This is a genomic window from Brachybacterium muris, assembly GCF_016907455.1.
GTDB lineage: Bacteria > Actinomycetota > Actinomycetes > Actinomycetales > Dermabacteraceae > Brachybacterium > Brachybacterium muris.
Map to the genome: position 1 here is coordinate 1,599,635 of NZ_JAFBCB010000001.1, position 57,509 is coordinate 1,657,143.

At 68.5% G+C, this 57,509-nt stretch carries 53 protein-coding genes and 1 pseudogene (2 of these 54 running past the window's edge); 19 read left to right on the forward strand and 35 right to left on the reverse strand.

Translation table 11 applies throughout. The features are described from left to right. Both JOD52_RS07420 and JOD52_RS07425 read right to left on the reverse strand, forming a co-directional pair. On the reverse strand, positions 1-363 hold the 5' portion of the coding sequence (locus JOD52_RS07420) for a TIR domain-containing protein (protein WP_204409238.1). 123 nt of this gene lie to the left of the window's left edge; the window shows 363 of its 486 coding nt (coding positions 1-363); the start codon lies at positions 361-363; its stop codon lies beyond the left edge, outside the window. 138 nt (positions 364-501) lie between these two features. Continuing rightward, complete coding sequence (locus tag JOD52_RS07425; protein ID WP_204409239.1) at positions 502-762, reverse strand: hypothetical protein; 261 nt, start codon at positions 760-762, stop codon at positions 502-504. A gap of 431 nt (positions 763-1,193) precedes the next feature. Here JOD52_RS07425 and JOD52_RS07430 point away from each other — a divergent pair, with 431 nt between their 5' ends. Continuing rightward, the gene (locus tag JOD52_RS07430; RefSeq protein ID WP_204409240.1) at positions 1,194-1,349 is read left to right on the forward strand and encodes a hypothetical protein; all 156 of its coding nucleotides are present in this window, start codon (positions 1,194-1,196) and stop codon (positions 1,347-1,349) included. A gap of 100 nt (positions 1,350-1,449) precedes the next feature. On the opposite strand, the gene JOD52_RS07435 is transcribed toward JOD52_RS07430, so the two are convergent. The 12 genes from JOD52_RS07435 to JOD52_RS07485 all read right to left on the reverse strand — a co-directional run bounded on the left by JOD52_RS07435 (position 1,450) and on the right by JOD52_RS07485 (position 14,115). Beyond that, positions 1,450-2,196 (reverse strand): ATP-binding protein, encoded by a 747-nt coding sequence (locus JOD52_RS07435; RefSeq protein WP_338124028.1) that lies wholly within the window; start codon positions 2,194-2,196, stop codon positions 1,450-1,452. After that, positions 2,193-3,755 (reverse strand): IS21 family transposase, encoded by a 1,563-nt coding sequence (gene istA, locus JOD52_RS07440; RefSeq protein ID WP_204408388.1) that lies wholly within the window; start codon positions 3,753-3,755, stop codon positions 2,193-2,195. The genes JOD52_RS07435 and istA (JOD52_RS07440) overlap by 4 nt, the downstream gene beginning before the upstream one ends. A gap of 400 nt (positions 3,756-4,155) precedes the next feature. After that, complete coding sequence (locus JOD52_RS17465; protein ID WP_275579096.1) at positions 4,156-4,284, reverse strand: hypothetical protein; 129 nt, start codon at positions 4,282-4,284, stop codon at positions 4,156-4,158. Continuing rightward, positions 4,281-5,873 carry an AAA family ATPase gene (locus tag JOD52_RS07445; RefSeq protein ID WP_478209879.1) on the reverse strand — a complete coding sequence of 531 codons (1,593 nt, stop codon included), beginning with the start codon at positions 5,871-5,873 and terminating at the stop codon, positions 4,281-4,283. The genes JOD52_RS17465 and JOD52_RS07445 overlap by 4 nt, the downstream gene beginning before the upstream one ends. Before the next feature lie 9 nt (positions 5,874-5,882). After that, positions 5,883-8,459 carry a DEAD/DEAH box helicase gene (locus JOD52_RS07450; protein ID WP_204409242.1) on the reverse strand — a complete coding sequence of 859 codons (2,577 nt, stop codon included), beginning with the start codon at positions 8,457-8,459 and terminating at the stop codon, positions 5,883-5,885. Then, on the reverse strand, positions 8,459-10,591 hold the full coding sequence (locus tag JOD52_RS07455; RefSeq protein WP_204409243.1) for a DNA methyltransferase: 2,133 nt from the start codon (positions 10,589-10,591) through the stop codon (positions 8,459-8,461). Before JOD52_RS07455 ends, JOD52_RS07450 begins: the two co-directional genes overlap by 1 nt. 108 nt (positions 10,592-10,699) lie before the next feature. Beyond that, entirely contained in the window at positions 10,700-11,068 is a 369-nt protein-coding gene (locus JOD52_RS07460; protein WP_204409244.1) for a hypothetical protein, read from the reverse strand. Positions 11,069-11,220: 152 nt separating this feature from the next. Beyond that, positions 11,221-11,622 carry a PIN domain-containing protein gene (locus JOD52_RS07465; protein ID WP_204409245.1) on the reverse strand — a complete coding sequence of 134 codons (402 nt, stop codon included), beginning with the start codon at positions 11,620-11,622 and terminating at the stop codon, positions 11,221-11,223. Next, entirely contained in the window at positions 11,619-11,858 is a 240-nt protein-coding gene (locus JOD52_RS07470; protein ID WP_204409246.1) for an AbrB/MazE/SpoVT family DNA-binding domain-containing protein, read from the reverse strand. Before JOD52_RS07470 ends, JOD52_RS07465 begins: the two co-directional genes overlap by 4 nt. Positions 11,859-11,927: 69 nt before the next feature. After that, positions 11,928-12,524 (reverse strand): GNAT family N-acetyltransferase, encoded by a 597-nt coding sequence (locus JOD52_RS07475; protein WP_204409247.1) that lies wholly within the window; start codon positions 12,522-12,524, stop codon positions 11,928-11,930. Next, on the reverse strand, positions 12,514-13,659 hold the full coding sequence (locus tag JOD52_RS07480) for a VOC family protein (protein WP_204409248.1): 1,146 nt from the start codon (positions 13,657-13,659) through the stop codon (positions 12,514-12,516). Before JOD52_RS07480 ends, JOD52_RS07475 begins: the two co-directional genes overlap by 11 nt. Positions 13,660-13,731: 72 nt before the next feature. Continuing rightward, positions 13,732-14,115: a VOC family protein gene (locus tag JOD52_RS07485; protein ID WP_204409249.1), complete on the reverse strand. Its 384-nt coding sequence runs from the start codon at positions 14,113-14,115 to the stop codon at positions 13,732-13,734. Positions 14,116-14,680: 565 nt separating this feature from the next. Here JOD52_RS07485 and JOD52_RS07490 point away from each other — a divergent pair. From JOD52_RS07490 to JOD52_RS07505, 4 genes are all read left to right on the forward strand, one after another. Beyond that, a complete protein-coding gene (locus JOD52_RS07490; protein WP_204409250.1) occupies positions 14,681-15,616 on the forward strand; it encodes an ABC transporter permease subunit in 936 nt (311 codons plus the stop codon). A gap of 3 nt (positions 15,617-15,619) precedes the next feature. After that, a complete protein-coding gene (locus tag JOD52_RS07495) occupies positions 15,620-16,546 on the forward strand; it encodes a carbohydrate ABC transporter permease (protein ID WP_204409251.1) in 927 nt (308 codons plus the stop codon). 89 nt (positions 16,547-16,635) lie between these two features. Next, complete coding sequence (locus JOD52_RS07500) at positions 16,636-17,943, forward strand: ABC transporter substrate-binding protein (RefSeq protein WP_204409252.1); 1,308 nt, start codon at positions 16,636-16,638, stop codon at positions 17,941-17,943. A gap of 33 nt (positions 17,944-17,976) precedes the next feature. Continuing rightward, positions 17,977-19,107 carry an ABC transporter ATP-binding protein gene (locus tag JOD52_RS07505; protein ID WP_204409253.1) on the forward strand — a complete coding sequence of 377 codons (1,131 nt, stop codon included), beginning with the start codon at positions 17,977-17,979 and terminating at the stop codon, positions 19,105-19,107. A 4-nt stretch (positions 19,108-19,111) separates the two neighbouring features. Here JOD52_RS07505 and JOD52_RS07510 read toward each other — a convergent pair whose 3' ends face one another. The 8 genes from JOD52_RS07510 to JOD52_RS16985 form a co-directional block, all read right to left on the reverse strand. After that, a complete protein-coding gene (locus JOD52_RS07510; protein ID WP_338124062.1) occupies positions 19,112-19,729 on the reverse strand; it encodes a formate/nitrite transporter family protein in 618 nt (205 codons plus the stop codon). Positions 19,730-19,821: 92 nt separating this feature from the next. Further along, positions 19,822-20,571: an MFS transporter gene (locus JOD52_RS07515; protein ID WP_239551828.1), complete on the reverse strand. Its 750-nt coding sequence runs from the start codon at positions 20,569-20,571 to the stop codon at positions 19,822-19,824. Between the two features lie 125 nt (positions 20,572-20,696). Further along, positions 20,697-21,443 carry an ATP-binding protein gene (locus JOD52_RS07520; RefSeq protein ID WP_338124028.1) on the reverse strand — a complete coding sequence of 249 codons (747 nt, stop codon included), beginning with the start codon at positions 21,441-21,443 and terminating at the stop codon, positions 20,697-20,699. Then, entirely contained in the window at positions 21,440-23,002 is a 1,563-nt protein-coding gene (gene istA / locus JOD52_RS07525) for an IS21 family transposase (RefSeq protein ID WP_204408388.1), read from the reverse strand. Before istA (JOD52_RS07525) ends, JOD52_RS07520 begins: the two co-directional genes overlap by 4 nt. 133 nt (positions 23,003-23,135) lie before the next feature. Then, on the reverse strand, positions 23,136-23,795 hold the full coding sequence (locus JOD52_RS16980) for an MFS transporter (protein ID WP_338124063.1): 660 nt from the start codon (positions 23,793-23,795) through the stop codon (positions 23,136-23,138). Positions 23,796-23,899: 104 nt separating this feature from the next. Then, positions 23,900-24,910 (reverse strand): CPBP family intramembrane glutamic endopeptidase, encoded by a 1,011-nt coding sequence (locus tag JOD52_RS07535; RefSeq protein WP_239551829.1) that lies wholly within the window; start codon positions 24,908-24,910, stop codon positions 23,900-23,902. Between the two features lie 89 nt (positions 24,911-24,999). Further along, positions 25,000-25,797, reverse strand: a complete 798-nt coding sequence (locus tag JOD52_RS07540; protein WP_204409254.1) for a queuosine precursor transporter — start codon at positions 25,795-25,797, stop codon at positions 25,000-25,002. Positions 25,798-25,806: 9 nt separating this feature from the next. Beyond that, complete coding sequence (locus JOD52_RS16985; RefSeq protein ID WP_239552498.1) at positions 25,807-26,046, reverse strand: hypothetical protein; 240 nt, start codon at positions 26,044-26,046, stop codon at positions 25,807-25,809. 99 nt (positions 26,047-26,145) lie between these two features. Here JOD52_RS16985 and JOD52_RS16990 point away from each other — a divergent pair, with 99 nt between their 5' ends. After that, positions 26,146-26,298 (forward strand): hypothetical protein, encoded by a 153-nt coding sequence (locus JOD52_RS16990; protein ID WP_239552499.1) that lies wholly within the window; start codon positions 26,146-26,148, stop codon positions 26,296-26,298. 17 nt (positions 26,299-26,315) lie between these two features. Here JOD52_RS16990 and JOD52_RS16995 read toward each other — a convergent pair. Beyond that, positions 26,316-26,465 (reverse strand): annotated as a pseudogene (locus tag JOD52_RS16995) (TetR/AcrR family transcriptional regulator); the annotation flags it as partial. A 203-nt stretch (positions 26,466-26,668) separates the two neighbouring features. Between JOD52_RS16995 and JOD52_RS07550 the strand changes: the two are divergent. Beyond that, positions 26,669-29,431 carry an MMPL family transporter gene (locus JOD52_RS07550; RefSeq protein WP_204409255.1) on the forward strand — a complete coding sequence of 921 codons (2,763 nt, stop codon included), beginning with the start codon at positions 26,669-26,671 and terminating at the stop codon, positions 29,429-29,431. Further along, on the forward strand, positions 29,428-32,202 hold the full coding sequence (locus JOD52_RS07555) for a YhgE/Pip domain-containing protein (protein WP_204409256.1): 2,775 nt from the start codon (positions 29,428-29,430) through the stop codon (positions 32,200-32,202). Before JOD52_RS07550 ends, JOD52_RS07555 begins: the two co-directional genes overlap by 4 nt. A 3-nt stretch (positions 32,203-32,205) precedes the next feature. Here the strand turns inward: JOD52_RS07555 and JOD52_RS07560 are convergent, their stop codons facing one another. The 6 genes from JOD52_RS07560 to JOD52_RS07585 all read right to left on the reverse strand — a co-directional run bounded on the left by JOD52_RS07560 (position 32,206) and on the right by JOD52_RS07585 (position 42,483). Then, on the reverse strand, positions 32,206-35,646 hold the full coding sequence (locus JOD52_RS07560) for an error-prone DNA polymerase (RefSeq protein ID WP_204409257.1): 3,441 nt from the start codon (positions 35,644-35,646) through the stop codon (positions 32,206-32,208). Positions 35,647-35,750: 104 nt separating this feature from the next. Next, on the reverse strand, positions 35,751-37,475 hold the full coding sequence (locus tag JOD52_RS07565) for a DNA polymerase Y family protein (protein WP_239551830.1): 1,725 nt from the start codon (positions 37,473-37,475) through the stop codon (positions 35,751-35,753). Next, positions 37,475-38,332: a hypothetical protein gene (locus JOD52_RS07570; RefSeq protein ID WP_204409259.1), complete on the reverse strand. Its 858-nt coding sequence runs from the start codon at positions 38,330-38,332 to the stop codon at positions 37,475-37,477. The genes JOD52_RS07565 and JOD52_RS07570 overlap by 1 nt, the downstream gene beginning before the upstream one ends. A gap of 207 nt (positions 38,333-38,539) precedes the next feature. Then, on the reverse strand, positions 38,540-40,084 hold the full coding sequence (locus JOD52_RS07575; RefSeq protein ID WP_239551831.1) for an HNH endonuclease signature motif containing protein: 1,545 nt from the start codon (positions 40,082-40,084) through the stop codon (positions 38,540-38,542). A gap of 745 nt (positions 40,085-40,829) precedes the next feature. Next, positions 40,830-41,654 carry a TrmH family RNA methyltransferase gene (locus JOD52_RS07580; protein WP_204409260.1) on the reverse strand — a complete coding sequence of 275 codons (825 nt, stop codon included), beginning with the start codon at positions 41,652-41,654 and terminating at the stop codon, positions 40,830-40,832. Positions 41,655-41,688: 34 nt separating this feature from the next. Beyond that, positions 41,689-42,483: an ABC transporter ATP-binding protein gene (locus tag JOD52_RS07585; protein ID WP_204409261.1), complete on the reverse strand. Its 795-nt coding sequence runs from the start codon at positions 42,481-42,483 to the stop codon at positions 41,689-41,691. A gap of 59 nt (positions 42,484-42,542) precedes the next feature. Here JOD52_RS07585 and JOD52_RS07590 point away from each other — a divergent pair, with 59 nt between their 5' ends. After that, positions 42,543-44,108, forward strand: a complete 1,566-nt coding sequence (locus tag JOD52_RS07590) for an RNB domain-containing ribonuclease (protein ID WP_204409262.1) — start codon at positions 42,543-42,545, stop codon at positions 44,106-44,108. Further along, the gene (locus tag JOD52_RS07595) at positions 44,105-44,884 is read left to right on the forward strand and encodes a hypothetical protein (protein WP_204409263.1); all 780 of its coding nucleotides are present in this window, start codon (positions 44,105-44,107) and stop codon (positions 44,882-44,884) included. The genes JOD52_RS07590 and JOD52_RS07595 overlap by 4 nt, the downstream gene beginning before the upstream one ends. A 35-nt stretch (positions 44,885-44,919) precedes the next feature. On the opposite strand, the gene glgA is transcribed toward JOD52_RS07595, so the two are convergent. Continuing rightward, positions 44,920-46,116 carry a glycogen synthase gene (gene glgA, locus JOD52_RS07600; protein ID WP_204409264.1) on the reverse strand — a complete coding sequence of 399 codons (1,197 nt, stop codon included), beginning with the start codon at positions 46,114-46,116 and terminating at the stop codon, positions 44,920-44,922. Positions 46,117-46,195: 79 nt separating this feature from the next. Between glgA and glgC the strand changes: the two genes are divergently transcribed. Further along, a complete protein-coding gene (gene glgC / locus JOD52_RS07605) occupies positions 46,196-47,434 on the forward strand; it encodes a glucose-1-phosphate adenylyltransferase (RefSeq protein ID WP_204409265.1) in 1,239 nt (412 codons plus the stop codon). Further along, on the forward strand, positions 47,431-48,105 hold the full coding sequence (gene serB / locus JOD52_RS07610) for a phosphoserine phosphatase SerB (RefSeq protein ID WP_017822552.1): 675 nt from the start codon (positions 47,431-47,433) through the stop codon (positions 48,103-48,105). Before glgC ends, serB begins: the two co-directional genes overlap by 4 nt. A 23-nt stretch (positions 48,106-48,128) precedes the next feature. Here the strand turns inward: serB and JOD52_RS07615 are convergent, their stop codons facing one another. Both JOD52_RS07615 and fabG read right to left on the reverse strand, forming a co-directional pair. Continuing rightward, entirely contained in the window at positions 48,129-48,656 is a 528-nt protein-coding gene (locus JOD52_RS07615) for a SixA phosphatase family protein (RefSeq protein WP_017822551.1), read from the reverse strand. Between the two features lie 60 nt (positions 48,657-48,716). Continuing rightward, entirely contained in the window at positions 48,717-49,442 is a 726-nt protein-coding gene (gene fabG, locus JOD52_RS07620) for a 3-oxoacyl-ACP reductase FabG (RefSeq protein ID WP_204409266.1), read from the reverse strand. A 111-nt stretch (positions 49,443-49,553) separates the two neighbouring features. On the opposite strand from fabG, the gene JOD52_RS07625 reads away from it, so the two are divergent. The 5 genes from JOD52_RS07625 (at position 49,554) to JOD52_RS07645 (ending at position 53,623) form a co-directional block, all read left to right on the forward strand. After that, positions 49,554-51,005, forward strand: coding sequence for a hypothetical protein (locus JOD52_RS07625; protein WP_204409267.1), 1,452 nt, complete (start codon positions 49,554-49,556; stop codon positions 51,003-51,005). Beyond that, the gene (locus JOD52_RS07630; protein WP_204409268.1) at positions 51,002-51,487 is read left to right on the forward strand and encodes a hypothetical protein; all 486 of its coding nucleotides are present in this window, start codon (positions 51,002-51,004) and stop codon (positions 51,485-51,487) included. Before JOD52_RS07625 ends, JOD52_RS07630 begins: the two co-directional genes overlap by 4 nt. Next, entirely contained in the window at positions 51,484-52,362 is an 879-nt protein-coding gene (locus tag JOD52_RS07635; protein ID WP_204409269.1) for an SURF1 family cytochrome oxidase biogenesis protein, read from the forward strand. Before JOD52_RS07630 ends, JOD52_RS07635 begins: the two co-directional genes overlap by 4 nt. Continuing rightward, positions 52,334-53,191 (forward strand): glycerophosphodiester phosphodiesterase family protein, encoded by an 858-nt coding sequence (locus tag JOD52_RS07640; protein ID WP_204409270.1) that lies wholly within the window; start codon positions 52,334-52,336, stop codon positions 53,189-53,191. The genes JOD52_RS07635 and JOD52_RS07640 overlap by 29 nt, the downstream gene beginning before the upstream one ends. Before the next feature lie 81 nt (positions 53,192-53,272). Continuing rightward, positions 53,273-53,623, forward strand: coding sequence for an RNA polymerase-binding protein RbpA (locus JOD52_RS07645; RefSeq protein ID WP_017822545.1), 351 nt, complete (start codon positions 53,273-53,275; stop codon positions 53,621-53,623). Between the two features lie 58 nt (positions 53,624-53,681). Here JOD52_RS07645 and JOD52_RS07650 read toward each other — a convergent pair whose 3' ends face one another. Further along, a complete protein-coding gene (locus JOD52_RS07650; protein ID WP_239551832.1) occupies positions 53,682-54,050 on the reverse strand; it encodes an FxsA family protein in 369 nt (122 codons plus the stop codon). Positions 54,051-54,164: 114 nt separating this feature from the next. Between JOD52_RS07650 and istA (JOD52_RS07655) the strand changes: the two genes are divergently transcribed. Together istA (JOD52_RS07655) and JOD52_RS07660 are read left to right on the forward strand one after the other, a co-directional pair. Then, positions 54,165-55,727, forward strand: a complete 1,563-nt coding sequence (istA, locus tag JOD52_RS07655) for an IS21 family transposase (RefSeq protein WP_204408388.1) — start codon at positions 54,165-54,167, stop codon at positions 55,725-55,727. Next, positions 55,724-56,470: an ATP-binding protein gene (locus tag JOD52_RS07660; protein WP_338124028.1), complete on the forward strand. Its 747-nt coding sequence runs from the start codon at positions 55,724-55,726 to the stop codon at positions 56,468-56,470. The genes istA (JOD52_RS07655) and JOD52_RS07660 overlap by 4 nt, the downstream gene beginning before the upstream one ends. A gap of 100 nt (positions 56,471-56,570) precedes the next feature. Here JOD52_RS07660 and JOD52_RS07665 read toward each other — a convergent pair whose 3' ends face one another. Together JOD52_RS07665 and JOD52_RS07670 are read right to left on the reverse strand one after the other, a co-directional pair. Further along, complete coding sequence (locus JOD52_RS07665; protein WP_239551833.1) at positions 56,571-56,882, reverse strand: FxsA family protein; 312 nt, start codon at positions 56,880-56,882, stop codon at positions 56,571-56,573. Then, positions 56,879-57,509, reverse strand: the 3' portion of a protein-coding gene (locus JOD52_RS07670) for a polyprenol monophosphomannose synthase (protein ID WP_017822543.1). 173 nt of this gene lie beyond the right edge of the window; only the last 631 of its 804 coding nucleotides appear in the window; its start codon lies off the right edge, out of view; its stop codon occupies positions 56,879-56,881. The genes JOD52_RS07665 and JOD52_RS07670 overlap by 4 nt, the downstream gene beginning before the upstream one ends.

Here is a 57,509-nt window from a genome sequence, read left to right on the forward strand (position 1 = left end):
GCCCTGCAACGACACCTGTGCGAAGGGGTCGGGTCCTGCGCTCGCCGTGCGCTGGTTCTGGTCCTTCAGTCCGTGGATGCGCACGCCGCATAGCGGGATGTAGTTGTCCCAGGCGTAGGCGATTTCCTTTCGAACCCATGACCTGTTCGCGGTACCGGAGCCCACGAGAACGACCACGGCGTCCTTGCCCGCCATCTGCTTCTTGATCCATCGCCAGATGGCATCCTCGCCCTGTCGCTTGACGCTCTCCCAGTCCTGGGAGTCGAGGACCGGTTGGCCCTCGATGACGCCCATCGACTTGATGGTGTTCACACGCCACCAATCGTTGTCGTAGTGGAATGAGTAGAAGACTGACTTGGCCATGATGGCTCCTTTCTCGTGGTCCCCGGTCTGGCCGGGCTCACGAACATCTCTAGCAGGCGGGTCCGACACACCTGGATCACCGCCAGAGGGGGATGGGGTGCAGCGGACGCTTCCCCTCGCCGCTGCACCCCACCTGACCTACTTGACCCGCATCTGGATGCGAGTGCCCTCGCTGATGTGCGTCGCGTACTCGGTCAACTCGGGATCGGAGATCGACCCCCCGACCCGAGACCACTCGCGCCGCAGCACAGGCTTGATCTCGGAGACGGGCCGACCCTTGTAGCGACGGAGGAGGGAGTCGAACATCTTCTGGTAGTCAGACGCGATGTCCTTCAGGGCGGGCCGGACGGCCTTCTCCAGTTCCTTCTCCCAGCCGGGACTCATCTTGAAGTTGGCCATGGCTCACACCCGCTGACTGATCGTCGTGCTCGGGTGGCGCTGGGCCGTGGACTCCTTGACGAACCGCCCGGTGATGGTGGAGCGGTGGACGGTCGTCTTGTTGGACGTGCCCCGACCGATCCGTTCGGTCGTGGTCGTCCGGGGACTCCGACGCGCGGTCGAAGCCTTCACAAAACGCCCTGTGCGGGCGCTCCTACTCGCGGTGCGTGCCATGGGGCTCGCCTCCGTTCTGGGCCGTGGCCCATTTGCGAGCACTGCGCATGGAACGACTAGAGTCGGAGTCCTAGTTCGCCAACTAGACACCAGGCCCTGAGCGCTCCACCCCGGAGAGTTCGGGGCTTCGGTGCTCTTGGGAAGAAGTCTAGTTGCTGCTAATGACAACGGTGTAGTTCCTCCTTTGGGGCACGCAGACTCTCGCGTAGGCTTGCCGGGTGACTGAGCGCGGCACCCTGCTGGTGGTGGGAAGCAACCCGCCCTCCCAGACCAGCGGGCAGCGCACCATTGCCCGCGTGCACCAGGCGGCGACGATCCTCGGCTTCGAGACAGCCACCATTGCCAACCTCTTCGTCCTGCCTGAGTATTCGTAGTCGTGGGAGCCACCGAATCTTGCTCTTGGGGACCGCCGATCGTGCCGACGGGGGCCAGTAGCCGCCGCGGTGGGGACCACTGGCTCCCGCCGGCATCGGGTCACTGGGGCAGTGCGGTGTGTTCTCGCATGTTCCTGTCGCCGGTGTCGATCCAGATTGTGTTGTGCACGATGCGGTCCATGATCGCATCGGCGTGGACTGCTCCACCGAGCCGGGCGTGCCAGTCCTTCTTCGGGTACTGGGTGCAGAACACGGTCGAGCCGGTGTCATAGCGGCGCTCGAGCAGTTCCAGCAGCATCGAACGCATTCCCTCGTCAGGATGGTCCAGCAGCCACTCGTCGATCACCAGCAGCGAGAACGTGGAGTACTTCCGCAGGAACTTCGTCTGGCCCTGCGGCTTGTCCTTTGCCAGGGCCCAGGCCTCTTCGAGGTCGGGCATTCGGATGTAGTGGGCTCGGAGCCGGTGCTGGCAGGCCTGCTTCGCCAGCGCGCAGCCGAGGTAGGACTTCCCTGAGCCGGTGAAGCCCTGGAAGACCACGTTCTGTTGCCGCTGGATGAAGGAGCAGGTTGCCAGTTGCGCGATCACGTTCCGGTTCAGTCCCCGTTCCTCGACCAGATCCAGCCGCCGCAGGTCCGCTCCGGGATAACGCAGCCCCGCCCGGCGGATCAGACCCTCGACCTTTCCATGATTGAAGATGGAATGCGCCTCGTCCACGATCAGCTGGAGCCGTTCCTGGAACGACATCCCCAGCACGTGAGCCTCATCCTGGGCATCGATCGCGTCCAGCAGCGCGGTCGCGCCCATCTCGCGCAGCTTCCGCTTCGTGTCGTTATCGATCACGCTCACCGGACACCTCCGGCGTAGTAGTCGGCGCCACGGACGTATCCGCCGTCTTCCGCGGGTTCCTCGCGGGGTGGACGCAGGGCGGCGACCTTGTCCTGCCCGGTGGCCAAGATCGGGTGCAGATGCGCATAGCGCGGTGAACGGACCCGTCCCGTCAGCGCGAGTGCGCAGGCCGCCTCGACCCGATCTACGGAGAAGCGGCGAGAGAGCCGTAGCACCGCCAACGCGGGATCCAGGCCCTGTTCCACGATCGGCACGGACTCGAAGATCCGCTGGATCACGATCACCGTGGCCGGCCCGACCCGATCTGCCCACGCCCGCACCCTCTGCGCGTCCCAGGCCTGGAAACGCTCGCCCGCAGGTAGGTCCGCGTCGTTGGTGCGGTACTCATTGCTCGCGGTCTCCGGGAGCAGCAGGTGACTGGTCAGTCGCTGGCTGCCCTGATAGATCTCCAGCGTCCGGGCCGTGATGCGCAGATCGACCTTCGCGCCGATGTGCGCGAACGGCGCGGAGTAGAAGTTCCGCGCGAACGTGACGTGCCCGTTCCTGCCCACTCGTCGTCCGTAGTGCCATGTCGAGATCTCGTAGGGCACCGCCGGCAGCGGCGTCAGCAGCGGCCGCTCCTCCGCGTCGAACACGCTGGCGCGGGATCCGGGCCGCTTCTGGAACGGCTCCGCGTTATAGGCCTCCATCCGCTGCCCGATGGCGGCTGCAAGTTCGGGCAGGGACGTGAATCGCTGATCCCGCAGCCCGGCGATGACCCAGGTCGCGACGTGCGCGACGGTGTTCTCCACGCTCGCCTTGTCTTTCGGTTTCCGCACCCTCCCCGGGAGCACCGCCGCCGAGTAATGCGCTGCCATCTCGCGATACGCATCGTTCAGGACGATCTCGCCCTCGCGGGGGTGCTTCACCACACCGGTCTTGAGGTTGTCCGGAACGATCCTCGGGACCGTCCCGCCCAGCGCCTCGAACATCGCTACGTGCGCTCGCAGCCAGGACTCCTGGCGCATATCCAGCGCCGGGAAGCAGAACGCGTAACGAGAAAAAGGCAGGCAGGCAACGAACAAGAACACCTTCGAGACCTCGCCGGTGACCGGATCGGCCAGCTCCATCGTGGGGCCGGACCAGTCGACCTCCACGCTCTGGCCGGCCTTGTGACCGACTCTCGAAGCGGCACCGGTGACCATGACGTGGTGCTGGTAGGTGCGGCAAAACCGGTCATACCCCATCGCCGGATCCCCAGCCGCCGTGGTCGCGTCGAAGTACTCGCCGTGCAACAGCTTCAGCGTCACGCCGACCCTGGCCATCTCTCGATGGACCTGTTCCCAGTCCGGCTGTGCGAACACGCTCTCGTGCTCGCCCCGGCCCGGGAACAACCGGGCATACACCTGCTCATCGGCGACGTCCGCGATATCGCCCCACCCGATCCCTGCAGCGTCAGCGGCCTCGAACACCGCCCTCACGGACTTGCGGGACATGCCCTGCGAGGACGAAATCGCTCGCCCCGACAGACCTTCTGCGCGCAGCTGGAGCACCAGCTTCGCCCTGATCTTCCGTACCATTCCAGATTGCTCCTTCCGCCGCGTGCCCTATACACACGGCGGAAGGAGCGTAGACAGAGCGGCCCCAACGACACCACTGGTGGTCCCGAACGACGCCACCGCTACGGCAGCGACGTGGCACCCGAACCCTCGATCAGCGGACCCCAGCGAGGCGAATATTCATCCTGCCGACCTATCGCAGCGGCGGCATCGCTGACCTCGGGCGGACCCGCGAAGGGTGGCTCGACGCCCGACCACATCTTGTCTCGGGGCTCGATGACTGCGATGGGGTGCTGCTGGCCTACGGCACGCAGGAGCCGAGTGGTGAGGCACGGACTCATCACCGGGATCAAGTGAGGTGGCTTGACGAGAAGATCGAGGATCGCGCCCTGCCGACCTGGTGGGTCGGCGGTGCTCCTCGTCACCCCTCGCGGTGGCAGCGGTACACGTGGCGGGAGTTGCCGGGGATCGAGTTCAGGGAGGCGCTGGAGAGGTCATTCTGCCAGGTGCCCAGGGCCTGAGAACCCAGGACCTTAGACCGGGGACTCACGTCTCGAAGATGTCTCGACGCAACTCCTGGTAGATGGCCATGTCGGGTTGGACCAGAGAGGCCAGTTTGTCCTCCGCGAACGAGCGCGCTGTAGTCCCGGGGCGACCGAGCGACAGGGCCTTTCGAATCTCAACGAACATCGGGCCAGAGGCGGACTTCACGTCATCCGCATCCTTGCCTCGTCCCGAGAGTGCTGCCATCTGCGAGTGGTAGATGTCTCGAACATCTCGCTTGGCGTCGCTGCGTCCGATGCTGTCACAGAAGGCGTCTAACACCTCGGGGTCGAAGAGGTACGCCTCAATGTGTCGTCGCGTGAGCACCGAGGTTCCGGCAGCACGCCAACGCTCCACCTCTTCGTCACTCGCCAAATCGCGATCTCGAAGCCTGATGACCTTCGTTCCCTGGGTAAGTGTCTGCAACGCGGAGGTGAGACCGATCTTGTCGCTCTGGGCATCATCGCTGTTGCCAACCGAGATGAAGTCAACGTCGGGGAACTCAGACGTGAAGATGGTCCGGTAGCACCGCGCGTCGAACCCATCAGAACTGCCCTCGCACATCACGACCATCGCGGGGGCCACGAGCGTGGCCATGTCGTCCAGCGCTACGGCCAGCATTCGCTTCCAGAACTGTCGGTCTGGCGTCACCGGCTGGAGCGTGACAGGAACATCGAAGTCGTGGCCTTCGAAGTCCAAGAAGATCACTTCGCCAGTGCTCTCTCGTGCCATCTTCACGGCCTCACTCATGAGCCCGAGGCTGTGTGAGGCGAGGAAGAGTTGAGACTGTTCGGGAAGCACACTCATCAACTCGCGCAGCAGACGGCCCTGCGCCTTTGTGCCGACATGAAGTTCGGGCTCGTCAATGCACCAGATCGAGTCCGTGTAGTAGTCCGCCTTCACAACCGCGTCCAGAAGGAGGTCGAAGATGGCCTTCTCGCCCGCCGAGAGGTTGAGGTACGGAAACCCGGTCGCGATTCCCTTGGTGAACTCGAAGGAGTGCCCTGCTCCCAGTGCTCCCACCCGTGTCAACGTCAGATCGGGCAGCACTCGCAGGACGGCCTCACGGAGCCTTCCGGTAACGCGGTCTCTGATCTCTGCCTTGGTAGTTCTATCCGGAGTCACATCGTCGTAGACGGCAGAGAAGGTCGCCCACAGCAGTCGCTGGTAGTTCTCTGAGACAGACCTATCCTCGTCCACAGCCCTCCGTGCGGGTCCTCCGTTCTCGTTCGGGCGCGGCGGTTGGGACAGGTGCTGGATGCTGAAGTCGGCCTCGTGACGGTATGCCGTCCGGAAGTAGAGGGACGATTCCTGGAGGAGAGCCTGCTCTCGGGCACCGCCGTGGAGATTCACCGTGACCCGTTGGTACCACTCAGATGGGTCCGCCACCCCCACCTTGGCAGCGTAGGTTGGGCTGCCCTCAGCACGGCTCCAGGCAGCAAGGCGATACCAAGTTTGAAGCCCGTCAAAGAACGAGGACTTGCCCACGCCGTTCGGGCCAGCAAGGACGATGAGCCGCGCTGACTCTGGCAAGCCAACGATGCTCAGGTCACTGAACCTACGGAAGTTGCGGAGGTGGATCGACTCGACTCTCACATCATGCCCTCAGTAGTCGCTCGCTACGCCGGACTCGTAGAGTCCCTTGGCGTTCTTTGCGTCTCGGATGGCCTGTCGGACGTGGTGCTTGGTCAGGTCGAGGACCTTCATGGTGCCTCCGGTCTCGGCCACGGACTCGATGCGGCGGAACTCGCCCTGGTACTTCTCCGCGAACGCCGCCAGCCCTCGCAACTTGGGCAGGGCATCGGAGAGGTGGTGGCCGTGAGGGTCCACCAGATCAGCCACTACGGCACCCGTGTGATCGGTGCCGAAGAAGATGAAGTCGGGCCGGACTGCCTTCCAGGTGCCGGTGTCCTCCTTGTAGGCGATGGCCAGAGACTCCTTCGTGGCCCGGGCGGGGTTGCGGTACCAGCCCTTGAAGCCGGGCTGCCTGGCCTCGGAGTCGAGGACCTTCCGCTCCCACTCGTTGAGCGTGATCGGGTAGGTGCCGTCCTCAGCCGCCATGAGGTGCATGAGCCGGGTCTCCAGCGGACTCTCGGTCCCGTCCTTCTCACGCACCATCGTCTCGGCCTGGGCTGCCTTGGGCACGGTCAGGGAGATGCGTTCAGGGTGGGTGGACATGCCCTCCAAGCGGTCGTACTCCGCCTGCCGCTCGTCCGACAGTCCCTTGCGGGCGACGCGGGTCTGGTTGAGCCAGATCCGGGCCAGGTCGTCGGCCTCGGTCTCGACGGCCTCTGCGATCTCGGGCACCCGCCCGAGGGCAGCGACGGTGATGTTGGCCTCCAGGAGGTCGTCATCGTCGCCGTCCGGGCCGACCAGGTGGTTGACGTAGGAGGAGCACAGGGCGGGGCTCAGGACACGGGCAGCGGCCCGGTAGGAGTCCTCGATGGCCCGAGGGTCAGCCGACTCCTGGAACGACTTGTAGGAGAACCCGCCACCGATCCGGCCTCGGGCCTCCTCACCGCTCATCGTGAGCACGTCCTCACGCGCTTGGTCGACCTTCTCCTGGTACTGCACGGCGCGACCGTCCAGGACCGCGTGGAGGTGCTTGTGGGCCTTCTCCACGGCCTCCTCGACCAGGTCGTCCTTGGACAGTGCCGTTGCCAGCGCGGTGAGTCGGCGGATGGGTTTGACGCCCTTCTTCGGGATCGTCACCGAGGGCAGGGCCGCGAAGCGGTCCCAGACCTCTTGGGGCACCTTGGGATTGGGGTGCAGGTCCACCGGGTCGAAGAGGACACGGCGTCCCTCACCGCCTCCGGTGTCGTTGTCCTCCTCGTCCTTGGAGGTCGCGCCCTTCATGAGCATCTCTGCCACGCCCGTGGCGGTCTTGCGGTCGAAGAACGGCAGCAGGCAGTCCACAGAGTTGAGCAACTCGTTGCCCGGGATGCGCCGTGCCAGCGGGGTGCGGATCATCCGTCCGAGCAACTGGGTGATGTGGGTCCGATCCTTCGCCGGGCGCATCGAGACCAGCACCTCAGCGCGCGGGCAGTCCCAGCCCGTGGAGATCGCAGACTTGGCCAGCAGCACCCGCACGTGCGTGGCATCCTGCACCCTCTGGGGCTCGATGTACGGCGCGCCCTGCTGGCCGACCAGCAGGTCCTGGTGCTCCCCGAAGACGTTCGCCACGGCGTCGGGGCCGAGTTCGGGCCAGGCGTCATAGATCGTGTCCAACGTCCGCACCAGCGTCTCGGTGGTGGGCTTGTCACCCACCTGCACCACCAGCAACGGAATGACCGGATCGGCCTCCTCCTGCTCATCGGCATACGCCAGCCACGCCGCCGTCGAGGCGCGGACCTTTTCCACCGCCCGCCGCAGCAACACCGTGTCGAAGACCCCCTGCTCGGTCGGGATGCTCAGAACGATGTCGTCCTTCAACAGCCCCGACGCCTGCACCAGAGCGGAGTCCACCTCCACCGAAGGCAGGGCAGTCCGACCCTTCGCATCCTTCATCGCGGCCTCGAACCGCTCCACCGTGGCCGAGATGCCGAACACCACCGGCATGGGCGGCACCGCGCCGTTGCCGTTGATCAGCCGCTGCACGATGGTGCTTCGGTCCTTGCTCGTCGTCCCCATCCCACGGTGGGCTTCGTCCAGCACGAAGTACAGCGTGAGGTCCTTGTTCTCGACCGTGTTGGTGATCACGTCGTAGATCGAGGTCTGCATCTCATCCGGACGCGGCTGGAACAGCCGCTCCTGCCCGGGCAGTGGGGTCGGCTCGCCTCGCACCAGGCGCGAGTTCTTCGACAACTTCTGCGTGTTCAGGAAGTAGACGTGGCCGGGACGCAGCGAGGGCTCGGAGAACGTCGTCTCGATGACCCGCAGCCGCGAGTCCAACTCACTCGCGGCCTCCTGCAATCGCGCCCGTGACTGCTCATTGAGTGACGGATCATCGGAGAACCACAGCACGACCGCGCCCGGGTCGGCGTCGAAGTCGAACTCGTCGTTGCCGAAGAACAGCGCCTCGATCACCGCAGCAGCCATCACGGTCTTGCCCGCGCCGGTCGTCGCCGTGAGGGAGAACTGCGTCTTGGAGCCGTAGCGGTGGTACATGTCCCTGGCCTGCTCCAAGTTCCGCAGCACGTCCCGGACGGCCTCGCCCTGGTAGTCCTTCAACGTGTAGCGCATCAGCGACCACCCCTCAGCATGAAGTTCTGCAAGTACGACTCGTACAGCCGCACCGGGAGCACCGCGCTAGGCAGGTCACGGCACACCATCTGGAACGCCGAGTCATCATCCGTGACGATGAACGCCGTGCGCACCGACTCCTCCTCAGCCACCCGGGCCACGAAGTCCCCGGCCTGATCCAGGTTCCCCAGGACCGCGTACGTCTCGGCCACGTCCCAGCCGTCCTCGCCCAGGTCGGTGATGATCCGCCCCTGCGACCCGGCCCTCATCCACAACATCGGAGCGATCCGCTCGAACGCCCGGTTGTGGCGCACCGACAACGGGGCCTCGTAGGTCAGGGTGAAGAAGGCCGCGTTCTCCTCGAAGCCCTCGCTCATGGGGAACTCATCTGTGAACTTGTAATCACCCTTGATTGGTTCGCCCTCTGGCGTCTTGCCCGTGATCGCGGCGGTCACCCGGGGCTTGGTGATGTAGTCACAGATACCCTGCGACTCCCAGTCCTCATCTCCGGGACGCAGACCCTGCCTGCGGAGAGCGCGCTGCTCGTCGGCGCTGACCTCGTTGTTCGTCACCGAGATGCACTGACGACGACCACCATCCTGCTTGTTCAGCCGCATGAGGGCATGCGCTGTGGTGCCGGAGCCGGAGAAGAAGTCAAGTACGACGGCATAAGGCTTGTCCTTGACAAAGAACCGGAGTGCATCTTCAACGGCATACAAGGACTTGGGGAATGGGAACTTGCGGTCCGGCATGAAGTTGAGCAACAGTCGGGTCCCATACTGAGTTGCGTCGTGCGACCCGATCCTCCACTGAGTGCCCGGAACGGTGTTTCTCTCGGCCAGTGCCAGCGTCGATGTTTCGACGGAGCCGTCGCTCCTCCTCCCGATCACCGTGTATACCCCCGCCTCGATCTTGGCTCTCTCACCTTCGGCCAGGTAGTAGATCGGGGTTGTTTCGCCCTTCACCGTTCCGATTCGGATGCAGCCAGCCTCTAGCACTTTTCGCACGGTCGCTGGCTTCAGCCGCCAGCGGCCCTCGGTTCCGTTCTGGCGGATGGGCCAGACTGCGAAAGTCCCCTCGGGAGCCACGGTGGCGTGCCGATCAGCGCCTACCCCGATTGGCTCACCAACGCTGTGGATGCTCTTGCCGTCCAAGTTGATGAAGAACGGGTAGAAGGTTTCAGGGTGACCGGCTCTAGTCGGGCTTGATCCCGACTTGCGCAACAAGTCCCAACGAATCTCCCCCTTGTGCGTTCGGCCCGCAGTCGTGACCCACTCGCCAGGGAGAGGCAGGGGGCGAGCCCCAGCGGTTCCTTGCATGACGAAGAAGTAATACTCGTCTGACCTGCCGAAGTAACCAGCGCGCGCTACAGCGGCGGGGTTGATCAGTGTGCTTACCATCTGGATTCGTGCAGCGGGAAAAGTCTGCTCCAGGAGCAGAGCAAGGCGAGCGTACTCCTTCTCGTCAATCGTGACGATGAGCACCGAGTCTTCGGGATTGAGCAGTTCGCGCGCCACCTCCAGCCGTCGTTCCATGAACGCCAGCCACTTCGAGTGCCGGTAGTCGTCATCCCCTTCGACGTAGTTGTTGTTGTACTTCCAGTCCCTCGCTCCGGTGTTGTAGGGCGGGTCGATGTAGATGGCGTCGATGGAGTGCCCGTGCGTGTAGGTGAGCATCTCCAGGGCGTGGTAGTTCTCCGCGTTGATGACCGTGTGGAAGGGTTTGTCCCCGCCGCGCTCGACCCGCCCCGTCTCCACGAGGCCCGGGTAGATGCGGTCGTTGAACTCCGCGACCACCACCAGGTCGTCGGTGATGACGGACTGGGTTTCTGGCTCTTCAGCGTCCAGTTCCAGCAGGTGCGCGACTCGGCTCCCATCCACGCGCTCGATCTGCTCGACCCGCCACAAGCGCTGGTCCCCGGGCTTGACCTCCCCACGGGGCGGGAGCACCCGCACCTTGTCGCCCCGACGCACCGTGCGCCCGGGCAACTCCACGACCTCGGGCTGGTGCTGCTCGAAGACCAGGCCGAAGGTCCGTCGCTTCAGCAGCGCGGCGAACTCCTTCTCCAGGTCGTCACCGAGTTGCTTGTCGGCCTTGCGGGCCTGCCTTAGTAGTTCAGTCAGTCGCGACACTCGCTACGTCTCCTTCACCGTCTGCGAGCGCTTCAGACCCGCTCCGCTCATGGTATTCCGGGGCACCGACAGAACCCGCCAGGCTGGGCCGAGGACGACGACGCTCAGTCATGGTGATCCTTCGATGTACGCCCTGACGGCTGCCATCGACCGCTCGCGACGAAGATCAGCCTTGGACGGGGTGGCCATGACCTTGCGTCCCAGAAAGCGTGTGTAGCGCTCCCGGCCCTCGGCCAGGAGATCGTCGACGCTCATGGCATGGACGGGCTCTGGAGCCTGACGTGCCGACTTCTGGACCGGCTCCTCGATCTTTCTTGGACTGCGGAAGCCTTCGGAGTCCCACATGCCCAGACCGATGAGGACCGAGCGAGGGGAGTAGCCAGCACGGAGCGCTGCCCGAATGCCGGTAAGGAGCGTCTCTGCCTTGACCACGGGGGTACCGGCGGCAGCCATCGCCTCGCAGTAGGCATCCAGCATGGACCGAGCGTCACGTGCTTCGGGGGAGGGAGGGAGAGTGGCCAGGTTTCGCGGGAGCAGACATAGGGGTCAGAGCAACGAGCCTTCGCCTCTCCGCCGGACTTTACATAACGTACATTATCGGCGTTGGGTACAAGGGGTGGTGATGGGGGTCAGCGCGACCCGCTCGTGCCCAGTAAGGCCCAGCCGAGGTGCTGCGCGGCTCGCTTGTCGAAGGTCATCACCGTGCGTGCATGTGCGTCACGCGCACCGACGTCGATCATCGCGTCGGCGAAGTCAGCCCCAGCCGCGGCGGCGTCCAGGACTTCCTTCAGCCCGCGTGGACAGACGAGCTCGGGTGTCCCCAGAAGCTGACGAAAAGCTGACAGCACCATCTCGACGCTCACGTTCCGGACCCTGGTCAGCACCCAGTATGTTTCGACCAGGACGATAGGCCCGATCCAGGCTGGGCGCTCGATCGACAAGGACTCGAGGAGTTCGCGCGCAGCGTCATGCTGATCCGGGTCGTCGTCCAGCAGGACGCGCACCAGGACGTTCGTGTCCAGTGCGATCACGACGAGGTCGCGCCTTCGGCGATGGCCTCGTCCATGTCCTCGAGAGTCAACGGCGGGCCGTCGTACGGGATCAATCCCAGCAGCTTTGTCGCGCGTTCATGCTTCGTCGACATGGAGACAGATCCATCCTCGTGGATCTGGAAGGCCACCTTGGACCCTGCGGTAAGGCCCAGGGCTTCCCGCACCGACTTGGGGATCGTGATCTGACCCTTCGTTGTCACCGTTGAGATCGGCATGGCAACACTCTCCTTCTCCTTACATGAGGGTAAGGCGTGTCATGCCGGTCGAGCAAAGAGTGCGCAGGATCAGGCCGCCTCTACCGATCGCCGCATGACGGTGTTGCGCAGTCCCTTGGATCGGATGAACTCGAACCCGGCGTCCTCGTACATGGTGCGCGTGCCGTTGTAGACGAACGAGTTGTTCATCCGCTTCTCGCCGATCTCGTGCGGATAGCCCTCCACGACGCCGCCGCCCGCCTCGGCGATCTGCGCCAGAGCTCCATCCAGCGCGACCCGGGCGAATCCGTTCCTGCGGTATCGCTTGTCCACGAAGATGCAGGTGATGCGGTAGTCCGGCTCCAGATCGGCCTCGGCGAGGTACTGCTTGCGATGGTGGATGTTCGGCAGCTCAGTCGGCGTCCCGTACTCGGCCCAGGCCACGGCCTCATCTCCGATCATCACCAGTGCAGCGTGCGCCTGTCCCCCGCTGACCAGCTGTTTCTTCAACTCACGGTTCCCCTGTGCGCTCTGGCCGCGCTCCGCGCAGTCCGGATGGAAGTAGATGCACCAGCACCCACCGAAGATGCCGTTGTGACGCTCCACTAGATCTGCGAAGGCGTCCCACGTATCAGGGCTCAGCGGCCTGATCACCGGCTGTTCCGCCTGCTCGGCCTCAGGTGCCATCGATGATCACCAGCTCGTTCCCCTCCGGATCGGCGAGGGCCCACAGTCCCGGCGCCTCCTCGAGCAGTCGGCCTCCGGCGCCGAGCGCCGCATCGAGACGCGTTCGTCCCTGGCCGGGCGGCACCGTCAGTTCGAGGTGCAGGCGATTGCGCTGGCTGCGTCGTTCCTCGTCGGCCTCGAGATCCTGGAACACCAGCACAGGGTTCAACCGCCTCGGGTCGACGATGTCGGTGACGTCATTTCGCCGGTCAGGCACGTACCCGAGCACGGCGCACCAGAAGGCCCGGACCGCCGCGACATCGGCGGCATCCAGCACGAACTGGACAAACCGCGGCAGCATCGGATCGGTGGCAGCACCGAGATCCTGGGCTGCTCGCTGGATCCTCCGGGCCATCGAAGCGACATCGACGTTCAGGCCGTGTGCCTCGGCATCGGCCTGGTCCTTGCCGGAATCCAGGATCACGAGCCCAGGGCGCAGGTCGATCACCAGGGGAAAGCCGACCTCCGTGGCGATGGTGGCCGCCGTATCGGCCACCGCCACCTGCTGGGCGGTCGAACCGATCCGGTAGCAGGCCATCACGCTGAACACCGCCTGCCAGCCGTCCGTGCCGGGGCCGTCACCGTAGGGCTCTCCCGGCACCAGGTCCACCTCGTTGCCATCGGCGTCGCTGTGACGCAGCCCGTACGGACCACCGGGCTCCCCCGGGCTCACCTGCTCGACAACAGCTGACGGCCGCACCACGTCCACGTGCATCCGATTGCGCAGGGGTCGGTGTTCGCTCGAGGCGCGGATCTGCAACGCTGGATCCCGTTGCAGGGGGTCTGAAAGTGCGCCCCGCTCCCCCGGCACATAGCCAAGCGCGCTGTGCCAGAAACCGGAGACGGCTTCCGGGTGCGGGGACTCCATCACCAGGCCGATCCGTGGAGGCGCCGCCTCGCTCGCCACAGAGCCGAGCTCCAGGATTCCTCCGGCCACTGCCGCGACGTCCTCGTCCGGATTGAGTCGAACCTGCAGCCCCGAATGTCGCACGTCGATGCTGCTCGCGGGCACCCGCTCCGCGACGCGTCGTCCCAGCGCCACCGAATCGACCAGGGACGACGTCTCGAACCATGCCGTCGCAGCGCCGTCGATCATCGACCACCCCGGTGTGAGCCCCGTCATACGGCACATACTAGAGCGCACTGCCGCGCGGGAGAAGAGCTGGTGTCACTCACTCACGAAGATGCACAGCGGATGGCCCGCAGGATCGGCGACCACGTACAGCGGTTCCTCCGGGTCATCCGTGCGGTCCAGCAGGAGTGTGGCCCCCAGAGCCAGAGCCCTGTCCTTCTGCCGCTCCAGCTCGTCGATGGTGGGCACGGTGGTGTCGAGGTGGAATTGTTGAGGCACCTCGCTCGAGGGCCATGTGGACCGCGCCACCTTCTCGGTGCGTTGGAACGCCAGGGAGATCCCGGCACCGCGCAGCACCAGCCACCCGTCGTCGTCCGCCTCCCCCTCAGCCGGGGGCTCGTCGCCGGGTCGGTAGTGGAGGCCGTACAGCTGTCGGTAGAACTCTGCGAGCCCACGGGCGTCCTCGGCATCGAGGACCACCTGGAGGATCGATGGCTACCTCTCCCCCGCGGTCTCGCCGTCAGCCGGCACCTGCGCATCGTTGACCATGGCGCTCAGGCTAGGCATGTCTCCGGCGTGCCACAAGACCGCCCGCCAGGAATGTTCACCCCGCGTTCCCCGGTTCCTCGCATCCCGGTCCCCCAGGTCTGAACGGCCGCCTCTCCCCCGCGAGAACATGCAGCGAAACCGCCATGCATCCGCCCGATTCGTGTACGTCTGCCCAGGTCAGGGGGCCGGAATCGACGGCAGTCCGGTATCTCCGACTCCGGTGATCACCCTCACGCGGACGCCTCCAGGACGCAGGAAGACCCCCACCGGAAACCTTCTGGTGACCTACCGGTAGCCGAACTGCTCGAGGCCCAGCATCATCATGACCAGTACGAATGCAGCGGCCTGGGTCGAGACCGGATCGCGCGGCACCCGGGCGGATCACCCGCTGTTCATCTTGCGCCCGCAACGACGCGCCCTTCCCGGGCCGCGCGGTTCACCCTCTGGTCAGCAACGTCGCCCGGAGCGTTCACCGCCGCCGGACATAGTCCCCGTCGTGACCACACACTCCATCCCCGGGATCGAACCGATCGCGGATGATCAGGCCCCGCTGCGCCGCAAGCGCGGCGTGAACTGGCGGCACGTGGGCCTCGCAGCCCTGTTGGTGCTGCCGAACATGGCCCTGCTGCTCGTGTTCACCTACCGCCCCTTGCTGGACAACATCCGCATCTCGTTCTACCACTGGAACATCTCCTCACCGCGGATGAGGTTCGTGGGTCTGGACAACTACGTCCGCTACTTCTCGGACCCCGAGAGCTGGCAGATCATGCTGCAGACCTTCCTGTTCACCGGGGCCACGGTCGTCGGGTCGATGGTCGCCGGGCTGGGCCTGGCACTGGTGCTGGACCGCAACCTGCGCGGGCGCAACTTCGTGCGCGCCGTCGTGTTCGCCCCCTACGTGATCGCCGGAGCCGCCATCGGCGTCGCCTTCCAGTTCGTGTTCGACCCGAACTTCGGGCTGGTCCAGCAGCTGCTGGCGTGGACCTCTGTGGAGTCCCCGAACTTCTACCAGCACCGCTGGTGGGCCCTGTTCATGGTCACCTTCACCTACTTCTGGAAGAACCTCGGCTACACCTTCGTGATCTACCTGGCCGCACTGCAGGGCCGCCGTGCCGACCTGGACGAGGCCGCCGAGATCGACCGCACTCCCCCGTGGCGCCGCTTCTGGCGGATCACCCTGCCGCAGCTGCGAGGCACCACGGTGTTCCTGTCCATCACGGTGCTGCTGAACTCGTTCCAGGTGTTCGACATCATCCAGGTGATGACCAAGGGCGGCCCGTTCGAGACTGCCACCACCACGATGGTCTACCAGGTGTACCAGGAGACCTTCGTGAACTCCCAGGCCGGGTACGGCGCAGCCGTGGCCACCGTGATGTTCGCGTTCGTCCTGATCATCACGGTGATCCAGGCGCGGCTGCAGAAGGAGTCCTGACCGATGAGCACCGTCGTCCTCCCTCCAACACCAGGCACCACCGTCGAGGCAGAGCCCACCCTCACCGCCGCACAGAAGCGCCGGCGCGCCGCGGCAGTGGGCGATGCCGGCTCCCCCGCCGGCAGGATCGCCGGGTACGCAGCGATGGTCCTCGCGGCGCTGATGTTCCTGCTGCCGCTGTACTTCATCGTAATCACCTCGCTGAAGACCCACGGCGACATCTACTCCAACCCCATCAGCTGGATCCCCGACCCCTTCGTCCCGGGCAACTACGTGGACGTGTTCAACAACCTCAACTTCGGGATGTACCTGCGCAACTCCCTGATCATCACCTCGGCGCTGACCGTGGTGGAGGTGACGCTGGGAGTGCTGAGCGCCTACGGGTTCGCGTTCCTGAAGTTCCCAGGACGGGACCTGCTGTTCGTCCTGGTCATCGGCTCACTGATGGTCCCCAACCAGATCACCATCATCTCCAACTACGCGCTGGTGGCGCAGTGGGGCTGGCGCAACACCTTCATCGGCATCATCGTGCCGCTGGCGGGCGTCGCCTTCGGGACCTTCCTGATGCGCAACCACTTCCTGTCCCTGCCCACCGAGATCATGGAAGCGGCCGAAATGGACCACGCCGGCTTCTTCCGCACCCTGTTCAAGGTCGTCCTGCCGATGTCCTGGCCCACCCTCAGCGCCTTCACGCTGATCACCGTGGTCACCGAGTGGAACCAATACCTGTGGCCGTTCCTGATCGCCAACGACGACAGCGTGATCCCCCTGCCCATCGGTCTGACCCAGCTGCAGGACGCCGAGGGCATGACCAACTGGGGCCCGGTAATGGCCGGAACCGTCATCACCACCATCCCCATGCTGATCGTCTTCGCGCTGCTGCAGAAGCAGATGATCAAGGGCCTCACGGCAGGCGCTGTGAAGGGTTGACCCACACCCCCGGCCGACCCATCGGCCCACGTTCTCCCGGGAGACCCTCCCGGGCCCTCCCCCGCACCACCCCGAACAAGGAGACACTCATGTCCGTCGACCGTCGCAGTTTCATCGGCCTGGCCGGCGCTTCCGCCGCCGCACTCACCCTCGCTGCCTGCTCCGGTGCCGGTGCCGGGTCAGAATCCGGTGGCGGGCAGGAGGGCGACGGCACCCTCCAGTTCTGGTCGAACCACCCCGGTGGTTCCAAGGAGCTCGAGCAGGCCATGATCGACGCCTGGAACGAGGCCAACCCCGATACCCCCGCCGCCCTGGTCAGCGCCGGCGCCAACTACGAGGAGCTCGCCCAGCGCGTCAACGCCGCCCTCACCGGTGGTGATCTGCCGGATGTCTTCATCGCCTCGGACGTCACCTGGTTCAACTTCGCGCTGAACGAGGCGACCACGCCGCTGGACGACCTGTGGACCGAGAACGACATCGACTCCGACGACATCGTGGACACCCTCCGTGAGGACTACACCTTCGAGGACAAGCACTACGGCATGCCGTACTGCCGCTCCACCTGCCTGATGTACTTCAACACCGACGTGCTCACCGCTGCCGGGCTGCCCACCGACCGTGGACCGGAGACCTGGCAGGAGTTCGCCGAGTGGGCCCCGAAGATCGTGGAGGCCAACGACGGCAAGCCCGCCCTGGTGGTCCCGGACGGTGCCAACTACCTGGACTGGTACTTCCAGGGCATGATCTGGGCCTTCGGCGGGAAGTACTCCGAGGGATGGGAGCCCACCTTCACCTCCGCCGAGGCGGTCGAGGCAGGCACGTTCCTCCAGGAGCAGGTGCGCGCCGGGCACATCGCCATCGACGCCAACGCGAGCAACACCTTCGCGATCGGCGAGGCCTCAGGCCTGCTGCAGTCCACCGGGTCCCTGGGCGGACTGAACGACACCGCCTCCGCCCCGTTCCACACCACCTTCCTTCCCGGCCCCGGTCCGTCCTGCGCCACCGGCGGTGCCGGACTGGCGATCCCCGCGGGGATCTCCGACGAGCGCAAGGCGATCGCCGTGAAGTTCATGGACTTCATCACCAGCACGGAGAACACAATCACGTTCACCCAGGCCACCGGCTACATGCCGGTGCGGAAGTCCGCACTGGAGCACCCCGACGAGGTCGCCTACCTCGAGGAGAACCCCAACGCGCAGACCGCCATCGACCAACTGGCCGAGAACACCGCCCCGCAGGACGCGGCCCGCGTTTTCGTCCCCGGCGGCGGTGCCCGGATCGGCGGCGGCCTGGACCGCATCACCATCGGCGACGAGGACGTGCAGACCGTCTTCCAGTCGCTGTCCGACGAGACCCAGGAGGTCATCGAGCGCGACATCGAGCCGCTGCTCGGCTGACCCACACCCACTCCCCCGTCCAAGGAGACCACCATGGCCCACGTCGCCTTCCGCCAGGCGTCCCGCATCTTCGACCCTGCACGCCTGCCGGCCGTGAACCGCGTGAACCTGGAGATCGTCGACGGCGAGTTCCTGGTGCTCGTGGGACCGTCCGGCAGCGGCAAGTCCACCGCGATGCGGATGCTCGCCGGACTGGAGCCGGTAGACGAGGGCAGCATCCTCATCGACGGCCAGGACGTCACCGAGATGCGTGCCCGTGATCGTGACGTGGCCATGGTGTTCCAGTCCTACGCGCTGTACCCGAACATGACCGCCCGGCAGAACATCGCCTTCGCCCTGGAGAACCTGAAGCTCCCCAAGGACGAGATCGCCCGCAAGGTGCAGGAGGCGGCCCGGATGCTCGAGCTGGAGCCACTGCTGGACAAGAAGCCGGCTGCGATGTCCGGCGGCCAGCGGCAGCGCGTGGCGATGGGCCGTTCCATCGTGCGCGACCCCAAGGTGTGGTGCATGGACGAGCCGCTGTCCAACCTCGATGCGAAGCTGCGCGTGGCCACACGCGCCCAGATCGCTTCCCTGCAGCGCGACCTGGGGGTGACCACCGTGTACGTCACCCACGATCAGACCGAGGCGATGACCATGGGCGATCGGGTGGCGGTGCTGAAGGACGGGGTGCTGCAGCAGGTCGACGAGCCCACCCACATGTACGAGCACCCGGGTAACACCTTCGTCGCCGAGTTCATCGGTTCCCCCTCGATCACGATCCTGGAGGGCGTCACCGTGAAGGAGGGCCGCGCCCTGCTGGGCGAGGGCCACCGCTTGGACCTCGGCATGCCGCCCGAGTTCGACGAGAAGATCGCCGATCGCGTGCTGGTGGGGGTGCGGCCGGAGCACTGGGAGATCGTCTCCCGCTCCGATGAGGACCGTGACGACCAGTGCGTGCCCCTGGAGGTGCAGCTGGTGGAGAACCTGGGGGCAGAGGCCTTCGCCTACTGCGTGGCCCAGGTGACCCCGGGCTCCACTGTGTCGATCCGGCAGAAGCGGATCGCCGTGCGCCTGGACTCCGCCAAGGACGCGGTGCAGGGGGATGTGCTCTGGTTGCGACCTCGACCCGGCTCCTGTTCCTTCTTCCACCCCGACAGCGAGATCAACCTCGAGTACCTCTGAGGGCTCAGCCCTCGGCCTGCTCCTCCAGCTGCTCCAGGGTGAGCTCGTCGCGGCGCAGGGCGCCGAGGATGCGCCAGGTGCGGATCACTCGTGGCAGGGCGATCACCAGCAGGCCCGAGACCAGGCACACCAGCGCCGTGACCACGTCATTGGAGGTGCCCTGCTGCATGCGGGTGGACAGTGTGATGGTCGCTCCCGCCAGTAGGGACAGACCGATCATCACCGGCAGCGAGTCCTGATCCAGGTACTTGTGGGCGGTCCCGATGATGGTGTCGTGGTACCCGGGCAGGGACACGACGATCAGCCACGCGAAGGCGAGGCCCCCGGCGAGGTTGGTCACCAGGCTCACCGCCCATAGCCGCACCACCTGCCACCAGGTGCCCTGGCCGGCGATCACGGCGTTCAGCGGGAGCAGGAACTCTTCGGTGAACAGCTCGGAGTGGGCGAGCTTGAGGGCCAGCAGTCCCACGCCGAATGCCATCCCGGCCAGGATGTCGGAGTCGGTGGCCTGTTTGACCAGCACCATCGCCAGGATGCCGAGACCCACGTCGATCCCACCGAACAGGCCGGTGATGATCAGCTCGGGCCATTTGCGGTTCAGTCGTTCCGCGCCCTCCGCCACCGTGGAGACCGCCTCGTCCAGAAGCTCGTCCTGATGTCGAGGTCGTTGCTGCCCAGTCGTCGGCGCTGCTGGTCCTGATCCATACCGGGAGCCTATGCGCGCTGCGCCGAGGGGGTGTGCCGGCCGGCCAGCACGAAGCAGCCGATCGAGATGAGGGAGCCGACCACCATGGTGATCGCCATCGGCAACGAGGAATGGGTGCCGGCGATACCCACCAGCGGCGCGGCGAGGGAGGCCGAGAAGGAGAAGCCAAGGCCCAGCATCGCCGAGCCGGTCCCGGCGAACTCGCGGGCCTGCTCGGAGGCCATCGCTGCGCCGTTGCCGAAGATCATGCCCTGCGGAGCCACGGTGAAGAAGAACGCCGGGAGCACGATCCAGGCCGGGGTGTCGAAGAACAGGCTGCCGATCAGCAGGGCGAAGCTCGCCAGGCTCACCACCGCCAGCGCCACTCGCATGATGCGGCGGGGGTGGATGGTGCGGGTGAGGCGGGCTGAGAGGAACGCGGCGGCCATCATGCCCGTGGAGTTGATCGCGAAGCTCACGGAGTACTGGGTGGAGGTGAAGCCCAGCATCTCCTGCACCACGAAACTGGAGGCGGAGACGTATGCCATCAGCGCGAACGCCGAGAAGGCGTTGACCAGCATGTAGGCGACGAACAGGCGTCGCCGCAGCAGAGTCCCGGCGTTGTGCAGGAAGGTACGGAAGCCGCCGGCATGGCGGCGCTCCTGCGGCAATGACTCGGGGATCAGGAACAGTGTGCCCAGCAACGAGATCAGGGACATCGCCGCGATCGCCCAGAAGATCTCGCGCCACTGCCCGACCACCAGGATCAGGCCGCCCATCAGCGGTGCGACTGAGTATTCGTAGTCGTGGGAGCCACCGAATCTTGCTCTTGGGGACCGCCGATCGTGCCGACGGGGGCCAGTAGCCGCCGCGGTGGGGACCACTGGCTCCCGCCGGCATCGGGTCACTGGGGCAGTGCGGTGTGTTCTCGCATGTTCCTGTCGCCGGTGTCGATCCAGATTGTGTTGTGCACGATGCGGTCCATGATCGCATCGGCGTGGACTGCTCCACCGAGCCGGGCGTGCCAGTCCTTCTTCGGGTACTGGGTGCAGAACACGGTCGAGCCGGTGTCATAGCGGCGCTCGAGCAGTTCCAGCAGCATCGAACGCATTCCCTCGTCAGGATGGTCCAGCAGCCACTCGTCGATCACCAGCAGCGAGAACGTGGAGTACTTCCGCAGGAACTTCGTCTGGCCCTGCGGCTTGTCCTTTGCCAGGGCCCAGGCCTCTTCGAGGTCGGGCATTCGGATGTAGTGGGCTCGGAGCCGGTGCTGGCAGGCCTGCTTCGCCAGCGCGCAGCCGAGGTAGGACTTCCCTGAGCCGGTGAAGCCCTGGAAGACCACGTTCTGTTGCCGCTGGATGAAGGAGCAGGTTGCCAGTTGCGCGATCACGTTCCGGTTCAGTCCCCGTTCCTCGACCAGATCCAGCCGCCGCAGGTCCGCTCCGGGATAACGCAGCCCCGCCCGGCGGATCAGACCCTCGACCTTTCCATGATTGAAGATGGAATGCGCCTCGTCCACGATCAGCTGGAGCCGTTCCTGGAACGACATCCCCAGCACGTGAGCCTCATCCTGGGCATCGATCGCGTCCAGCAGCGCGGTCGCGCCCATCTCGCGCAGCTTCCGCTTCGTGTCGTTATCGATCACGCTCACCGGACACCTCCGGCGTAGTAGTCGGCGCCACGGACGTATCCGCCGTCTTCCGCGGGTTCCTCGCGGGGTGGACGCAGGGCGGCGACCTTGTCCTGCCCGGTGGCCAAGATCGGGTGCAGATGCGCATAGCGCGGTGAACGGACCCGTCCCGTCAGCGCGAGTGCGCAGGCCGCCTCGACCCGATCTACGGAGAAGCGGCGAGAGAGCCGTAGCACCGCCAACGCGGGATCCAGGCCCTGTTCCACGATCGGCACGGACTCGAAGATCCGCTGGATCACGATCACCGTGGCCGGCCCGACCCGATCTGCCCACGCCCGCACCCTCTGCGCGTCCCAGGCCTGGAAACGCTCGCCCGCAGGTAGGTCCGCGTCGTTGGTGCGGTACTCATTGCTCGCGGTCTCCGGGAGCAGCAGGTGACTGGTCAGTCGCTGGCTGCCCTGATAGATCTCCAGCGTCCGGGCCGTGATGCGCAGATCGACCTTCGCGCCGATGTGCGCGAACGGCGCGGAGTAGAAGTTCCGCGCGAACGTGACGTGCCCGTTCCTGCCCACTCGTCGTCCGTAGTGCCATGTCGAGATCTCGTAGGGCACCGCCGGCAGCGGCGTCAGCAGCGGCCGCTCCTCCGCGTCGAACACGCTGGCGCGGGATCCGGGCCGCTTCTGGAACGGCTCCGCGTTATAGGCCTCCATCCGCTGCCCGATGGCGGCTGCAAGTTCGGGCAGGGACGTGAATCGCTGATCCCGCAGCCCGGCGATGACCCAGGTCGCGACGTGCGCGACGGTGTTCTCCACGCTCGCCTTGTCTTTCGGTTTCCGCACCCTCCCCGGGAGCACCGCCGCCGAGTAATGCGCTGCCATCTCGCGATACGCATCGTTCAGGACGATCTCGCCCTCGCGGGGGTGCTTCACCACACCGGTCTTGAGGTTGTCCGGAACGATCCTCGGGACCGTCCCGCCCAGCGCCTCGAACATCGCTACGTGCGCTCGCAGCCAGGACTCCTGGCGCATATCCAGCGCCGGGAAGCAGAACGCGTAACGAGAAAAAGGCAGGCAGGCAACGAACAAGAACACCTTCGAGACCTCGCCGGTGACCGGATCGGCCAGCTCCATCGTGGGGCCGGACCAGTCGACCTCCACGCTCTGGCCGGCCTTGTGACCGACTCTCGAAGCGGCACCGGTGACCATGACGTGGTGCTGGTAGGTGCGGCAAAACCGGTCATACCCCATCGCCGGATCCCCAGCCGCCGTGGTCGCGTCGAAGTACTCGCCGTGCAACAGCTTCAGCGTCACGCCGACCCTGGCCATCTCTCGATGGACCTGTTCCCAGTCCGGCTGTGCGAACACGCTCTCGTGCTCGCCCCGGCCCGGGAACAACCGGGCATACACCTGCTCATCGGCGACGTCCGCGATATCGCCCCACCCGATCCCTGCAGCGTCAGCGGCCTCGAACACCGCCCTCACGGACTTGCGGGACATGCCCTGCGAGGACGAAATCGCTCGCCCCGACAGACCTTCTGCGCGCAGCTGGAGCACCAGCTTCGCCCTGATCTTCCGTACCATTCCAGATTGCTCCTTCCGCCGCGTGCCCTATACACACGGCGGAAGGAGCGTAGACAGAGCGGCCCCAACGACACCACTGGTGGTCCCGAACGACGCCACCGCTACGGCAGCGACGTGGCACCCGAACCCTCGATCAGCGGACCCCAGCGAGGCGAATATTCAGTGCGACGATCGGGGCGATCCCGCCGATGCCCTGCATGATGTTCATGATCCGGAACAGCTCGGGGCCGTCGGTCATGTCTATGAGGACTGCCCGGCCCAGCACCATACCGAAGCCGCCCCCGATGCCCTGGAGCACCCGCATCAACAGCAGGATCTCCACGCTCGGGGCGAGGGCGCAGCCGATGGACGCCAGCAGGCACAGCACGATGCCGATCAGCAGCGGGGTGCGCCGCCCGATGCGGTCCGAGAGCGGCCCAGCCACCACCTGGCCAGTGGCGGTGCCCACGAAGAAGGCGGTCAGGGTGAACTGCAGGCTCGCGGCACTGGTGGCGAGGTCGGAGGCCACCTGGGGGAACGCCGGGATGTACATGTCGGTGGCCAGCGGGCCGATGGCGCTCAGCGTGGTGAGCACGACGATCACCATCACGGTGACCTTGGCGCGGGTGCGCGAGAGGTCCTGCTCATCGGGAAGGTGGGCCAGGTCGCGGTCGGCCTCGTCCTCCATCACGGGGATCGCACCGGTGATGGTGGGGATCGAGCCGGTCGTGGTGGGGACGTGCTCGTCGTGCTGCGGGTACTGCTCGTGCTGATCGCTCTGATCGCGGCGGGGTTGGCGGGCGGGGGAAGCCACGGGGGTCCTTTCGAGGGGAAAAGGATGAGCCGGGCAGGGTCGCAAGGATCCCGCCCGGCTCGACCGCACCATCCTAGGGAGGTGGCGGCACTTCCCGATACATCTCAGGCAGTGGGCTGCGCTACTCCCCCGCGGACGTTGTCCTTCTGCTGGGCGCGTCGACGGCGCTCGTACAGCCACACCAGCCCCACGGCCACCAGATCCATCGCGATGAACGCCAGTATGAACGGTCCGCCCATGCCCACCGAGCGGTCGATCACGATCGCACCATCGTCCGACCCCAGCGCGCCGATCACCATGATCACCACGTTGTTGACGACGTGGAGGGCGATCGGGGCCTCCAGACCTCGGCTGATCACGGCCATCGCAGCCATCGCGGCGCCGAAGATCGTGTAGTAGCTCAGCAGCCACGGGTCCACCGACCCGTGCATGATGCCGAAGATGATGCTGGAGACCACCAGACCCACCACCAGAGCCACCTTCGCGGGGCGGATCCATGAGGCGACCGACGGCATGATCGCGCCGCGGAACATGATCTCCTCGGCAGCGGCCTGCAACGGGGTGGTGAACAGGGTGATGACGATCAGTGCGATCACCCCACCGCTGAGGGAGATGGCCTGCAGGGAACTTGGGTCGATCACAAAGAAGATCGCGTTGACCACCAGCAGCAGCACCAGGAACATCCCGGTGTACACGCCCAGTCGCCCCCAGGAGGCGCGGCGGGCAAGGGCGAACTGCTCACGCACCGGCACCTTCCCGATCCACCGCATCAGAGCGATCGAGATCGGTGCCATCGCGGCGATGCTCAGGTTCGCGGCCAGCATCATCAGCGGCGACAGCGCGAGATTCGCCATGTCCGGCTCGTTGCCGAGCACGAGCCACTCGAACATCACCACACCGACGCTGGCGACGATCTGGATCACCAGCATCAGGATGATCAGCAGGGGCACGATCACCAGTGGCTTCCACCAGCTCATGCGCACGTGAGCACCGAAGGGGCGGCTCTGGTCGACGGCCGGTGGCCGTACCGAGGCAACGGCGGGCGTCGGGTTCGGGTCGGGGGTGGGAGCACCGGCCCGTTCAGGGACGGAAGGCTCCTGATAGATGTTCGTCATGCCTCGACCCTTTCAAAGGGAGGGCCTGCCGTGCACGTCCAGGGGTTCACCGTGGGGTTGACCGAGCGGCCCGAGTCGGGAGTTGCCCCTCAGGCTTTCGTCGGGGCGTCCCCTGCGACGATCGTCGAGGCGCCCGGGTCCGCGTCAGCGGCCTCCCCCACGAGGCGAGCCTGGTATGTGGGATCGGTGCGCTTCAGCCAGCGGATCACCCAGGCGGTCACGGGGATCGCGGCGTACTGGACCAGCACTTTGTAGAGGAATCCGAGGATCGTGTACTGCGCCCACTGCTCCACGGTGGTGATGCCGATCGCGGCCGCGGCAATGGTGCAGAAGATGATGGTGTCCACCAGTTCGCCAAGGCCGCTGGCGGTGAAGAGCCTGCCGATCAGGCCGCGCTCGCCTGTGCGCTGCTTCATGCGACTCACCAGGAAGGAGTTCAGCGACTGCCCGGCGGCGAAGCCTGCCAAGCCCGCCACCACCACGATCCAGACGGGGCCGAGGGCGAGTTCGAGGGCTTCCTGCTTCGCCAGGCCGTAGTCGTCGGGGAACGGGGGCAGGGCGATGATCACCTGGTAGCTGAGGGTGGCGATGACGCTCACGGTGAAGGAGGTGATAATCGCGCGGCGCGCGGAGCGAGGGCCGTACAGCTCGGTGATGACGTCGCCGAGGATGTACGCCAGGGGGAACAGGAAGAAGCCGCCGTCGGTGATGATCTCGAAACCGGTGCCGGGGACCGTGCCGAAGCTGACGCCCTTGGCGGCGCCGATGCCGGAGAGGATCACCACGGTGACCATGGCTGCCAACAGGATGTCGAAGTGCGAGGAACCCCGGTCGGCGTAGACGGCGCCGGCCGGGCGTCCAGGGTGGGTGTCTTTTCGTGTGTTCACCGGGGCAGGTTACACAGCCCGGGGGTCGCCCTCCGGCACCACGAATGCCCGCAGGGTGCCCAGGATGGTGGTGGCCGCGAGGTCCGTGACGTCGCGGCCGTCCATCTGCTCGCGCAGCATGAGGTCCACGAACACGCCCACCAGCAGCTGGGCCAGGTCCTCGACGGGCAACAGGGGCCGCTCCCCCTTGACCTCCATGCCTGCCAGCAGCAGCTGGCCGATCTCGTCGCGCAGACGTTCGCGGTGCACGGTGAGCCGATCCCGCAGCTCGACGTCGCGCAGCGAGCGGGAGACCGCATCGGAGTACAGCAGGTACCACTGGCGTCCGAAGGGCGGATCGCCTCGAAGATGGTCACCATCACGGTGGCGTCGTCGGCCGGCGCCTCGCCGCCGGCGGGCATCGCCTCGATCAGCTCCCGACCCATGATCGCCAGCAGCTCCTCGGTGACCGAGGCGAACAGCTCGTCGAACACCTCCTCCTTGGTGGAGAAGTTCGAGTAGAACGCTCCGCGGGTGAAGCCTGCCGCGGTCACCAGGTCGTCCACGGTGGCGCCGTCGATCCCCTTCTCCACGAACACGTCCAGCGAGGCCCGCACCAGGCGCGTGCGGGTGTTCTCCTTGCGCCGGGTGGCGGCGGATTCCGGGAGCGGTTCGAACAGATCGGTCATGGGTCCTTCAGGGGCGCGGAGGGATCGGGTGCTGATGCTCTCACTCGCGTCGTGCACCTGGGCGAGCACTCAGGTTCTGGATAGTATCCCATTGATACATTCGTGTATCGAGTGCATGGCTGTCTCGAATGCGTCCTCGCATCCGGCCAGCGCGTGCCCGTGCCGCCACTTCGCCATCCGTCGAATCCCGATCTGGAGATCGTGTGTCCTCCTCCCTGTACCGACTCGGTCGCGCCATGGCAGCGGCCGGGTGGAAGATCGTCGCCCTGTGGACGGCCCTGCTGATCGCGGTCGCCGCCCTCGCCTTCGGGCTGAACGGCTCCTTCTCCACCGAGTTCGAGATCCCCGGCACGGAGGGGCAGGCCGGCATCGACAACCTCGCCACCCGCTTCCCCGAGATGGGCGGCACCTCCGGCCAGGTGGTCTTCCGCACCACCGACGGCACCACGGTGGACGAACTGCAGGGGCCGATCGAGGAGACGATGACGGCGATCGGCGAGGTGGAGGGCGTGGAGGTGGCTCCCTCCCCCTTCGACGAGCTCTCCCCCGGCACCCGCAACCAGGACGACACCGCCCTGATCGCCCAGTTCCAGCTGGACGGGCAGATCGGTGAGTTCCCCGCATCCGCGCCGAGTGAGGTGCTGGAGATCGTCGAGGCCGCCAATACCCCCGAGCTGGAGGCCCACCTGGGCGGTCAGGTGCTCAACAGCGCCGAGATCCCCTTCAGCATCGGTGAGGTGCTGGGCATCGTGGTGGCCCTGATCATCCTGGCGATCATCTTCCGCTCGTTCCTGCCGGCGATCATCCCGATCGTCACCGCGATCATGGGCGTGGGCATCTCCATGCTGGCCCTGGTGGCGCTCTCCGCCGGGATCGAGATCCCCTCGGTCACCACCGCACTCGGCACGATGCTGGGCCTGGCCGTGGGCATCGACTACGCGCTGTTCATCCTGCACCGCCATCGCGGCAACCTCGAGCAGGGCGACGACGTCACCGAGTCCATCGGCACGTCCCTGGCCACTTCCGGCAGCGCCGTCATCTTCGCCGGCATCGCCGTGATCATCGCCCTGGTGGGCCTGTTCGTCACCCGCATCCCCTTCGTCACCGTCATGGGTGTGGCAGCTGCAGCCACCGTGGCCCTGTCCGTGCTGGTGGCGGTGACGATGCTGCCCGCGATCATGGGCATGCTCGGCGAGAGACTGCGCCCCAGGAAAGTGCGCCGCCTGATGGCGGACAACGGAGGCACCCTGCCTGCCGAGGACCCCCAGCAGGGCCCCCGGAAGAAGCCCTTCGGCACCGGCTGGGTGCGCCTTGTCACCAAGGTCCCGGCCCTGACCATCCTGGTGGTGGTGCTGGGCGTCGGTGCGATGTCCGTCCCGCTGAAGGACCTGGAGCTGGCCCTGCCCGACCAGGGCACCGAGCAGCCCGGCACCCCCGCCCGCGACACCTACGACCTGATCGCCGAGGAGTTCGGCCCCGGGTACAACGGTCCGCTGCTGGTCACCGCCGACATCATCAACACCACCGATCCGCTCGGCGTGGTGGAGCAGCTCGAGAACGAGATCGCCTCCCACCCCGACGTGCGCGAGATCCAGATCGCCACCCCCAACCGCGGCGCCGACCTGGCGGTGATCGCCGTGGTCCCCGAGGGCGGCCCCACCGAGCAGTCCACCAAGGACCTCGTGCAAGACCTGCGCGACGCCGGCCCCACCTGGGAGGAGGAGTTCAGCATCTCCGAGGTCACCGTGACCGGTGCGACCGCCGTCGGCATCGACGTCACCGACATGCTCTCGGAGGCCCTGCTGCCGTTCGGCATCTTCGTGGTGGGCCTGTCGCTGATACTGCTGATGGTGGTGTTCCGCTCGATCTGGGTGCCGATCAAGGCGTCGCTGGGCTATCTGTTGTCCGTGGGTGCAGCCTTCGGCGTGACCGCGATGGTCTTCGAGTACGGCTGGATGAACGATCTGTTCTTCGTGAGCGTCAACGGCCCGGTGGTGGCCTTCATGCCGATCTTCGTGATGGGTGTGCTGTTCGGCCTGGCCATGGACTACGAGGTGTTCCTCGTCTCCCGGATGCGCGAGGAGTACGTCCACTCCGGTGATGCCAGGCGCGCCATCGAGAAGGGCTTCACCGGCAGCGCCCCCGTGGTCACCGCCGCCGCCCTGATCATGGTCGCCGTGTTCGCCGGGTTCATCACCACCGGCTGGTTCATGCTGCAGCCCATCGCGATCGGCCTGGCTGTCGGTGTGCTGGTGGACGCCTTCATCGTCCGCATGACCCTGGTGCCCGCGGTGCTGGCCCTGCTGGGCCCGCGCGCCTGGACGCTGCCGGCATGGCTGGACCGCCTGCTCCCCACGGTCGACGTCGAGGGCGAGGGCCTGGCGCACGTGCTCGAGCACCGCCGCTGGACCGAGCAGAACGGCAAGGCAGCCCTGCGACTGGACGGAGCCGTGGTCCCCACCCCCGATGACGGCGAACCGCTGGGACCGCTCAGCGGGTCCATCACCCCCGGCACCCTGCTGGTGGTGCGCAGCGCCGACGACGCAGCCCGTGGTGCCTTCCTGTCCCTGGTCGCGGGCCGCCTCTCCCCCACCGAGGGGATCGTCGCCCTGCACGACCGGCTGCTGCCGCAGGACACCGGCGCCGTCCAGGGCCGCACCCACTGGATCGGCCCGCGGACCGACGTGACCGCTCGGCTCCGGGACGTGACCGGCAAGGACCTTGCACACCGGGTGGTGGTGATCGAGCAGATCGAGGACCTCGCACACGCCGCGACCGTCACCGAGGACCACACCATCCAGCTCCTGGACGAGCTGCTGGAGCGCGGCGTCACCGTGGTGATCGGCTCCCGCTCCGAGCACGCCCTGGACGCCGAGCGTCATCTGCACGAGTCCCTGCAGGATCCCACCCGCCTCACCGCCCTTGCACTGCACCGCTCCCCCGCCCCTGAAGGAGCCCTGGTATGAACCGCCTGCGCCACCCCCGCACCCTGATCGTCGTCCTCCTGCTGCCACTGCTGGTGGCCGCGGTGGGCATGTGGGCGCTCAGCGGTCGCGTCGACCGCATCGACGAGGTGCCCGCCGCCGTGGTGAACCTCGACGAGGGCACCACCATGGAGGTCGACGGCGAGGAGCAGATGGTGCCCTTCGGCCGGCTGCTGGCCGGTGCACTCACCCAGCCCGGCACCGTCGAGGGTCAGGAAGCACCGGAGATGACCGGTTTCGACTGGCGCCTCACCGACGCCGAGGACGCCCGCCAGGGCCTGCGCGACGGCACCTATGCCGCGGTGGTCACCATCCCCGCCGACTTCTCCGACAAGGTGGGCACCCTGGGCACCCCCGACGCGGTCCAGGCGCAGCTCCAGGTCACCACCAACGATGCCAGTGGGCAGCTGAACGCACTGGTGGGCACCGCGGTCGCGCAGGCCTCGGCCTTTACCATGGGCGGGGAGATGGCCCGTCAGTACCTCGACGGGATCTACCTCGGGTTCAACGACCTGCAGTCCAGCTTCGACGAGGCCGCCGACGGTGCCCGCGAACTGGCCGACGGCACCTCCGAGCTCGACGACGGTCTGGGGCAGACCGCCGACGGCACCGAGGAACTCGCTGATGGCGCCGATGAGGCCGCTGGGGGCACCCGCGAACTGGCCGACGGCGCATGGGGCCTTGCCGATGGCACCCGCGCGGCGGCCGATGGCAACCGCCAGCTGGCGGACGGACTGGGCGGCCTGGCCGACGGCACCGACGGGGTCGCCGGCGGCAGCCGCGACCTGGCCACGGGCCTGGACGAGCTGGCGGGCGGCGTCGAGGGCGCGGCCTCCGGCACCGACGAGCTCGCCACCGGCCTCGATGAGCTGGCCGATGGCACCGAGGAACTGGCCGACGGCGCCACCGCACTGGAGACCGGTCTGACCGGTACCGACACCGAGCCGGGTCTGCTGGACGGTGCGGACGCGCTGCGCAGCGGCGTCGAGGGCGACGGCACCCCGGAGAACCCGGGCCTGGTGGCCGGCGCCGACCAGCTCGCCACGGGCCTGGAGGGCTACGCCGACGGTGTGCAGAGCGCCTACGACGGTCTAAGCGTCGGACTGAACGGTGACGGAACCGAGCAGAACCCTGGCCTGGTCGCGGGCAGCCGCGGCGTGGCCGACGGCGCCACGCAGGTGGCGGACGGTACCGCGGAACTGCGCGATGGGATCGCCGGGGACGAGGCCGCCGGTGTCCCGAGCATGCTGGACCTGGCACGGGCGCTCGAGGCCCAGACATGCGCTGTCGCTGACGCGGATCCTGCTGACCTAGGTGCCCGGGCCCTGTGCACCCAGGCCGAGGGCAACCTCGCCTACGTCCAGGGCGTGGACGAGGGTCTGAACGGCACCGAGGGCAATCCCGGTCTCGTCACCGGCACCCGCGGAGTCGCCGATGGTGCGTCGGGCATCGCCGACGGCACCGCTGCCCTCGCGGGCGGCGTCGACACCGCCTTCAACGGCGACGGCACCGCCGAGAACCCGGGCCTGATCGCTCCGGCGCAGGCCCTGGCCACCGGTGCCCGGACCAGCGCCGATTCCGCCCCTGTGCTGGTGGACGGCGTGGGTCAGCTGGCCGACGGGCTGCACGCCTACGCCGATGGCGTGGGCGAGTTCTCCGACGGCGCCTCCGAGCTCGCCACCGGCGCCCGGGACGCCGCTGATGGCGCCGGTGAGCTCTCCGGTGGTCTCGCCCAGCTGTCGGACGGCACCCGTGCCAGCGCCGACGGCGCCGATGACCTGGCCGACGGAGCCGGACAGCTCGCTGACGGTGCCCGCTCCAGCGCCGACGGCGCCGGTGAACTGGCCGATGGCGCAGGACAGCTGGCCGACGGCACCCGTGAGCTCGCCGAGGGCAGTGACGAGCTGGCCGGTGGCATCGGTGAGCTGGCCTCCGGGACGGAGGAGCTGGCTGACGGCACCCGTCAGCTGGCCGATGGCAGCACGGAGCTGGCCGACGGCACCGACGAGCTGGCCACCGGTCTGCGCGAGGGCGCAGACTCGGTCCCCACCTACTCCGAGTCGGAGCGGGAGCGGATGGCCGAGATGGGTGCTGAGCCGATCACCTCCGTCGCCGAGCGTCAGAACGAGGCCGCCGGTGCCTCCACTGCGACCTTCCCCTTCGTGGCTGCCCTGGCACTGTGGATGGGCGCGTTCGCGACGTTCCTGCTGCTGCCGGCGCTGTCCGGGCGTCTGTTGGACCGGGCCCTGCCGATGTGGCAGGTGGCGCTGCGCTCCCTGGCCCCGGCCGTGGGCATCGCCGTGGTGCAGGCCGTGGCTGTGCTCGCGGTGATCACCGCCATGGGTGTGTCCCCCGTGTCGCCGCTCGGTGTGGGGGTGGTGGCGCTGGCGGGCGCGATCATGTTCGCGGTGCTGCACCAGGCGCTGATGGCCCTGTGCGGCGATCGCATCGGCCGGATCGTGTCGGTCCTGCTGCTGGTGCTGCAGGCCGTGGCGCTGGTGGGCATCGTGCCGGTGCAGACCGCTCCCCCGCTGCTGCAGTCGGTCAGCGACCTGATGCCTCTGACGGTCGTCTCCCAGGGGCTGGTGCACGCGGCCCTCGGTGGCCAGGTCACCTCGCTGGGCAGTGTGCTGGGCTCGATCCTGGCGTGGGCTCTGATCGGCGTGGTAGTGACCCTCGTGGCCACTCGCAACGCCCGTAGCTCGCGCCGCACCGAGCACGGCGCGGTGGGCATGGTGCCGGCCGCGGCCTGACCCTCACCGGAAGTCCCGGGAGGTGCCCGCGGCTGTCAGTTCGAGATGCTCGACGCCGTCGGCCACCAGGTTCACCGCCCCGGTGCGGTTCTCCACGATGCCCCGCAGCACCACGGCGCGGGAGGTGCGCAGCAGCGCCCGGTGACGGGACCAGAACCCGGCCGAGCACACCACGTTGAGCATCCCGGTCTCGTCCTCGAGGCTGAGGAAGGTGATGCCGCTGGCCGTCTGCGGCCGCTGCCGGTGGGTGATCACCCCGCCCACCCGCACCCGGGTGGAGTCCTCCACGTCCCGGCACTCACCGATCGCCAGCACCCCCTCGGCACCCATATGCTCCCGCACCAGCACCATCGGGTGGTCATCGAGGGTGATGCCGGTAGCCCAGGCGTCGGCCGAGGCGAGCTCACCGTCGCTCATCCCCGGCAGCATCGGCGCCCGTGCCCCCACCGCCAGGCCCGGCAGGGTGTGCGGGGACTCCTGGGCGGCGGCCCCGGCCGCCCACAGCGCCTGCCTGCGTGAGGAGGCCAGCGCGTCCAGGGCTCCGGCGGTGGCCAGTGCCTCCAGCTGTCGGGCCGTCAGCCCCACCCGCCGGGCCAGGTCCGGTACCGAGGTGAAGGGGCCGTGCGCCTCCCTCTCGGCGACGATCTGCTCGGCGGTATCGGTGCTGATGGAGCGCACCTGGTCCAGGCCCAGGCGGATCGCGGGCCCGCCACGGGCCTGCTCCCCCTGCACCTGCGGGCCGGGGTCGTGATCGGGCACCTGGTAGGGGCGGTGCTCCTCGTCGCACTCCAGGTCGGTGCGGGCCGCGCTGCGCAGCGCGTCGGGCCCGCGGGTGAGCACGCCGTGCCGGCGGGCGTCGGCCACCAGGGACTGCGGGGAGTAGAAGCCCATCGGCTGGGAGCGCAGCAGGGCGGCGGTGAACGCGGCCGGGTAGTGGCACTTGAGGTAGGAGCTGGCGTACACCAGGTAGGCGAAGGAGTAGGCGTGGGACTCGGGGAAGCCGTAGTTGGCGAAGGCCAGCAGTTTGCGGTGCACCGCCTCGGCGTCCTCCCCGCTGATGCCGTGCCGGGCCATCCCCGCGAACAGTGCGTCGGACAGCTCCAGCATCTTCTGGGTGGAGCGCTTGGAGCCCATCGCGCGGCGCAGCTGGTCGGCCTGGGCGGGGGTGAAGTCGGCGACGTCCACCACCATCTGCATCAGCTGCTCCTGGAACAGCGGCACCCCCAGGGTGCGGCCCAGGGACTTCTCCAGCAGCGGGTGGATGAAGGTGACCGGCTCCTCCTTGTTGCGGCGGCGGATGTAAGGGTGCACGGAGCCGCCCTGGATGGGGCCGGGCCGGATCAGCGCCACCTCCACCACCAGGTCGTAGAACTCGCGGGGCTTCAGCCGCGGCAGGGTGGAGATCTGGGCGCGGGACTCCACCTGGAACACGCCCACGCTGTCACCGGTGCACAGCATGTCGTACACCGCCGGGTCCTCCTGCGGCAGGGTGCGCAGTTCGTAGGACTGCCCGTGGTGGTGGGCCACCAGGCGCAGGCAGTGGTCCAGCGCGGTGAGCATCCCCAGGCCCAGCAGGTCGAACTTCACCAGGCCCGCGTCGGCGCAGTCGTCCTTGTCCCACTGCAGCACGCTGCGGTCGGCCATCGCCGCCCACTGCACCGGGCACACCTCGATCACCGGCCGATCGCACAGCACCATGCCCCCGGAGTGGATGCCCAGGTGCCGTGGGGCATCCCGCAGCTGCTGGGCCAGGGCCATCACGTCCGCGGGGATCTGCGCCTCGGCCAGGGAGGAGAAGGAGCGCTCGATGCGCTTGGAGAAGGCGTCCTGCGCACCGGGGTCGTAGCCGAGCGCCCGGGCGGCGTCGCGCACCGCGAGCTTCGCCCGGTAGGTGATGACGTTGGCGACCTGGGCGGCGTTCTCCCTGCCGTAGCGCCGGTACACGTACTGGATCACTTCCTCGCGACGGTCGGCGGCGATGTCGATGTCGATGTCGGGCGGCCCGTCCCGCTCCGGTGCCAGGAACCGTTCGAACAGCAGATGATGGCCGACGGGTTCGACGGCGGTGATGCCCAGCGCGTAGCAGACCGCGGAGTTCGCGGCCGACCCGCGGCCCTGGCACAGGATCCGCTCACGCCGGCAGAAGGCCACGATGTCGTGCACGATCAGGAAGTAGCCGGGAAAATGCAGGTCGGTGATCACCTTCAGCTCGTGGTCGATCTGCGCCCATGCCCCGGGCACCCGTTCGGCACCGTCGGGCCCTGGCCGGGGCCCGTATCGGGCGCGCCCCTCGATCTCCACCAGCTCCACCAGCCAGCTGGCCTCGTCGTGCCCGGCCGGCACCGGCGACGGCGGCAGGTCCGGGGCCAGCAGCCGCAGGTCCAGGGCGCACTCCCGCCCCAGCCGGGCCGCGTCGCTGATGGCCTGCGGGTAGCGGGGAAGCAGGTGCGCCAGTTCCTCGCCGCTGCGCAGGTGCGCCAGACGGTCCGGGAGGTACGGGTCGGCCTGGGCCAGCGGCACCCCGGCGCGCAGGGCGGCGTGGGTGTCGGCCAGGTGCTTGCCGGAGGGATCGGCGTAATGGGCGTTGGTGGAGGCCACCAGTGGCAGGGTGATCCGGTCCAGGCCGTGGTTCTCGCGTACCAGGCGGGCCCCCTGGGCAAGGGCGTCGTGCAGCTCATCGGCGGCTCCTCCCCCGCCGGCCACCAGTTCGACGGCCACGTTGCCGGGGCCGAACAGGTCGATCAGCCGGGCGATCGCCTCGGCCGCGGCGTGGGCGGCGCCATCCAGGTCACCGGCCTCGAGGTGCGCGGCGGCAGCGCGGGTGACCGATCCCTTGCGGCAGCCGGTGAGGATCTGCCAGTGCCCCTGGTGGGCGATGCGGGACAGCTCGGACAGGCGGTAGCGCGGCACGCCCTTCTCGCCGCTGTCGAGGTGGGCGCGGGCGATCGCGGAGGACAGCTCCCGGTACCCGATCTCATCGCGCACCAGCACCAGCAGGTGCTCGCCGTCCGGGTCGGGCACCCCGGTGCGGGGCGCGGAGCGCACGGGGACGGTCCCGGCGTGCTCGGCGCCCGGTTCCAGGCCCAGGGTGAGCTCGGCGCCGAACACGGTGGAAAGGCCCTGTTCGCGGGCGGCGCGGGCGAAGCGCACCGCCCCGGGCAGCCCGTCGTGGTCCACCAGTGCCAGGGCGGTCAGGCCCAGCTGCGCGGCCTGTTCCACCATCTCCTCGGGGCTGGAGGCGCCGTCCAGGAAGCTGAAGTGGGAGTGGGCGTGCAGCTCGGCGTAGTCCACCCGGTGGGCGGAGCGGGGCTGATCGGGCTGGGCGGGCCTGCGGTGGCCGGTGTGCTCGACCGTGATCGGCGGGGAGACCAGCTCCGCGGGACGGTCCGAGAGGATCGCCTCGAGGTCCTTCCACGCGGGCGGCCCCAGGAACCAGCCGGCCATCAGACGGTGCTCCTGCGGTGCTGCCCGGTCACGACGGTGTCACTGCCATGGGGGCTCTCCCAGTACTCAAGATGTCGGCTGTTCTGCTCCTCCTGTGGGTCACCTCAGTCATACATCCCCTCCAGGAACCACTCGCCGGTGCGGGACAGGGCCAGCACCGCTGTCTCTTCGTCACCGGCTCCCGCGAGCACCAGCTGCAGACGCGCCGCGCGATTGCCGCCGGGTGTCCACCAGCGCTCGTCGATCACGGTGGGGGCACCGTGGGCCAGCACCGTCAGCGCGGTGCCCGCACGCAGCCCTGCCCTTTGCAGGGCGGGGGCGCCGGGTGCGGCCACCAGCAGACGGGCCGGCGGGGCGCTGAGCAGACCGCGGGCGGTGACCACCACCGGGCTGCCGTGCGCGTCCTGGAGCAGCACCGGTGGCGGGGTACGGAACACGGTGGCCGGCACCGGTCGCGGCAGGGACCCCGGCCAGGGGCCGTGGCGCGGTGCAGGCTTCTCGGCGCGCCAGGGCACCAGCTGCACCTCCTCAGCCAGCAGGCGCCCGCCCACCAGCACCGGCACCTGCACGGCGTCCTCCCCCGCGAGGCCCTGCGCACGGGCGAAGGCGCGGGCTGCCCGCTGGGCCGCCTCCCCGGCACTGCCCCACAGGGCGGGGGCGTTCTGCCCGGCGGGCGCCAGCTGCAGGGGGTGCAGACCGATCCGCACGATCGCCCCGGTGGCGGGCCCACCCAAGCGGGCACGGGTGATCCAGCCGTCGCACTGCCAGCGGATGCGGTCCACCACGTCGGCCACGGTGAGCGCGCCGTCGTGCCGCCAGGTGCGCTCCATCTCCTCGCCGCCCTCGGTGCGGGCCACGATCCGCAGCCGCGTGCACACCAGGCCCCGCTCCACCAGCATCGTGTGCAACTGCTCGGCCAGGGGGCGGGCCACGAAGGCGGCCTGGTCGGTGCGCACCAGGGGTGGGTCCAGGGCGGCCTCGGCCAGGATCGGCTGGGTGGGGTGGTGCGCCGCGGGCGGGGCGGGCTCCTGGCCGGTGGCCAGCAGGTGCAGGGTGGCCACGTCCGGGCCGAAGCGGTCGGCCACCGAGGCGGCGGGCAGTGCGGCCAGGTCCCCCAGGGTGGCGATGCCCAGACGCTGCAGGAGGTCCACCGTCTCGGGCAGGTCCAGGCGGCGCTCGGCCCGGGTGGCGGCCGGTTGGCCGCGGTGTCCCCAGCCGGGGCCGACGGGGGCGTCGCGCAGGGCTGCGATGGGGTGCGGGGCCAGGTAGTCGCCGGAGCGGCCGGGTCGCACGATCCTGCCGGCGCGGGCAGCGAGCAGGGCTGCGAAGGGGCCGTCGGCGATGCCCACGGAGCAGTCCCAGCCGGTGAGGTCGGCGACGGCGTCGATGATGTGCTCGGCGAGCGTGGACTCATCGCCGTGATGGCGGGCAGGGCCGCGGGCCGACATCAGCAGGGTGCCGGGCCGCAGCACGTCCACCCCGGCGGCGACGGTGTCCACCGCGGCGGCCACCAGCTCGAACAGAGCTGATTCGCTCTCCCTGTCGCCCTCCAGCACCAGGGCGTCGGGGCAGGCGGCGCGGGCTGCACGGCGACGCATCCCCGGCAGCGCCCCGGCCTGCCGGGCGGCGGACCCGGCATGGGTGACCCGGTGCTGATCCAGCAGTATCACTGGGGTGAGTGCGAGATCGACCGGTTCGGAGTCGGTGCGGCGCTGGTGGCGGTCCAGGGCGGCCACCAGCGGCCAGTCCGGGACGATCACGGCGGCGGTGCGGGTGGCGGGGCTGCCGGTGGGGGTGCCCGTGTCAGGCACGGTGGTGGAGGTTCCCATCATCCGGCCCTCCGTACGGGATGCAGGGCAGGCCGACCGCCGCTGGCTCCGCTGGCGGCGACCCCGCGCCCGGCCCCTGCCGGGACCAGCGGCGCCTCACTGATCGCCCCGCCCACCTGCGGCAGCAGCACCTCGACATCCCGGTGCCCGGCGATGCCCCGCCCGCTCGAGGTGACATGCAGACGGCGCCGGCGCAGCCGCCCCGACCCTGCCTGCAGCCCGGTCCAGCCGCGGCTGGTGGTGTGCAGGGTGATGTCGGCGGTGCCGGGCGGACGGGCGGCCAGCACCAGGGTGTCGGCGGCACGAGCCCGGCCCAGCAGGCTGCGCCACAGCGCCGGGGCGAGGTCGAGGTCGGGCCCGAGCACCAGGACTCCCACCCCATCGGCCAGGGTGGAGAGCACCTGGGGACGCTGCTCCCCGCCGGCGGGCGCGAGGGCGAGACGGCAGGGATCCAGCCCGGCGTCCAGAGCGGAGCGCAGCCCGAGATCGTCCATCCCAGCGACCGCGCACCAGGAGTCCTCCCCCGCGGCGGCGACCGCGAGGGACAGCAGCAGGGAGGTGGTGGCCGCCCCCTGCACCGCGACGGAGCTGCCGGCCCGCACCCCTGCCCGGGGGAACAGATCGGCCAGGGGGTCCGGGACGGGCAGGCGCGTGCCGGTGACGTCGTCGACGAGCCCAGGAGAGGCGTCATGCCGGGTGGATGCCGGCTCGGACGGCGCCCCCTGGACAGGCCGCAGCGCGGTGCGGTCGATCCGCCCACCCCAGCGGGCAGCGCTGCGCTCCGCCGCAGAGAGCACGGCGCGTGCCTGCGCCAGGCGCTCCTCCTGCACAGGGTTCTCGCGGGTCACCGCTGTCATGGATCCACCTCCGCTCTGCTGCCCAGGGCACTTCGTATCGCCGCATTACTCGAACAGGCGTTCGAACTCTACGCCGACATTCGGAGAGCCTCAAGGACAGCAGGTCATCGCTTCGAACAGTTGTACGAAGCATGGTGGAGGGGTGTGACAGACGAGGATCCGCGGGCGCAGATCCTTGATCGATCTCGTCGTAACCCCTGCGATCTGTCAGAAGGGTGGGGGTTCGTCGTACGGGGACGGACGGGCTGGGGGTTCGTCGCCGGGGTCAGGTGTCCCTCGTTGTTGTTTGCGGTGTTTGATGGTGAGGGCGCGTTGTTCGCGGTGGTCCTGGTAGGCGGCCCAGGCGGCGGTGAGGTCGGCGATCGTGGCGGGGGTGGCCAGGTCGGTGTCGTCCCGGACCGCGACCGATGCTCCGGCACGGATCTCCCACTGCGTCACCCCGGGCTTCGTGGTGGGGGTGGGGTGGCGGATCGGGTCGAGCAGGCCGGTGGTCTTGAGCCGGTGGTGCATCCAGCACAGCAGGTGCAGGTTCTCTACCTCCGTCTGCCCGCCCTGTTCGGGGTTCGTGTGGTCGTATTCCTGGATGTGGTCGCATTCGGTGGCCCACGAGGAGGCCCGGGTGCAGCCGGGGACCGCGCAGGTCGCGTGCCGCAGGCGGAGGTGCTCCAGCATCGGCTTGCTCGGCCGGTAGGTGTCTGCTGAGAGGGGAAGGAACGCGCCCGATGCGGGATCGGTCAGGACCCGGTACCAGACCTCGCTGTCCCCGGCGAGCTCCCGTGCCATCGACGCGGGGACCGGGATGGTGCCGTCCAGGGTGCCGGGTTCCTCGGAGATGCCCAGCAGAGTCAGGGCCGGGACGGTCACGGTGAGACGGAAACGGGCTGCCGGGACCTTCACCCCGTCCGTGTCCAGGGTCGCGCCGGTGAGCAGCTCGTACCGGATCCTGGCCAGGGACAGGGGCTTGCCGTGCGCTTCGACGGCGCCGGTGGCATCCAAGGGCAGGGGTTCGCCGGCTTCGAGGGCGCGGCGCTGGGTGTCCTGGATCGCGCGGGCTGCGGCATCCAGGCGCTGGGCGAGGTCCAGGATCTCCGGGATCGGCCCGGTGACCTGGAGGCAGCCGATACCGTCCTCCCCCACGGGCAGCAGGTCCACGCGGCGGCGGCCTTCGGGGGTGTGCTGGGCGGGGGTCCCACGGGATGCTTCGATACGGGTCAGGGCGTGGGAGAGTTTGCGGCGGTACTGCTCGACCGTGACATCCAGCGGCCACGACGCGACCTGGGCGTCCAGGGCGGCGAGGTCCGGCTCGGGAAACATCCGGGTGCGGAGCAGGAGACGCCCGAACCATTCCACCGGGAACACCCCGGCCTCCAGCCGGGCGAAGCACCGCGGGAAGCTGGTGAGGGCCCGGTGGGCGTCGTTGATGCGGTGGAACGCGACACCACGGGTGCAGCGCAGCGCCAGAGCCACCGCCAGGGTCTCTGCCTCGTACACGTCCAGGCAGGCCGGGTCCGCGTCCTTGGGGATCTCCGTCTCCCGCCAGAACGCGGCCAGGCGCCGGTAGTGGGCGGCCTGGCGGCGGGACTCGGCCGGCCCCTCAGCCCAGATCTCCTGCAGCCCAGGATCGGTCAGCAGGCCCCCCAGGATCGGATCCTCCAGATCCCCACCCGGCGGCACCACCACACCAGCAGCGGGGGCAGCAGTCAGGGGCGCAGGGACAGGGTCCGGGATGGGGACGAGATCGGGGGCGGGCATGAGTGCTGGGGAGTGCGCGCGCCCGTCAGCAGCGGATGACTGCGTCGAACCCGGGGGTGAAGGCGACGGCAGTGCCACGCAGGCCGAGTCGTCGACCTGATCGCTACTGCGCTTGCGCGGATCGTCCTGCAACTCACCCATGCCGCCCATCACACACCCCCTTGCCCACGGACCGATTTGATTACTTGATTGATTCGATCCTAGAGGCCACCTCCGACAATTCAAGCCCCACCCGGAAATGTGCACAAGAATGTGGAAAACACGGTATTGGGGAGGAACACCGAAAGGCGATGAAGGCGGGAGGGTGGGCCGATGGAGACAACTACCGGCGCCATACGCCGACCAGTGCAGCGTTCGTGAACTGCGGGAAGAGTGGGCTGGCGGACCGGTGGGTCGGCGGAGTCGCGGGGCTATGGGCCGATGGACCGGTGGAAATGCGGAGTTGCGGGGTTGCGGGCAGACCCCACTCTCACCCAGAAATGTGGATAACCAACCCCTGGGGAGGAACTCGGCCCCCAAACGGGGAAATCCCTGTGGATAACCGACCCCTGGGGAGGAACACCTCCCAGTCAGACGGGGCAATCCCTGTGGATAACCGAACGATGTGGCTCAACCATCCCCCGCTTACCCTCATTGCTCACCAAGAATGGGGATGACCCGGTGGAAAACCCTACATGGGGGAGGAACCTGAACCCAGGAACCCAGGAACCCAGAACCCCTGGGCCCCGGAGGACGAGGAACAGTGTCAGCCCGCCGAGAGCATCGCCCGGCGCTGCCAGAACACCACGGCGCTGGCGGCAGCCACGTTCAACGAGTCCACTCCCCCGGCCATCGGGATCACCACGTGGTCCGGGACGGCCCGCAGCGTGGCGGGCGTGAGCCCGTGCCCCTCCGTGCCGAGGACGAAAGCGACCTTGCGCTCCGGCCCGAGGTCCACGGCATCCAGCGCACACGCCTGATCGGAGAGGGCCAGGGACAGAACGTCGAACCCGGCCTCGCGCAGGCGGTCCACGTCGGCCGGCCATTCCCGGAGCCTGGTCCACGGCACCTGGAACACGGTGCCCATCGACACCCGGATCGAGCGGCGGTACAGCGGGTCGGCGCAGCGCGGGCTCACCAGCACCGCATCCACCCCCAGTGCCGCAGCGGAGCGGAACATGGCACCCACGTTGGTGTGGTCCACGATGTCCTCGAGCACCGCGACAGTACGGGCCCCGGCCAGCACCTCGGCCACGGGCGGCAGTGCGGGCCGGTGCATCGCAGCCAGTGCCCCGCGGTGCAGGTGGAAGCCGGTGATCTGCTCCAGCAGGGCCTCGTCGGCCACCAGCACCGGCACGTCGGGGAAGCGGGAGGTAAGGGGCTCGAACTTCTCCAGCCACTTCTCGCTCATCAGGAAGGAGCGGGGCTCCATGCCGGCGTCCATCGCCCGGGAGATGACTTCGTAGCTCTCGGCCATGAACAGGCCGCGCTCCACCTCGATGCGGGAGCGCAGGCGCACATCGGTCATGCGCAGGTAGTCGTCCAGGACCGGATCGGCGGGGTCCAGGATGCGACGGATCTGGGAGGTCACGGGGCCAGGCGGGGCGAGCTCGGGGCTTGCGCCGTCAGGACAGGGATAGCGAGCGCGCGGTGAACCGCTCCCCGCGCTGCTCCACCACGAGCGGCAGCCCGAAAGCGCGGGTGAGGTTCTGCGAGGTGATCGTCTCAGCGATGGGGCCGGCGGCAACCACGCCGCCCTCGCGCAGCAGCAGGGCGTGGGTGTAGCCCGGGGGGATCTCCTCCACGTGGTGGGTGACCAGCACGGTCACCGGCGTGGCGGGGTCCTTGGCGAGCTGGCTGAGGGTGCGCACCAGCTCCTCGCGGCCGCCCAGGTCCAGCCCGGCGGCGGGCTCGTCCAGCAGCAGCAGCTCCGGGTCGGTCATCAGGGCGCGCGCGGACAGCACGCGCTTGCGCTCACCGGTGGAGAGGGTGCCGAACATGCGGTCGGCCTTGTCGGCCACACCGAAGGCGTCCAGCAGCACGCGGGCGCGGTCCAGGTCCAGGTCGTCGTACTGCTCGCGCCAGCGGCCCACGATGCCGTACCCGGCGGTGACCACCACGTCGAGCACCTTCTCCTCGACCGGCACCGTCTCGGCCAGTTCCTGGCTGGCCAGCCCGATCAGGGGGCGCAGCTCGAAGATGTCGGTGCGGCCCAGACGTTCGCCGAACAGGTCCACGGTGCCGCTGGTGGGGTGCAGTCGCGCCGAGAGCAGGCGCACCAGGGTGGACTTGCCGGCGCCGTTGGGGCCGAGCACTGCCCAGCGCTCCCCCTCGGCGATGGTCAGGTTCACGGTGGACAGGATGTCGCGCCCATTGCGGCGGACGACGACATCGTTCAGGGAAGCTGCAGCAACGGCCATGGGTCGAGCTTATCGCCCCTAGACTGACTGAGCCCGGATCCGCCCAGCAGGAGGTCACCGTGCCGCTCCGTCCCGTCTCCCTCCACGCCACCCGCGGTTCCGTCGCCGCCCAGGAGATCTCCCAGGGCATCGACGCCCTGCTGGAGGAGTACCGCGACCAGGTGCCCCTCGAGTTCCCCGCCGAGGTCCTGGCGGAGGCCGAGCGCGTGGCAGGCAGGGCGGCACCCCGTACCGGAAGTGCTGCTTCGGCCGACGACACTGCCCGCATCGACCGCATCGACCGCACCGATGTGCCGTTCGTGACGCTGGACCCCGAGTCCTCCACCGATCTGGACCAGGCGATGCACCTGGAGCGCACCGATGCCGGGTATCGCGTGCTGTACGCGATCGCCGACGTCCCGCTGTTCGTGGACCTGGACGGCGCGATCGACACCGAGGCCCGGCGGCGCGGCGCCACCGTGTACCTGCCCGACCGTCGCGTCCCCCTGCACCCCGAGGTCCTCTCCGAGGGCGTGGCGTCCCTGCTGCCCGAGCAGGACACCCCCGCCTTCGTGTGGATCTTCGACCTCGACCAGGCCGGCGCCGTGCAGAGCATCGACCTGGAGCGGGCCACAGTGCGCTCGGTGGCCAAGCTCGACTACGACACGGTGCAGGAACAGCTCGATGCCGGCCAGGGCCACCCGATGATGCAGCTGCTGCAGGAGATCGGCGACCTGCGCCAGCAGCAGGAGGCGGCACGCGGTGGGGCCAGCCTGAACGTGCCCGAGCAGGAAGTGGAGGGCGATGGCGACCATGTTCTGCTCACCTGGCGCAGCCCCAACCCGATCGAGGAGGCCAACGCGCAGATCTCCTTGATGACGGGGATGGCTGCCGCGCAGCTGATGCTGGAGCACGGCGCCGGGATCCTGCGCACCATGCCCCCTGCGGAGCCTCAGGCCATCGAGCGCTTCCGGCGCCAGTCCCAGGTGCTGGGCACCCCGTGGCCGAAGGACGTCGCCTACGGGGACTTCCTGCGCTCCCTCGACTGGCGCGATCCCGGGCACCTGGCGCTGCTGAACCAGGCCACCTCCCTGTTCCGCGGTGCCTCCTATGCCGCCTTCACCACTGCGCAGGAGGTCCCGGATGATCCCGCGCAGGCCGCAATCGCAGCGCCGTACGCCCATGCCACGGCGCCGCTGCGACGATTGGTGGATCGTTTCGTGCTGCTGGTGTGCCACGCCCACGCCGCAGGCCGCACCCCGGAACCGGCCCTGCTGCAGGCGTTGGAGGCGATCCCGGAGGCGATGCGCACCACCGCGGCGAAGGCCGGGGAACTGGAGCGGCACGCGATCGAGCTGGTGGAGACCGCTGCCCTGCGGGCCTTCGTGGGCGAGGAGTTCGACGCCTCGGTGATCGAGCGCCGTGAGGCCACGCCGTCGAAGGAATCTGGGAAGGGCACGAGCAACGGCAGCCCCACCCGGGTGGAGGTGCAGCTGACCGACCCGCCGGTCACCGCCTGGGTGCCGATGGATGCCAGTCCCGGTGACGTGGTGCGGGTGCGCCTGGACTCGGTGGACCCCCGGCACGGCACGGCCCGTTTCGTGCCGGCCGGCGACCTGTCGGCATCGGCCGACGGCGACCGGTGAGCGCCGCCGCTCGCGCGCAGTACCTGGCGCTGCCCCGTGCTGCAGCGCTGATGATGCACGCCGCCTCCTACCTGCGAGGCGATGCAGGGCCCGATGACATCACCCAGCTCAGCCTGGGCAGCGGCAGGGACCGGCACGGTGCGGAGGGGGTCGAGCTGTTCGACTGGCTCACCTCGCTGCGGCGGATCCCGCTGCTCCACCTGCGTCTGGTGCTGCCGTTACCGGGCCGGATCGCCGGGCTCGTGGGACCACCGGAGGCGGTCGAGGCGGCCCTGGCCTGCGAACAGGCCGTGGTGGTGACCGCTGCCGGGCTGCCCGACCACACCCTGGTTCCCGAGGTCACGCCGGTGTCCTCCGTCGACGGGCCGATCGGCCTGGTGGACTGGATGCACTACCCCGCGCCCAGAGGTGCGAGTCTGCCGCCCACCCCGAGCTCCGGCACTGCCCGCGAGCAGCTGCTGCGGGTGATGCAGGCCGCCGCCCGCTCCACCGTCGACCTGGACCTGGTGCCCGATGAGCCGATCCCCGCGGACGAGCTGCCGTTGAGCTGGATCCGTTCCGTCCCGCCCCGTCATCTGAGCGCCGCGGACGCCCATCTGCTGGAGCTCGCGGGGCGGGTCCTGGTTCTCACCGGGTACGAGCTCACTGCGGGTTCCCCGCATGCTCGGGGGCTCGCCGACGACCAGGCACGCCGCACGATCCTGGAGCAGTTGCGGGACGCGGCCCGCGAGGCCCTAGTCGAGACCGTCGAGCGCGCCGCGGATGTTGCCGGCTGACTGAGCAGCCCTCAGCCAGCCGTTCTCAACCGCCCTCAGCCGTCGTAGCTTTCCAGCACCTGCTTGTAGACCTCCAGGGTGCGCTCACCGATCGAGGTCCAGGAGAAGTGCCCGGCGGCCCGACGCCGTGATGCCTCGCCCATCTCGCGGGCCCGCGCCGGGTCCGAGACCATCCGCACCAGGGCGTCGGTCATGTCGGCCACGAAGCGGTCCGGGTCGGTCGGGGTGCCGGTGCCGTCGGTGAGCTGGTCGAAGTGGACCAGGTACCCGGTCTCACCGTCCACCACCACCTCGGGGATGCCGCCGGTGGCGGAGGCCACCACGGGGGTGCCGCAGGCCATCGCCTCGAGGTTCACGATGCCCAGCGGCTCGTACACGCTGGGGCACACGAAGGTGGTGGCGTGGGTGAGGATCTGGGTGAGGTCGGTGCGGGGCAGCATCTCGGTGATCAGGTGCACGTTGCCGCGGTCGCGGTGCAGCTCCCCCACCAGCTCGTCCACCTCGGCGGCGATCTGCGGGGTGTCCGGGGCGCCGGCGCACAGCACCACCTGGTAGTCGGCCGGAAGTTCCCGCACGGCGCGCAGGAAGTAGGGCAGGCCCTTCTGCCGGGTGATGCGGCCGACGAACACGATCGTCGGTGCTTCGGGATCGATACCGCGGGAGGTGAGAGCGGAGGTCTCGGGGTTCGGGGACCACTGCTCGATGTCGATACCGTTGTGCACCACGTGCACGCGGGCCGGATCGACGGACGGATAGGAGCGCAGGATGTCCTCCCGCATCCCGGCGGAGACAGCGATCACCCCCGCGGCGGACTCGTAGGCGGTGCGCTCGGCGAAGGAGCTGAGGCGGTAGCCGCCGCCCAGCTGCTCCGCCTTCCACGGGCGCAGGGGCTCGAGGGAGTGGGCGCTGAGCACATGCGGCATCCCGTGCAGCAGGGAGGCCACGTGCCCGGCGAAGTTCGCGTACCAGGTGTGGGAGTGGACCAGGTCCGCTCCCTCGCAGTCACGGGCGATCAGCAGATCGGTGCCCAGGGTGCTGAGAGCGGCGTTGGCACCGTCCAGCTCTGCCGGAGGGCGGTAGGAGGTGGTGTCGGTCTCGTCACGATCTGCGCCGAAGGCGCGCACCTGCACCTCGATGTGGTGGCGCAGCACGGCGCTCAGCTCGGCCACGTGCACACCGGCCCCGCCGTACACCTCCGGCGGGTACTCCTTGGTCAGCAGATCCACGCGCATAGCGATCCCTCCTCCGGCACCTTCGTCCGAGGGCCGTTCGACGACGTGATGGACACCACCTCTGCATTATCCTCGACTCATGCAGAAAAAGGTCCTCGCCATCGTTCTCGCAGGCGGAGAGGGCAAGCGCCTGATGCCGCTCACCCTCGACCGGGCGAAGCCCGCCGTCCCCTTCGGCGGGATCTACCGCCTGATCGACTTCGCTCTGTCCAACATCGTCAACTCCGGCTACCTGCGCGTGGTGGTGCTCACGCAGTACAAGTCGCACTCCCTGGACAAGCACATCTCCCAGACGTGGCGCATGAGCTCGCTGCTGGGCAACTACGTGGCCCCCGTCCCCGCGCAGCAGCGGATGGGCAAGCACTGGTACCGCGGCTCCTCGGACGCCATCTACCAGTCGCTGAACCTGATCTACGACGAGAAGCCCGACTACGTGGTCGTGGTCGGCGCCGACCACGTGTACCGCATGGACATCTCCCAGATGCTGGATGCGCACATCGCCTCCGGCAAGGCGTGTACGGTGGCAGCCATCCGCCAGCCGATCGAGATGTCCGACCAGTTCGGCGTCATCGAGACGGTCCCGGGGGACCCGTCCACGATCGCCCGTTTCGTGGAGAAGCCGAAGGAGACCACCGGGCTGGAGGACGATCCCACCCAGATCCTGGCCTCCATGGGCAACTACATCTTCACCGCCGACGCGCTGGTGGAGGCGGTCACCAAGGACGCGGAGGACGACGACGCCGCGCATGACATGGGTGGCGACATCGTGCCGTACTTCGTCCAGCAGGACGCCGCCGGCGTGTACGACTTCATCGACAACGACGTGCCCGGCTCCACCGACCGCGATCGTGACTACTGGCGGGACGTGGGCACCCTGGACGCGTTCTACGACGCCCACATGGACCTGATCGCCATCCACCCGGTGTTCAACCTGTACAACGAGGACTGGCCCACCTACACCGGGCACCGCACCGTGCCGCCGGCGAAGTTCGTGCACGCAGGGCCGGGCCGCATGGGTTCGGCCGTGGGCTCGATCATCTCCCCCGGGGTGGTGATCTCCGGCGCGCAGGTCTCCAACTCGGTGGTCTCACCGGGGGTCCGCATGAACTCGTGGTCCTCGGTCTCGGACTCGGTGGTGATGGACGGCGTCTCCATCGGCCGCCACAGCCAGATCCACCGCGCCATCATCGACAAGAACGTGGTGATCCCTCCCCGCACCCAGATCGGTCTGGACGCGGAGCAGGACCGGGCCCGCGGCTTCGTGGTCACCGAGTCCGGGATCACCGTGATCGGCAAGGGCACGGTCCTCGAACCGTGACGGGTGCCGCCGGCGCGACCGGCACCGTTCGCGTGACAGGTCTCCTGGTCTCCGACGTCGACTCCACCTTCCTCACGCAGGAGGTCATCGAACTGGTGGCCGAGCACGCCGGGGTGCGCGCGGACGTGGAGCGGATCACCGAGGCTGCGATGCGTGGGGAGCTGGACTTCTCCGCCTCACTGCGGCAGCGGGTGGCGCTGCTGGAGGGTCTTCCCGCAGCGGTGCTCGCACAGGTGCGAGAGGTGCTGGTACCCACCGAGGGGGCGCTGGAGCTGATGCGCCGGGCGCGGGAAGCCGGATGGGTGACGGCCCTGGTCTCCGGCGGCTTCCACGAGGTGATCGACGAACTCGCGGCGTCGGCCGGGATCGACCATGTGGTCGCCAATCGGTTCGGGATCCGCGACGGCCGCCTCACGGGCACCCTGGACGGGCCGATCATCGATGGCCGGGCGAAGCTGGACACCCTCGAGGAGCTGGCTCGTTCTCATGCAGTGCCCCGCTCCCGGGTGGTGGCGGTGGGTGACGGCGCCAACGATCGGGCGATGGTGCAGGCAGCTGGCACGGGCATCGCCTTCCGGGCGAAGCCCGCGCTTCGGGAAGCGGCCGACGTGGTCATTGACGGCACGTTGATGGACGTGTGGCCGCACCTGGAGGCCGCCGCCCGGACCTGAAGGGTCCCAGCGGCGCCATGCCCTCAGGGTCGGACGATCGTGTGCAGCGTCAGGGCGCTCTCGTCGAGGTCCGCCCAGTGCGCGAGCGGCCCGGAGAGGACCCCCATCGCGCCGGTGGGCAGGCCGATCCGGGCCTGCGCGACGGAACCGGCGTCGGACTCGTCATCGGCGAGCTGGGCGACGAGGCTGGACATGGTGGGCTCATGACCGATGGCCATCACCACTGTGTCCTGGTCGCCGGTGGAGCGGATCAGGTCCAGCAGCTCGGCGGTGCCGCCGCTGTAGATCTCCTCGTGGAACGTGGCCTGGCCGTCGAAGCCGTGCATCGTGGAGAGCACGTGCTGCCAGGTCTCCGAGGTGCGGGCAGCGTCCGAGACGAACACTCGGGTGGGGCGCACGTTCTGGGACTCCAGGTACTCCCCCACCAGCTGGGCCTGGGAATGGCCGCGGTCGGTGAGGCGTCGTTCGTGGTCCGGCTGGCCGGCACCGCTGTCCGCCTTGCCGTGTCGCATGAGCAGCAGGAGCCGACTGTCGGGGTCGGAGGATGACATGAGGGAGCGATCACACCTTGTGTCTCGGGGTTCGTGGGGCCGGGATCGATGCGGCCGGGATCAGTGTCCCATGCCGAGGCCGCCGTCGACGGGGATCACGGCTCCGGAGATGTAGGCGGCGTCGTCGCTCGCCATGAACGCCACCACGCGCGCCACTTCGCTGGGGTCGGCGAAGCGGCCGGCCGGGATGGACTTGCGGTAGGAGTCCTGGAGCTCGTCCGAGAGCTGCGCGGTCATGTCGGTGTCGATGTAGCCGGGGGCGACGACGTTCGCGGTGATGCCGCGGGAACCGAGCTCACGGGTGAGCGCACGGGCGATGCCGACCAGGCCTGCCTTGGAGGCTGCGTAGTTGATCTGCCCGGGGGATCCGTACAGGCCCACCACCGAGCTGATCAGCACGATCCGGCCCTTCTTCTTGCGCATCATCGAGCGGATCACCCGCTTCACGATGCGGAAGGAACCGGTGAGGTTGGTGTCCACGACGTTCTCGAAGGAGTCGTCGCTCATGCGCATCAGCAGCTGGTCATCGTTGATCCCGGCGTTGGCGACCAGCACCTCGATGGGGCCGTTGGCCTCCTCTGCGGCCTTCACGGCCGCGTCGAGGCTGTCGCCGTCGGTGACGTCGGCGGCGACGGTGATCGATCCCTCGGGCCCGCCGGAGCCGGAGCGGCTGGTGACCGCGACTTTGTCCCCGCGGCGCAGGAACTCCTCGGCGATGGCCCGGCCGATACCCCGGTTGCCTCCGGTGATCAGGACACTGCGCGGCTCGGTGACGGGATCGGACATCGGCTCTCCTGGATGAGGGGACTGATAAGGGGTGTGCTCTACGATACGTGTCGAGAGAGGCCAGGACCTTCGGGGGGACCTGGCCGACGTCGACTTCGGAAGGTGCCCCAGATGGCCTATCGCTTCAATCCTCCGCCGAACTGGCCCATCGAGGATCCGAACTGGACTCCCCCGCCCGGCTGGCAGCCGGATCCGTCGTGGGGTCCGCCGCCCGCGGACTGGAACTTCTGGGTCGCTGACGACACCCCTGCCGAGAGCGTCGCGGACACCCAGAGTGAAGTCGAGGAGACCCAGGCCGAGGACGCTCAGGTCGAGGTCGAGGACGCTCAGGCCGAGAAGGTCGAGGAGACGCCGGTCGCCGACGCTGAGGCGAACCCGGCAGACCACCTGGAGGGTCAGGATCCGGCCGGGGCTGCTGACGAGGCCGACGACCCTGTTGCTGCCCCTGAGGAGCGCTCGGCACCTGAGGAGCCCTCTGCCCCCGCCCTCGCCCCCGAGGAGCCCATGTCTTCCACTGAGGCTCCTGCTCCTGTGGGCGACGCGCCTGTCGAAGGGGCGCCCGAGACTGCGGAGTACGAGGGGCCCGACCTGGAGGCCGACCTCGCACAGCAGGCTCCCTACGAGACCGGCGATCAGGACTTCCCGCAGCAGCCTGAGCCGGGACCCGGTATCGACCAGGACGACACCGTTCACGAGCCCTCGGCCGGTGACGCCCCGCTCGTTGCCGGAGGCGCAGCGGCTGCAGGTGCCGGCACCGCCGCGGCATCCGGCTACGGCCAGGCCTCCCCGAGCCAGGGCTACGGTCAGGCCTCCCCGAACCAGGGCTACGGCTCGCCGGACAGCGCCTCTACCTGGACCGCCACCACTGCTCCCGAGGACGCCCCCAAGAAGGGCGTCGTGGCGCGGTTCTGGTGGGTCGGCTGCCTGGTGCTGCTGCTGGTCGGTCTGCTGATCGCCGTGCTGGCCGGCGGCATGCTGTTGATGAACCGCGGGGGCGAGGAGGAGCCCACCGGGAGTGGTGGCACCACCACTTCCGCCTCGGCCGACCCGACGGACGATCCCACGGCCACAGAGGAGGAGCCCACCTCCGAGGAGCCCACCACTGAGGAGGCATCCGAGGAGGCCGTGACGCCTTCGGTGCTTCCCACCGTGGATCCGGCGGCAGAGTCGGTCGAGGTCGTCTCCAACGATGGGCGCGGTACCATGCAGGTATCGATGGAGTGGCTTCCCGCCGAGCAGCTTCCCAGCGAGTACGGCGGCACCGTCGAGCCCGCGGAGCATGGGGAGTACCTGGTGGTGACCGCCAAGATCTCCGTCACCGAAGGACAGATGTTCTTCAGCAACGCCCAGTTCAACGTCGTCACCCCCTACGGTGGCGAACTGGGCACCGACCTGGAGTCCTACTCGCTCAAGGACTCCGGGATCGGGATCGAGGCCCCCACCGACATCAAGGCCGGAGAGGAGTACTCCATCAGGATGCTGTTCGCCCCGAAGCGGGCCGGCGGCATGCACCTGGAGTACGACACCTTCACCGACCAGTACACCTGGGACATCGCTGAGTGACCGAGCGATTCAACCCCCCGCCCAACTGGCCGGAGCCCCCGCACGACGGGTGGACCCCGCCGGCGGACTTCCGTCCGCAGCATGAGTGGGGTCCGGTCCCGGCCGGGTGGCGGTTGTGGCTCGGCAAGCAGCTCCCCTCCCGGGCCGGTTCGCCCCTGCAGCTCAGCGAGGACGTTCCCGCCAGTGGCGCGCAGCCCCGCGCCCGCGTCGAGGCGTATCCGGTGTCGGTGCTGAACCCGGGCATGTGGACCGAGAACCACCTGCAGGCTGAGGATTACGGCTTCGAGCCGGCCAAGCCCGTGAAGAACCGCCCCCGCCTGCGCCTGGCGCTCACCATCGTGGCGACCGTGCTCGGCTTCCTGTTGGCGGCGGCGACTGTCGTGCTGTTCGTCCAGCTCACCGACTTCGCGGTCGAGGACCTCCCGGGCATGATGACCGGTTGGCTCGGCGGTTCTCTCCCGGCCCCGCCGGGAGATTCATGACCTCCCCCACCGCTCGACGCAGGGTCCTGTTCAGCCGCGACACCCTGGTGGGCGTGCTCGTGGTCCTGTTGGCGGTGGCCGTGTGCGTGGGCCTGGGCCTGTGGCAGTACGGCAGGTTCGAGGCGCGCCGTGACCAGGCCCGGGTGGTGGAGGCTAACTACTCCTCCGACCCGGTGCCCCTCAGCGAGGTGATCAGCGCGCCCGAGGATCCCCTGGCCCCCACCGACGACTGGACCCCCGTGCAGATGCACGGACAGTACTGCACCGATCCCGCGTGCCAGCTCTACGTGCGCAACCGCACCCTGGGTGCTCAGGTCGGCTTCTGGCAGCTGGTCCCCTTCGTGGCGGACGACGGGACGACCCTGATGGTGGTGCGCGGCTGGGTCACCGCGCACTCCCAGGAATCCGTTCCGGCCGATCCCCCGCCGGTCCCCGAGGGCGAGCAGACGATCACCGTGCGACTGCGCCCCGCCGAGGATGCCCTGGAGCGTCGCGGCAACCCCGAGGGCCAGGTCCATTCCGTGGCCCCCGAGCAGATCCGGGCGCAGTTGCCCACCGGTTCCCTGCCTCGACTCGACGAGAGCCTCGTCACCGGCGCCTACGGGTCCCTGGTAGCTGAGGACCCCTCGGCCCCCAAGCCCACCGCCCTGCCTGCCCCGGACACGTCGCTGGGCCCGCACCTGTCCTATGCCTTCCAGTGGTGGATCTTCGCCCTCTTCTTCCCGGCGGCGCTGATCTACCGCACCCACCGACTGATCCAGGAGGAGTCCGAGGATGACGGGAACACCCCCCGTGCCCCGCGGGAACCCCGCGCCCGCCGCCGCAGCCGCGACGAGGAGGAGGAGGATGCGCTCCTCGACCCCTCTGCGCCCTGACCGGCCGGCGTCCCCGAGCGGCAGGACCGTGCCGCCGTTGCGCTTCCTGCCCGGTCCCCGTCCTCGGCGCATCGCCCACCGCGGGCTCGCCCTGGACGGGGCCGAGAACACCATGCGTGCCTTCGAGGATGCCGTCATTGCCGGTGCCGACATGCTCGAGACCGATACCCGCGCCACCTCCGACGGCCTCGCCCTCGCCTTCCACGACGAGGACCTGCGGCGCGTCGCCGATGATCCCCGCCGCATCGACCGGCTGAGCACCGTCGATGCTCGCCAGGTGCGCCTTGCCGGCGACGAGCCGCTGGCGACCTTGGAGGAGGTGCTGGGCACCTTCACCGATCTGCCTGTGAACATCGACGTCAAATCACCCTCGGCGATCGAACCGGCGGTAGCGGCCATCGCCCGCACCGGGAGCGCGGGCCGCATCTGCCTGGCGGGGTTCGACGACGCCGTCACCGCTCTCGCCGTGCGGAGGGTGCGGGAGGTCACCGGTGTCGCCCCGGTTCGAAGTCCCTCCCGTCGCGCCATCGCACTGTTCCTGGGCCTGGTCGCGTCCGAGGCACCCCATGCCGTGGTCAGGCGCCTGCTGGCGCCCTACGCTGCCCTGCAGGTGCCGCGGGCGTACCGGGGGATACCGGTGGTGACCCCGCGTACGGTGGCGGCAGCCCACCGGGCCGGCTGCGAGGTGCACGTGTGGACGATCGACGAGATCCCCGCCATGGAGGAACTGCTGGTCATGGGCGTGGATGGTATTATCAGCAACCGTGTCGACCGGCTCGGCCATCTTCTGGACGGGCCTCGGGAACAGAACCGGCACGCGGGGCGTTGAACCCCTGAGACCTGAACCCCCGAACCACCGGCGGGGCTGACGCCGCACCGTGCGCCCCCACCGGCAGGAAGCGAGAACCGCATGAACAGCCGCAGCCTGCGAGGGACCCGACTGGGCTCCCTCTCCATGGAGACCGACGAGGGCGTGCTCGCCGCACCGCGCCAGGAGGCGGTCTACGACTGCCCCAACGGTCACCACATCGTCCTGCCCTTCTCTGTCGAGGCCGATGTCCCCGCCGTGTGGGAGTGCCGCTGCGGTGCCACCGCGGTGCTGCGCGACCACGAGAAGCCCGAGGAGAAGCCGGGCAAGCCCCAGCGCACCCACTGGGACATGCTGCTGGAGCGTCGTGACGAGAAGGACCTGCAGGTGCTGCTGGATCAGCGCCTTGAACTGTTGCGCGCCGGGAAGCTGCACTCCAGCCGCACCCTCTGAGACCAGAGAGCTCGGGCCTGGCCTGAGCGCTGAACCGCCGCCCCCGTCCCCGGGACGATCAGTCCTGGGTGATGGTGGGCGGCTTCGTCGTACCGGTGGGCCGGGAATCGCTGCTGCGGGGTCCGCCCGGGGTGTCCTCGGCGGTGGGTTCGGCGTTGATCACGATCTCACCGTCGATCACGCCGCCGCTGGAGCGGCGGTACAGCACGCTGCGGGCGCCCTGTGAACCGCTGCCCAGCCCCATCTTCTTCACTGTGCAGCGCTGCACCGGGGTGAGCAGCAGCACCAGGCCCACGACGTCGGTGATCAGGCCCGGGAAGAAGAACGCGAGGGCCGACAGCAGGGTGAAGGCGGGGCGCGAGAGGTGGTCCTGCACGTCTGAATATTCGCCTCGCTGGGGTCCGCTGATCGAGGGTTCGGGTGCCACGTCGCTGCCGTAGCGGTGGCGTCGTTCGGGACCACCAGTGGTGTCGTTGGGGCCGCTCTGTCTACGCTCCTTCCGCCGTGTGTATAGGGCACGCGGCGGAAGGAGCAATCTGGAATGGTACGGAAGATCAGGGCGAAGCTGGTGCTCCAGCTGCGCGCAGAAGGTCTGTCGGGGCGAGCGATTTCGTCCTCGCAGGGCATGTCCCGCAAGTCCGTGAGGGCGGTGTTCGAGGCCGCTGACGCTGCAGGGATCGGGTGGGGCGATATCGCGGACGTCGCCGATGAGCAGGTGTATGCCCGGTTGTTCCCGGGCCGGGGCGAGCACGAGAGCGTGTTCGCACAGCCGGACTGGGAACAGGTCCATCGAGAGATGGCCAGGGTCGGCGTGACGCTGAAGCTGTTGCACGGCGAGTACTTCGACGCGACCACGGCGGCTGGGGATCCGGCGATGGGGTATGACCGGTTTTGCCGCACCTACCAGCACCACGTCATGGTCACCGGTGCCGCTTCGAGAGTCGGTCACAAGGCCGGCCAGAGCGTGGAGGTCGACTGGTCCGGCCCCACGATGGAGCTGGCCGATCCGGTCACCGGCGAGGTCTCGAAGGTGTTCTTGTTCGTTGCCTGCCTGCCTTTTTCTCGTTACGCGTTCTGCTTCCCGGCGCTGGATATGCGCCAGGAGTCCTGGCTGCGAGCGCACGTAGCGATGTTCGAGGCGCTGGGCGGGACGGTCCCGAGGATCGTTCCGGACAACCTCAAGACCGGTGTGGTGAAGCACCCCCGCGAGGGCGAGATCGTCCTGAACGATGCGTATCGCGAGATGGCAGCGCATTACTCGGCGGCGGTGCTCCCGGGGAGGGTGCGGAAACCGAAAGACAAGGCGAGCGTGGAGAACACCGTCGCGCACGTCGCGACCTGGGTCATCGCCGGGCTGCGGGATCAGCGATTCACGTCCCTGCCCGAACTTGCAGCCGCCATCGGGCAGCGGATGGAGGCCTATAACGCGGAGCCGTTCCAGAAGCGGCCCGGATCCCGCGCCAGCGTGTTCGACGCGGAGGAGCGGCCGCTGCTGACGCCGCTGCCGGCGGTGCCCTACGAGATCTCGACATGGCACTACGGACGACGAGTGGGCAGGAACGGGCACGTCACGTTCGCGCGGAACTTCTACTCCGCGCCGTTCGCGCACATCGGCGCGAAGGTCGATCTGCGCATCACGGCCCGGACGCTGGAGATCTATCAGGGCAGCCAGCGACTGACCAGTCACCTGCTGCTCCCGGAGACCGCGAGCAATGAGTACCGCACCAACGACGCGGACCTACCTGCGGGCGAGCGTTTCCAGGCCTGGGACGCGCAGAGGGTGCGGGCGTGGGCAGATCGGGTCGGGCCGGCCACGGTGATCGTGATCCAGCGGATCTTCGAGTCCGTGCCGATCGTGGAACAGGGCCTGGATCCCGCGTTGGCGGTGCTACGGCTCTCTCGCCGCTTCTCCGTAGATCGGGTCGAGGCGGCCTGCGCACTCGCGCTGACGGGACGGGTCCGTTCACCGCGCTATGCGCATCTGCACCCGATCTTGGCCACCGGGCAGGACAAGGTCGCCGCCCTGCGTCCACCCCGCGAGGAACCCGCGGAAGACGGCGGATACGTCCGTGGCGCCGACTACTACGCCGGAGGTGTCCGGTGAGCGTGATCGATAACGACACGAAGCGGAAGCTGCGCGAGATGGGCGCGACCGCGCTGCTGGACGCGATCGATGCCCAGGATGAGGCTCACGTGCTGGGGATGTCGTTCCAGGAACGGCTCCAGCTGATCGTGGACGAGGCGCATTCCATCTTCAATCATGGAAAGGTCGAGGGTCTGATCCGCCGGGCGGGGCTGCGTTATCCCGGAGCGGACCTGCGGCGGCTGGATCTGGTCGAGGAACGGGGACTGAACCGGAACGTGATCGCGCAACTGGCAACCTGCTCCTTCATCCAGCGGCAACAGAACGTGGTCTTCCAGGGCTTCACCGGCTCAGGGAAGTCCTACCTCGGCTGCGCGCTGGCGAAGCAGGCCTGCCAGCACCGGCTCCGAGCCCACTACATCCGAATGCCCGACCTCGAAGAGGCCTGGGCCCTGGCAAAGGACAAGCCGCAGGGCCAGACGAAGTTCCTGCGGAAGTACTCCACGTTCTCGCTGCTGGTGATCGACGAGTGGCTGCTGGACCATCCTGACGAGGGAATGCGTTCGATGCTGCTGGAACTGCTCGAGCGCCGCTATGACACCGGCTCGACCGTGTTCTGCACCCAGTACCCGAAGAAGGACTGGCACGCCCGGCTCGGTGGAGCAGTCCACGCCGATGCGATCATGGACCGCATCGTGCACAACACAATCTGGATCGACACCGGCGACAGGAACATGCGAGAACACACCGCACTGCCCCAGTGACCCGATGCCGGCGGGAGCCAGTGGTCCCCACCGCGGCGGCTACTGGCCCCCGTCGGCACGATCGGCGGTCCCCAAGAGCAAGATTCGGTGGCTCCCACGACTACGAATACTCAACGTCCCCGGAGCCGCGCACCGCCCGCACCAGGGAGCGCAGGCGCACGAACGACTGCTGACCGGCGGTGATCAGCAGTGCCACGCCGATGATCCAACCCAGCACCACGATCAGCACCGACCACCACAGGCTGGTGTTCACGCCGATCGCGATCAGGATGGCGAGCTCGGCGACACCGAGCGCCACGAAGGCGACCGGCAGCCAGGCGGCTCGGCGGGATCCGTCCCTGCGGGGATCACCCGTCCTGCCGCTGCCGCGGCTGTGGCCGGTGGGTGGTGTCTGCTGCGATGCGGTGCTCACGTCGCGTCCCCTCCTTCTCGTCCGCGCAGGTGCCTGCGGCGGCCGCGCCCAGGGTAGCCCAGCGCCCCGAGGAGCTGCTGGGCGCGATGCGCGAGCCCCCAGGCGGTCACCTTCACCAGGGCCTCGCGCACGATCCCGGAGCTCATCTTGCTGGCGCCCTCGGCGCGTTCGTCGAAGTCGATCGGGACCTCACGGATCACCGCCCCGGCATCGCGGGCGCGGCGGGTCATGTCCACCTGGAAGCAGTAGCCCTGGGAGGCGACCTGCTGGTCGACCAGTCGTTGCAGGAGGGGCGCCCGAAAGGCCCGGTACCCGGCGGTGGCGTCGCGCACCGACAGTCCCATCAGCGCTCCGGCGTACAGGTTCGCCCCGCGGGAGAGCACCAGGCGGCGCACCGGCCAGTCGTGGACACGGCCACCCGGGACCCAGCGGGAGCCGATCACGAGATCCGCCCCGCCCGCGATGGCGTCCAGCAGTCGCGGCAGCTGCTCGGGCCGATGGGAGGCGTCGGCGTCCATCTCCACCAGCACCTCGTACCCCAGCTCCAGCCCCCAGGCGAAGCCGGCGAGGTACGCAGGCCCCAGCCCCTCCTTCCCCGCGCGGTGCAGCACATGCACGTTCTCATCG

Bases quoted from the DNA above. Each gene is read 5' to 3' on its own strand.
- JOD52_RS07555 (WP_204409256.1), top strand. From the start codon at position 29,428: ATGAACCGCCTGCGCCACCCCCGCACCCTGATCGTCGTCCTCCTGCTG.
- glgA (WP_204409264.1), bottom strand. From the start codon at position 46,116: ATGCGCGTGGATCTGCTGACCAAGGAGTACCCGCCGGAGGTGTACGGC.
- JOD52_RS07425 (WP_204409239.1), bottom strand. From the start codon at position 762: ATGGCCAACTTCAAGATGAGTCCCGGCTGGGAGAAGGAACTGGAGAAG.
- JOD52_RS07535 (WP_239551829.1), bottom strand. From the start codon at position 24,910: ATGACGAACATCTATCAGGAGCCTTCCGTCCCTGAACGGGCCGGTGCT.
- fabG (WP_204409266.1), bottom strand. From the start codon at position 49,442: ATGTCCGATCCCGTCACCGAGCCGCGCAGTGTCCTGATCACCGGAGGC.
- JOD52_RS07645 (WP_017822545.1), top strand. From the start codon at position 53,273: ATGAACAGCCGCAGCCTGCGAGGGACCCGACTGGGCTCCCTCTCCATG.
- JOD52_RS07450 (WP_204409242.1), bottom strand. From the start codon at position 8,459: ATGCGCTACACGTTGAAGGACTACCAGGGCGAGGCCGTCCGGGACGTG.
- glgC (WP_204409265.1), top strand. From the start codon at position 46,196: ATGCAGAAAAAGGTCCTCGCCATCGTTCTCGCAGGCGGAGAGGGCAAG.
- JOD52_RS07495 (WP_204409251.1), top strand. From the start codon at position 15,620: ATGAGCACCGTCGTCCTCCCTCCAACACCAGGCACCACCGTCGAGGCA.
- istA (WP_204408388.1), top strand. From the start codon at position 54,165: ATGGTACGGAAGATCAGGGCGAAGCTGGTGCTCCAGCTGCGCGCAGAA.
- JOD52_RS07570 (WP_204409259.1), bottom strand. From the start codon at position 38,332: ATGACAGCGGTGACCCGCGAGAACCCTGTGCAGGAGGAGCGCCTGGCG.
- JOD52_RS07585 (WP_204409261.1), bottom strand. From the start codon at position 42,483: ATGGCCGTTGCTGCAGCTTCCCTGAACGATGTCGTCGTCCGCCGCAAT.
- JOD52_RS07475 (WP_204409247.1), bottom strand. From the start codon at position 12,524: ATGGCACCTGAGGCCGAGCAGGCGGAACAGCCGGTGATCAGGCCGCTG.
- JOD52_RS07635 (WP_204409269.1), top strand. From the start codon at position 51,484: ATGACCTCCCCCACCGCTCGACGCAGGGTCCTGTTCAGCCGCGACACC.
- JOD52_RS07500 (WP_204409252.1), top strand. From the start codon at position 16,636: ATGTCCGTCGACCGTCGCAGTTTCATCGGCCTGGCCGGCGCTTCCGCC.
- istA (WP_204408388.1), bottom strand. From the start codon at position 3,755: ATGGTACGGAAGATCAGGGCGAAGCTGGTGCTCCAGCTGCGCGCAGAA.
- JOD52_RS07505 (WP_204409253.1), top strand. From the start codon at position 17,977: ATGGCCCACGTCGCCTTCCGCCAGGCGTCCCGCATCTTCGACCCTGCA.
- JOD52_RS07640 (WP_204409270.1), top strand. From the start codon at position 52,334: ATGCGCTCCTCGACCCCTCTGCGCCCTGACCGGCCGGCGTCCCCGAGC.
- JOD52_RS07565 (WP_239551830.1), bottom strand. From the start codon at position 37,475: ATGGGAACCTCCACCACCGTGCCTGACACGGGCACCCCCACCGGCAGC.
- JOD52_RS07615 (WP_017822551.1), bottom strand. From the start codon at position 48,656: ATGTCATCCTCCGACCCCGACAGTCGGCTCCTGCTGCTCATGCGACAC.
- JOD52_RS07560 (WP_204409257.1), bottom strand. From the start codon at position 35,646: ATGGCCGGCTGGTTCCTGGGGCCGCCCGCGTGGAAGGACCTCGAGGCG.
- JOD52_RS07470 (WP_204409246.1), bottom strand. From the start codon at position 11,858: ATGCCGATCTCAACGGTGACAACGAAGGGTCAGATCACGATCCCCAAG.
- JOD52_RS16990 (WP_239552499.1), top strand. From the start codon at position 26,146: ATGGTCACCATCACGGTGGCGTCGTCGGCCGGCGCCTCGCCGCCGGCG.
- JOD52_RS07515 (WP_239551828.1), bottom strand. From the start codon at position 20,571: ATGGGCGGCCTGATCCTGGTGGTCGGGCAGTGGCGCGAGATCTTCTGG.
- JOD52_RS07480 (WP_204409248.1), bottom strand. From the start codon at position 13,659: ATGATCGACGGCGCTGCGACGGCATGGTTCGAGACGTCGTCCCTGGTC.
- JOD52_RS07575 (WP_239551831.1), bottom strand. From the start codon at position 40,084: ATGCCCGCCCCCGATCTCGTCCCCATCCCGGACCCTGTCCCTGCGCCC.
- istA (WP_204408388.1), bottom strand. From the start codon at position 23,002: ATGGTACGGAAGATCAGGGCGAAGCTGGTGCTCCAGCTGCGCGCAGAA.
- JOD52_RS07460 (WP_204409244.1), bottom strand. From the start codon at position 11,068: ATGCTGGATGCCTACTGCGAGGCGATGGCTGCCGCCGGTACCCCCGTG.
- JOD52_RS07625 (WP_204409267.1), top strand. From the start codon at position 49,554: ATGGCCTATCGCTTCAATCCTCCGCCGAACTGGCCCATCGAGGATCCG.